Below are 52,176 nucleotides of genomic sequence, written 5' to 3'. Positions count from 1 at the left end.
CGTGGCCTGGCTGAAGGTGGTGCTGATCGTCTGCAAGAACGTGGCCTGGCTGAAGGCGGTGCTGATCGTCTGCAAGGCAACAACGTTTAATCCCGCGCTGCTGGCGGGAACCCCAAACCGGCCTGATCAGCCGGTTTTTTTGTGTTCGATCAATGCCTGGAAGCGATTGTTATCAAATTGGCCTGTGCATCCTCTCTGGCGATGTACAGAAAGCCCTTGCCCTCTTGCACCTTGGATAACACCTTCATCCCGACCCATCGTTCCAAGTCATTTCGGGCAGTGTTTTCCGAAATATCGTAGTCATGGGTAAGCTCTTTGGGCGTGAAAATCCGCCCCGGATGCTGGAGCACTTTCTTCAAGAAATGCCCCTGCCGGTAATTCAGCCCGCCCTTCAGTTGCAGTGTCTGCACCCAGGCCGTCAGCTCAACGGCCTCCTGCCGTTTGTTCTCGAAATGTTGCATGAACGCTTTGATTGCACGCTCAATCACCCGCAACTGATAGGTCACGAAATAGGTCAAGTCAAAGGCGTCGGTTTCCGTATGCACATAGGAACGCCCATATTGCATGGGTGCTTCCTTGAGCAGTGTGCTGATGGAAATGTATTCAAATGGCCAATAGCCGTGTTTGAGCATGAACCAATAAAACAGACAACGTGCAGTCCGCCCGTTTCCGTCCCGGAAGGGATGCTCATAGCCAATCATGAAATGCAGGATGATGGCCTTGACCACAGGATGGATGAAGGGCCTGCCGTCCTGGCCATCATGCAGATCATTGGCGAACAGGCAGAGGGCCTCAAGCCTGACGGGCAGCAGCGAGGCTGGAGGTGGCTGATGGATGATTTCATCCGTTGGGCCGCCCACAAAAATGTCGTCATCCTCACGGATATGGCCAGGATGGGCATCCTCCTCATCAACCCCGGCCGTCGCGATGCTCTGGAACTCGCAGATCAACGCAACAGACAGATTTTCGTCCTTGTTGTACTTGGCATGTTTCATCAGTTGATAGTTGTTGAGGATCATCCGCTCATCATCATTCTGAGGTGCGCGCTCCTTGGCCAACATGTCCTTGGCGATCTTGCGGGTCGTCGACGCCCCTTCCAATTGCGCGCTGGAAATGGCCTCTTCCATCATCAACGCGTCAACCAGGTACTTGGCGTTGTCTCGGTAGTGGGGAGAAGACGCCGCGGCGCCCCCCAGCCTGGAGGTCACCTGTTCGATAGCGTGAATCACCGCTTCGCAAAACTCGGTGGTGCACAGGAAAAACGGGCTGCCGCACGCACTGCGAAGCTCCAGAGACTTGCTGCCACAGGCCCGGGACAGCTTGATTGCCGCCCACGCTGCCTCCTTTTGTACCCCTGGCGAGGGATACCGACGAAACTCATCCCAATGCAGGTAGCGGCCTTTGTCATCGACCGCCTTGAAAGTGCGGGCGAGCTCAAATACCTGCATGCCGTACTGGTTCAACAGGACATTGAAATCGGTCGGCTTGTGGACTTTCGCCATGAATGAAACTCAATTTATGAAAATTGCGTTGATCGTTGCGCGAGCGCTTCGCAGTGTCAAGGCTCATGCCGTAAGGAACTCCGCCAACCCCGCCCCTACCGCCTCGAACACCACCGCCACCCGCGGCACCCGGCGCATGTCCTGGTGCATGGCCACCCACACATCCACGTCGAAACCCACCTGCTGCGGCAGCACTCGCATCAGGCCATACCGCTGGGCCAGTTGACTGGAACATACGCCAATGCCTAGGCCAGCACGCAAGGCCGCCAGTTGCGCCAGGTGGTCATCGGTACGAATCTGCGTGCGCTCACTGGTGCAGTCGAAACCCTGCTGCTGGAGCAATTCGATTTCTGCCAGGTTGCGGTCTGGCCCGATCAACGGGAAATCCTTCAATTGCACGATCGAGTCCGGCACTCCCTGCTCTGCCAGCAATTCGGGCGTGGCATAGAGCCCGACGTGCAAGTCACCGACTTTGCGGGTGACCACGCTGGACTCGGTGGGCCGCCGGATGCGCACCGCGACGTCGGCCTCTTGCAGGGCCAATGCCTGCAGGCGGTTGGACACGCTCAACTCCATGGCCAATTGCGGATGGCTGCGGCGCAGGGTGCGCAACAGTGGCGGTAGAACCTCAACGCCGAGTAACTGCCCGCTGGTGAGCCGCACTGTACCAGCGGCCACCGCGCTGTCCGCCGAGGCCGCGCGGTTGAAGGCATTGGCGGCAACGGCCATGGCTTCCACATGGCCGATCAGTTCGCGAGCCATGTCCGTGGGAAGCAAACCTTGGGGCGAGCGAATAAACAGGCTGACGCCCACACTCTGTTCCAGCGCCTCGATGCGCCGCCGCGCGGTAGCCTGGGCGATGCCGAGCAAGCGTGCCGCACCCGACAGGCTGCCGGTGCGCAACACAGCCAGGAAAGCGCGCTGGGTTTCCCATTGAAGTTGAGGGGCGTTCATACATTTCCTGTGAGCCGGTGGGCCATTTTGGCGAATGTTCTTTGGGTTGCCATTGGGGCAAGCTGGCGAGCATACCCGATGGGCCTTGCGCCCACGCTCACAGGAAAGGACTTGAAGTCGATGATATTCACTGGCCAATGCCGCTGCGCCGCTGTCACTTACCAAGTGGAACTGCCGGCGCTGCCCGCGATCTATGCCTGCCACTGCCGCCATTGCCAGACCTGGAGCGGCAGCGCATTCGCCCTGCACACGCTGCTACCGGCGGGAGCCTTGAGCGTCGAGGGGCCGCAGACCGAGTACGCTTACGACATGGACGGCCAGCACTCGACCCACCAGCTGTGCGCGCGGTGTCACACGCGTATCAGCAACACCACCAGCGCCGCGCCGGGCCTGCGGGTTTTGCGGGTCGGCACCTTGCACACCAGCCCTGAGCTGGCACCGGTCGCGCATATCTGGGTCAGCCGCAAACAGCCATGGCTGGTGTTGCCGGACGGCGTGCCATGCTGGCCCCAGAGCCCGACACCGGAAGCTTTCGCCCAGGAGCTGACGGCATGATCGCGACCTTAGCGCTGCGCGACTCGACGTAGATTGGCCACTGCGGGCCTTGCTGTTGATGTATCCACCTCTACCCCAAGCAGGCTCAGCAAGCGCGCGCGAATGTCCTGGAACCCATCCTGACCGGTGTCCCGTGCGCGGGGAAGATCAATCGTCAGTTGCTCGGCCACCTTGCCATCCGCCAGCACGATCACCCGATCGGCCAACAGAATCGCCTCGTCCACATCATGGGTCACCAACAACACCGCCGGGGTATGCTTGCGCCATAGCTCGATGATCAGGCGGTGCATCTTGATGCGGGTCAGGGCGTCGAGGGCGGCGAACGGTTCATCCAACAGCAGTAACTTCGGCTCGCGCACCAAACTTCGGGCCAGGGCCACGCGCTGGGCTTCGCCGCCGGACAGGGTGGCCGGGTAGGCCTCCAGGCGATGGGCCAGGCCGACCTCGGTCAAGGCTTGCACGGCACGGGCCTTGGCGTCGGGAATGCGCAAGCCGAGCACCACGTTTTTCCAGGCGCGCTTCCAGGGCATCAGGCGCGGCTCCTGAAACACCGCCGCTCGCGCCTTGGGCACACGCAGTTGGCCGCTGTCGATACTGTCGAGGCCGGCCAGGCTGCGCAGCAACGTGGTCTTGCCGGAACCGCTGGCGCCGAGCAAGGCCACGAATTCGCCGGGGGCGATGTCCAGGTCCAGGCCATCGATGACCCGCTGCTGGCCGAACTGGCGAACCACGTTGCGCAGTTGTACGGGAGCTTCTAGCGTCGACATGTCAGTTCCTCACAAAGGATGGCCGCCAGGCCAGGGCGAAGCGTTCGAGGGTGCGGATCAGGCCGTCGATCAACAGGCCGAGCACGCTGTAGATCAACAGGCAGATGACGATGACGTCGGTGCGCATGAAGTCGCGCGCGTCACTGGCGAGGAAGCCGATACCGGCAGTGGTGTTGATCTGTTCGACAAACACCAGGGCCAGCCAGGAAATGCCCAGGGCGTAGCGCAGGCCGACAAAGAAAGACGGCAGCGAGCCTGGAAGAATGACATGCCAGATCAGCTCACGCCGGTTGAGGCCCAGCGTGTTGGCGGCCTCGATCAATTTGGGATCGATATTACGGATACCGGCGAACAGGTTGAGGTAAACCGGGAAGGTCGTGCCCGTCACGATCAGCGCGATCTTGGTGAACTCGCCGATGCCGAACCACAGGATAAACAGCGGCACCAGAGCCAGGGACGGGATGGTGCGCAGCATCTGCATTGGCGAATCGAGGACCACCTCGCCGCGCTTGGACAGGCCGCAAATCAGCGCCGCGACCACACCTATGCTCACGCCGATACTCAAACCAAACAACGCTCGCTGCAACGACACCAGCAGGTGCTTGCCCAGCTCGCCGGAGGCGATCATCGCCCATAACGTCCCGCCAATCTGCGAGGGCGCCGCGATGACCCGTGCAGGAATCCAGCCCACTTGCGACGCCAGCTCCCACAGCAGCAACAACACAATAGGACTGATCAGCCGTAGCAAGGCATCGGGAGGGCGCCAAGTGCGCACCACTTTCGCTGCGCTCTCGCGTTTGTTGATGGTGATCGTCTCGCTCATCAGGCTTTCATTCCCTAAAAGTCACGGCCAGGCGCGCCGTTGCAGGGTCATGCTAATCGCATAAAAAACCGTCGTGAAAGTCTTTGTAGGAATAACCTAATGCGCACAAAATGCAAATTACTGATACAAAAGCCAAATCATGATTCTACATTTTAATAATTAGGTTAGAACCAATCGGCATTTTACAGGCCTTGCCCCTGCCCCTACTTTGGACGCGAATAACCGACCCCCTGCCCGGTGGAGGTGCCAATCACACCCAAGACAAGGACAGACCATGAGCATCGAATTCATCGGCTACATCGGCGGCCATCACGCTTCCGAGATCCACCCGCGCAGCGGCCCGACCCTGCAACCCGACTATGTCGAGACCGTGGCCCGCGCCCACGAAGAGGCCGGGTTCGACCGCGCACTGGTGGCCTTCCACTCCAACAGCCCGGACAGCACGCTGATCGCCTCCCACGCCGCCAGCGTGACCCAAAAACTCCAATTCCTCATCGCGCACCGCCCAGGTTTCGCCCAGCCCACCTTGGCGGCACGCCAGTTCGCCACCCTGGACGTGTTCAACGGTGGACGCACGGCGGTGCATATCATCACCGGCGGCGATGATCGCGAATTGCGCGCCGACGGCAGCCACATCGGTAAAGACGAACGCTACGCCCGTACCGACGAATACCTGAGCGTGGTGCGCCAGGAATGGACCCGCGAACAGCCCTTCGATTTTTCGGGCACCTACTATCAGGTCGAAGGCGCGCATTCCACGGTGAAGTCGCCGCAACAACCGCACATCCCGCTGTATTTTGGTGGTTCGTCCAAAGCCGCAATCGAAGTAGCGGGCAAGCACGCCGATGTGTACGCGCTGTGGGGCGAAACTTACGAACAAGTGCGTGAGATCGTGACCCAGGTGCGGGCCGAAGCGGCCAAGCATGGGCGTACGATTCGTTTCAGTTTGTCGTTGCGGCCGATCCTTGCCGAGACCGAAGAACTGGCGTGGGCACGGGCCGAGTGCATCTTGCAGCAGGCCACCGAGTTGGCCGAAAAAAATGGCTTTGTGCGGCGTGAACCGCCGAATGAAGGCTCGCGCCGGCTGCTCGCGGCAGCCGCGCAGGGATCTCGGCTGGATAAACGTTTGTGGACGGGGATTGCGGGGTTGCTCGGTGCACAGGGCAACTCCACCTCGCTGGTAGGCACCGCTGAGCAAGTCGCGGAGGCGTTGGTGGATTACTACGATCTGGGGATCACCACGTTCCTGATCCGTGGGTTTGATCCGTTGAATGATGCCATTGACTATGGCAAACGCCTGATTCCTCTCACCCGCCAGTTGATCGCTGAACGCGAGCAGGCCCAGCAAGTGGCTTGATCCCCAGGGGAGTTGGTGAGCCAACTCCCCCACTGAAGATTCAGTTCTTGTAGTCGGTATCACTGCGCTCCAACTGCCGGATCAACGCATTCCAATGCCGCGCCACACCCGGCCCATCACCACTGGCAAACACCTTGGCCTGCTGCTCAACCTTCTCCACCACCTCCCTCGGCGGGAAAATCAATTCCGCATTCCCCGCCGCCTGCGCCGCGACCTGGATATTGCACGCCCGCTCCAACTGCTGAAGCTGCTGGAACGCATGTTCAACACTGACGCCCGCCGTCAACAACCCATGGTTACGCAGGATCATCACGCTCTTGTCACCCAAATCCGCGACCAGCCGCTCACGCTCGTCAAGGTCGAGGGCAACGCCTTCATACCCGTGGTACGCCACGCGCCCGGAGAAACCGATGGAATGCTGGGAGATCGGCAGCAGGCCGTCTTTTTGCGCCGACACCGCAATACCGTCGCGGGTGTGGGTGTGCAGCACCGCTTGCAGGTCGTGGCGTGCGCCGTGAATGGCGCTGTGGATCACATAGCCGGCATAGTTGATGCCCAGGCCGGTAGGGTCGTCGACGATGGTGCCGTCAAGGTCGACCTTGACCAGGTTGGACGCGCTGATTTCATCGAACAACAAGCCAAAGGCGTTGATCAGGAAATGCTCGTCCGGGCCCGGTACGCGGGCGGAGAAGTGGGTGTAGATATGGTCGGTCCACTTGTACAAGGCCGCCAGGCGATAAGCGGCGGCCAGTTTGACGCGCACTTCCCATTCTTCCGGAGTGACGCGCTGGCGAACATTGGTGGAAACGCTGGAAATCGAGGTGACGCTGCTCATGGCAAAACTTCCTGGATGGCCTTAAGGACTTCCAGGCAAGCCTAGGGGATGCAAAAAAATAATAAAAAGCACATTTTAATCTAAGCTAATTATTATTTTTTTTCATATCAGGCTGCATCCTTGATCTTGTGCAACGAGGCCGCGACCCACTTGCCAAACGCATCCACCGGCCCCTGCAGGTTACCGAGGAAGTGCGGATAGATCAGCCACAGGTCCATCACCGGCTTGAAGTCCTTGAGCGGCATCACCGCCAGTTGCTCACGGTGTGCGCTGCGTTCCAGCAACGGACGTGGCACCAGGCCAAGGCCGAGGCCGTCCGCCACCAAGCCCAATTGCAGCTCAGTACCAAAAGTCTCCAAGTTCACCCGCAATGCCAGGCCCTGATCGGACAGGGTCCGCTGCAACCCCGCGCGGAAACCGCAGCCGTCCGGGTTGAGAATCCAGCCATTCTGGTACACATCCGCCAGTTTGCAGGGCTTCTTCGGTAGTTGGGCCTTGGCGCAGACCACCACCAGTTCCATCTTGCCGATGGACTCGCCGATGATATTGTCCGGGAAGATCTTGCCCGCCGGGAACAACGCCGCCGCCGCATCCAACTCGCCGCGCTCGATCTTGCCGACCAACTGGCTGCCCCAGCCCGTGGCGACCTGGGCACGCAGGTCCGGGTATTCGGTACGCAGGTGCTTGAGCGCATCCAGCAGCACCACATCACCGATGGTCTGCGGCACACCCAGGCGCAGCACGCCGGTGGGCGGTGCGTCGGTGGCCACCAGTTCACGCAGCGCATCCATCTCGCGCAGGATCAGCCGGCACTGCTCGTAGACGCGGGTGCCGATCAGCGTAGGCTTGAGGGGCTTGGTGTTGCGATCGAACAGCTCCACGCCCAGCGCCTGCTCGAAGTTCTGCACGCGGCGGGTGATGGCCGGCTGGGTCAGTTGCAACGACTCGGCGGCATGGCTGATGGACTGGCAACGAATCACTTCGACAAAGGCATCGATATCGTCAATTTTCATTTGGGCCGCACATAGAGAACAGTCATTAAGATGTGTGCGAAGCATAGTTGCAGGAACGCTGTCTGGATAGCCCGCGCTGTGATCGATAACGTCTAACGCTATTCAGACCGGTTCTAAATTACCTTCAGCTATAAGCTAATCATTAAAAAATAGCATATTAACTATAAACATTATGCTTAGATAATCCCATCACCACCGACCATGGAATTGTCATGACCCAGGCCAAGCACCCCGAAAGACTCAGAGCCTTCATCGGCGCCCTGGCGGAATTGATCGACGGCAATCCACGCGAAGGCGACCTGTTGCACCGTGGCGGCAAGCTACTGGCGCAACTGGTCAGCCATGACGACTGGCTGCCCGATGCGTTCGCCCAGCCCGATCCCGAGCGCTATCAGCAATTTCTGCTGCATGCCGACTCGCGTCAGCGCTTCAGCATCGTCAGTTTTGTGTGGGGGCCGGGGCAAAGCACACCGATCCATGACCACCGGGTGTGGGGCCTGATCGGCATGCTGCGCGGTGCGGAATTTTCCCAAGGCTTCGAGCGCGCGCCGGATGGCCGCCTGGTGGCTGAAGGCAAACCGATCCAGTTGGTGCCGGGCCAGGTTGAAGCCGTGTCGCCCAAGGTCGGCGACATCCACCAGGTGAGCAATGCCCACAGCGACCAGGTGTCCATCAGCATCCATGTGTACGGCGCCAACATCGGTGCGGTGCGCCGGGCGGTGTACCAACCCGACGGCAGCGAGAAACTGTTTATCTCCGGTTATTCCAACGCCTTCCTCCCGAATATCTGGGATTTGTCCAAAGAAAAGAGCCCTGCCCTATGACGACTGTATCCACCCGCAGCTTTGCCCAGCTTCGCCAGGCCCTGTTGGACCATCAAGAAGTGGCCCTGATCGACGTGCGCGAAGAGGCGCCGTTTGCCGAATCCCACCCGCTGTTCGCCGCGAACATACCGCTGTCCAAACTGGAGCTGGAGGTGTATTCGCGCATTCCACGGCGTGATACGCAGGTCACCGTCTACGACAACGGCGAAGGCCTGGCGGCCCGTGCTGCCGAGCGCCTGGTCGCCTTGGGCTACACCCAGGTCAGCCTGCTTGAAGGCGGGCTGGACGGTTGGCGCAAGGCCGGTGGCGAGCTGTTCATCGACGTGAACGTGCCGAGCAAGGCGTTTGGTGAATTGGTAGAAAGCGAGCGGCACACACCGTCGCTGGCCGCCGAAGAAGTACAGGCCCTGCTCGACAGCCAGGCCGATGTGGTGGTGCTCGATGCGCGGCGTTTCGACGAATACCAGACCATGAGCATCCCCACCGGCATCAGCGTGCCTGGTGCCGAGCTGGTGTTGCGCGCCCGCGAGCTGGCGCCGGACCCGGCCACGCGCATTATCGTCAACTGCGCCGGACGCACCCGCAGCATTATCGGCACCCAGTCGCTGATCAATGCCGGCGTGGCCAACCCGGTGTCAGCGCTGCGCAACGGCACCATCGGCTGGACCCTGGCCGGGCAAAAACTCGCCCATGGCCAGTCGCGGCGTTTTGCACCGACCTCGGAAGAACATCGCCAGGTCGCCGCCGCCGATGCGCGCCGCGTTGCCGACAAAGCCCGCGTGGGTCGTGCGACCCTGGCCGATCTGCAGGCCTGGCAGCAGGAAGCAACGCGTACTACTTACCTGTTCGACGTACGCACGCCGGAAGAATTTGAAGCCGGTCATCTGCCAGGCGCGCGCTCCACGCCCGGCGGCCAGTTGGTGCAGGAAACCGACCACGTCGCCAGTGTGCGTGGCGCACGCCTGGTACTCGCGGATGACGACGGTGTGCGCGCCAACATGTCCGCCTCCTGGCTGGCGCAACTGGGTTGGGAAGTGTACGTACTGGATAACCTGCAACCGGCGCACTTCAGCGACAAAGGCGCCTGGGTCGCGCCGGTTCCGGCACCCGCGCAAGCCGAACTGATCAGCCCGCACACCCTCAGCGACTGGCTCGGCCATGGCGACACCGTGGTGCTGGACTTCACCGCCAGCGCCAACTACGTCAAGCGCCACATCCCCGGTGCCTGGTGGGCCCTGCGCGCGCAACTGCCCCAGGCCCTGGCCAAGGTGCCCGCCGCGCAACGCTACGTACTGACCTGCGGCAGCAGCCAGTTGGCGCGCCTGGCGGTGGCCGAAGTCGAAGCCCTCACCGGCAAGCAGGTGTTCCTGTTGCAGGACGGCACCGCTAGCTGGATCAACGCGCAACTGCCGTTGGAAGAAGGTGAAACTCACTTGGCCTCACCGCGCATCGACCGCTACCGCCGCCCGTACGAAGGCACCGACAACCCCAAGGAAGCCATGCAGGCCTATCTGGATTGGGAATTCGGCCTGGTCGACCAACTGGCCCGCGACGGCACCCATGGTTTCTACGTGATCTGACTCACCCAACCTGCCTGCCCCCACACCGGGTGCAGGCCCGACATCCGACCCCTCTCCAGGCGGAGGCTGAACCCCTGTGGCGAGGGAGCTTGCTCCCGTTGGGTCGTGAAGCGACCCCAGGCAACCGCTCGCGCTCTTTCTGACGGAACGCAGTGACTTGCAAAGGTCTGCTTCGCAGCCCAACGGGAGCAAGCTCCCTCGCCACAATGACCGCCAGGAATCCCCCATGCCTCCATCGCGCTTTCACTATTGCGCAGCAGCGCTGAGCCTGCTCGCCATCAACTTCCCGGCCCAAGCCGAAGACCCCGACAAAACCCTCGGCACCGTCGTCGTCACCGGCAACCGTGGCAACCAGGCCCGCACCCTCGCCGACAGCCCCTCGCCCATCGACGTGATCAGCGCCGAGCAGCTGCAAGCCAGTGGCAAGGTCGGCCTCAAGGAACTGCTGGCGCGTCTGTTGCCGTCCTTCAACCTGCCGGCGATCAACGGCGGCGGCACCTCATGGTCGGTCCGCGGCGTGACCATGCGCGGCCTGTCCGGTGACCAGGTGCTGGTGCTGGTCAACGGCAAGCGCCGCCACAACACCGCGCTGATCAATAACCTGGCGCGCATCGGTACGGCGGCGGTGCCGGTCAACCTGGACCTGATCCCGGTGTCGGCCATCGACCATATCGAAGTACTGCGCGACGGCGCCTCCGCCCAGTACGGCTCGGATGCAATCGCCGGGGTGATCAATATCATCCTCAAGGAAAACGACAGCGGTGGCAGCGCTGAAACCTCGTTCGGCCGCTACGGTGCGGGCGATGGCGACACCGTGCACCAGACCGTCAACTACGGCCTGGCGCTGCCCAACGACGGCTTCGCCAACCTGGCGCTGGACGTCAAGGAACAGGAACCCTTCGACCGTACCGGCAGCGCCACCGGGCGCCTGTACGGCACCGCCGCCGCACCCGACAGCCGCGACCAGACCGTCAACCGCCACGGCTGGAACCCCAGCTATGGCCTGGGCCGCGAGAAGGTCACCAACGCCAGCTACAACCTGGAACTGCCGCTGCAGGACGACCTCAAGTTCTACTCGTTCTCCACCGCCAGCTACCTGGAAACCACCAAGGTCACCGGCAACTACCGCCCCAACGAGATCACCTCCCTCGCCGGCGACCCGAACACGCCCTACCCCGACGGCATCCACGCGCAACGGCGCAACCGCACCAAGGACTTCCAGGTGGCTGGCGGCTTCAAGGGCTTGGTCGGCGGTTGGGATTACGACATCAGCTCGACCTGGGGCGAAGACGACTCCACGCTCAATGCCAACAACACGCTGAACCCGTCCTGGGGCCCCACCAGCCCGACCTCGTTCAACCTGGCCTCGCAGATCTTCGACCAGTGGACCAACAACCTGGACCTCAGCCGCCGCTTTGATATCGGCCTTGCCCACCCGCTGCAAACCGCGTTCGGCTTTGAGTACCGCTGGGAGAAGTACCAGATCGAAGCCGGTGACTATGCGTCCTATACGCCCGGCAACTACGTTCTGCCGAGCGGCCCGTTCGCCGGGCAGACGCCACTGCCGGGGCTGGCCTCGTACAACGGCACCAGCACAGCGGATGCCGGGGAGATCAGCCGCAGCAACGTCGCCAGCTATGTCGACCTGGGCCTGGACGTGACCGACCGCTGGTACGTCGGCGCCGCTGCGCGTTACGAGCGCTACACCCAGGACATCGGCAGCACCTGGAGCGGCAAGTTGTCGACACGCTTCAAGCTCACCCCTGAGTTTGCCCTGCGCGGCACGATCAACAACGGCTTTCGTGCGCCCTCGCTGGCGCAGACGATTTACGCGTCATCCACCTTTACCTCCGGCGGCGTGGTCAACGGCCAGCAGGTCTCGGTGCCGGTCAAGGTGTTGCCGGTGGACACGCCTGAAGCCCAGGCGTTGGGCGCCGAGAAACTCAAGCCGGAGAAGTCGCTGAACTACAGCTTCGGCTTCACCTACGAGCCCACGCAGAACTACCGGTTGACCACCGACCTGTACCAGATCGGCATCCGCGACCGCATCGTGTCCACCAGCCTGCTGGGCGGGCCGGCGGTGTCCCAGGTGCTGGTCGCCAACGGCCTGTCGCCCGGGTTGTACGCGCAGTACTACACCAACGCGGTGGACACCCGCACCCGTGGCGTCGACATCATCAACGAATACCGCCAGCAACTGGACCAGTACGGCCAAGTGCGCTGGAGCCTGGCGTACAACTGGAACCAGACCAAGATCGAAAAACTCCAGGACACCCCGCCCGCGCTGGCCGGCCTGGGCGCCAACTACCAGATTTTCGACCGCCGCCTGCAAAAGGACCTGACCGTCGCCACACCGCAATCCAAATTGATCCTGGCAGCCAACTGGAAAGTCACCGCCTACACCCTCAACCTGGCCCTGACCCGCTTCGGCAGCTACACCGAAGGCGACAACAACCCGATCAACGACCGCACGTTCAGCGCCAAGTGGATCAGCGATATCGACGCCGCCTACGACATCAACAAGCACTTCACCATCGCCGTGGGCGCCAACAACCTGTTCAACGTCTACCCCGACAAAAAAGGCATCAAGGACTGGGCTGGTGGTTACGAATACGGGCAGTTCTCGCCCTTCGGCTTTGGCGGCGCGTATTACTACACGCGCCTGGCATACAACTTCTGAGGCCTGGGCGATGACTGAATTGAACTGTGACGTATTGATTGTCGGCGGTGGATTGGCCGGCACCTGGGCCGCCATCGCCGCTGCACGCGAAGGCGTGAGCGTGATCCTGGTAGACAAAGGTTACTGCGGCACCAGCGGCGTCACCGCCACCGCTGGGCCTGGCCATTGGTGGGTGCCGCCCGGCGCCCGCGAAGCCGCCATCGACAAACGCCTGGGCACCGCCTACGGCCTGGCGGATGCACGCTGGATGGCCCGCGCCATCGAGACCACCTGGACCAGCCTGCCAGGCTTGAGCGACTACTACGCCTTCCCGCAAAACGAACAGGGCCAGACCCAATACCGTGGCCTGCGTGGCCCGGAATACCTGCGCGGCCTACGCCGTCGGGTGCTGGACAGCGGCGTGAAGATTCTCGATCACCACCCCGCCCTGGAACTGCTGCGCGACGACCACGGCAGCGTCGTCGGCGCCCGTGGCTGGCGACGCCAGGCCGGCGGCGACTGGTTGATCCGCGCCGGCGCCGTGGTACTCGCCACCGGAGGGTGTGCGTTCCTCTCCCGCTTGCTGGGCAGCCACACCAACACCGGCGACGGTTACCTGATGGCGGCCGAAGCCGGCGCCGAACTGTCGGGCATGGAGTTCTCCAACTACTACTGCATCGCGGCGGCCGGCAGCAGCATGACCCGTTCGATGGTGTACAGCTTTGGTGAGTACTTCGATGCGGCGGATCGCCCCTTGGGCATCAATGGCGGTCCGAGTTTTACCGAGGACCTGGCCAAGGCACTGCTCAATGGCCCGGTGTATTGCCGCTTGAATAGAGTGCCTGCGGACATCCGTGCGCAACTGCCGAGTATCCAGCCGAACCTGATGCTGCCGTTTGACCGACGCGGGGTTGATCCTTACCGCGAGCGATTTGCCGTGACCCTCCACCCTGAGGGCACCATCCGTGGCGTCGGCGGGCTGAGGCTGATGGATGATGATTGCCAGACCAGCGTGCCCGGCGTTTTCGCCGCCGGTGATGCCGCCAGCCGTGAACCGATTGCCGGCGCCACCTCCGGCGGTGGTGCGCAGAACTCGGCGTGGGCCTTGTCGACCGGGCAATGGGCGGGCCGTGGAGCCGCGCGACTGGCACGGCAGAAGGCCGCGTATCACGGCGCGCTACGCGGGTTCGAAGGTGCCTCGGGGGGCAGCGCAAAGTTGGTCCAACGTATCCAGGCCGAAGTGCATCCATTGGACAAGAACCTGTTTCGCAACGGCCATCAACTGGAGCGTTCGTTGCGTGAACTCGACAACGTCTGGGACCAGTTGCAATCCACGCCCCTCACCGGCAACCCCCTGCGCGCCCGCGAAACCGCCGCCATGGCTGCCACTGCGCGCTGGTGCTACACCGCCGCCGCGCTGCGCAAGGAGAGTCGTGGCATGCATCAGCGTAGCGATACGCCTGGGCAGCGCTCGCAGTACGACGCGCATCTGCGGCTGTCGGGCGTGGACCAGATACAGGCGCGCTTTGACTCAATCCATCTAGGCCAACCCCAATGATCGAACTGATCTACTCCGACCTGTGCAACGGCTGCGGCCAATGCGTCGCGGTGTGCCCCACCAATGTGCTGGCCGCCGACACAGCCGGCAAACCGCTGATTGCCGACCAACACGCCTGCCAGACCTGCTTCATGTGCGAGCTGTATTGCAGCAGCGACGCGCTGTACGTCGACCCGGACGTCGAACACCTGCGTCATCCTGACCCCGTGGCAGTGCGTGAAGCCGGCTTGCTCGGCCAATACCGCCGCGACTCCGGGTGGGACGAATGGGCCGATGATCCTGCCCATCGCAACGAGCACTGGCGCATGGATGGCATCTTCGCGCTCGCCCGCACCCCATCAACAAATGCAATTAGTGAATAATCAATCAACTCATAATAAATTATTTTGATAATTAACATATAACCAAAAAGAACTTCACAGCGGGTTTTTATGGGAATAACGTTAACTCACTCACCGACCCCTTCTCCAGGCGGAGGTAAACGAACCCCTTCTTGATCTGCCTGGAGCCTGTATCCCATGGTCTTTACCACCCCCTTCAAGCGCCTGCTCCTGGGCACCGCCCTCGCCTTCAGCCTGATCGGCAGCAGCCATGCCGCCGACCTGCAACCGCTGCGCGTGGCCAATCAGAAATCCACGATCAAGGCGCTGCTGGAAGTCTCCGGCGAAGCCAAAAATGTGCCTTATCAGATTCAATGGTCGGAGTTCCCTTCTGCCTCTCCGCTGGGCGAAGCACTGAACGCTGGCGCCGTGGACATCGGCGCCCTCGGTGACGCGCCCTACGTGTTCGCCCTGGGGGCCGGTGCTTCGCTCAAGGTGGTCAGCATCATTCACGCCGAAGGCCGAAACACCACGGCGGTACTGGTGCCCAAGGACTCGCCGATCAAAACCGTCGCCGACCTCAAGGGCAAGAAAATCGTCACCGGGCGCGGTTCCATCGGCCATTACCTGGCGATCAAGGCCCTGGCCACCGCCGGGCTGACCACCCAGGATGTGCAATTCATTTTCCTGCTGCCGAGCGAGTCGCGCCTGGTGCTGGATAACGGCACCGCCGACGCCTGGGCCACCTGGGACCCGTACACCACCGTGGTCACCTCGCAAAGCCAGGCCCGCGTGCTGATCAGCGGCAACAAGCTGTTGAGCAATCACCTGTACCTCGCGGCCACCAGCCAGGCCATCGCCGACAAGCGCGCGCAACTGGATGACTTTGTCGCCCGTCTTGATCGCGCCTATGCCTGGGCCAACGTGCACCCCAATGAATACGCGGCCGCCCAGGCCAAGATCACCGGCCTACCGCTGGCCGTACATGTGGAAGTCGCCAAGGACACCCACCTGACCCCAGTCGCCATCGACGACGCGGTCATCAGTGGCCTGCAAGCGACCGCCGACACCTACCAAAAAGAAGGCCTGTTGCTCAAGCATATCGACGTGTCACAGGGCTTTGACAAGAGCTTCAACGCCAAGCGTGTCCCCCTTTCCCAAGCCTCGCGCTAATCAGGAGCAGAACATGAGCAAGCCACGCCATTTAAAATTGGGTGCAATGGTTCACGGTGTCGGTCACGGCTGGGGCGAATGGCGCCACCCGAACGCCCAACCCAACGCCAGCACCAGCTTTGATTTCTACAAACAGCAGACTGAACTGGCCGAAGCCGCCAAGTTCGACTTCGTGTTTATCGCCGACAGCCTGCATATCCACGCCAAATCCAGCCCGCATTACCTCAACCGTTTCGAGCCGCTGACCATCCTGTCGGCGCTCGCAGCGATCACCACCCACATCGGCCTGGTGGCGACCGTGACCGTCAGCTACACCGAACCCTACCAGGTGGCGCGCCAGTTCTCGTCCCTGGACCATATCAGTGGCGGCCGTGCCGGCTGGAACGTGGTCACCTCTTGGCTGAGCGGCACCGCTGACAACTTCGGCAAGGCCGAGCACCCACCCCATGCCGTGCGCTACCGCATCGCCAAGGAACACGTGAACGCGGTCAAGGGCCTGTGGGATTCCTGGGAAGACGATGCCTTTGCCTACAACAAGCAATCCGGCGAATTCTTTACCCCAAGCAAGCTGCATGCGCTGAATCACAAGGGCGAGTTCTTCTCGGTAAAAGGCCCGCTGAACATCGCGCGTTCACGTCAGGGCCAGCCGGTGATTTTCCAGGCCGGCACCTCCGAAGATGGACGCAACTTCGCCGCAGAAAACTCCGACGCGATCTTTGTGCATGTGGACAGCATCGAGGAAGGCCTGGCCTATGCCCAAGACCTGAAGCGCCGCGCCAAAGACTTTGGGCGTGACGCCAACAGCCTGTCGATCCTGCCGGGTATCCGCCCGATTGTCGGCCGCGACCAGGCCGAAGTGGAGAGCCGCTACCAGCAGGCCGTGGACCTGGTCACCGTGGAGGATGCGATCGTCGCCCTCGGCCGCCCATTCAACGACCACGACTTCAGCAAGTACCCATTGGACGCGCCGTTCCCGGAACTCGGTGACCTGGGTTCCAACAGCCAGAAAGGCGGTTCCGACCGCATCAAGCAACTGGCCAAGGACGAAGGCCTGACCCTGCGTGAAGTGGCCCTGCGCTTCTCGCGCCCCAAACGCGATTTTGTCGGCACCCCGGAGCAAGTCGCCGATGCGATACAGACCTGGTTCGAAACCGGCGCCAGTGATGGCTTCATCATCAATTCGGTCCTGCCGGATGGCTTGCAGTACTTCACCGAGCTGGTGGTGCCGGTGTTGCAGCAACGCGGCCTGTTCCGCACCGACTACAGTGGCCAGACCCTGCGCGACAACCTGGGCCTGGCGGTGCCGGTCAACCGCTACAGCGTCGCCGCCGAGGTTGAAGAGCAGCAGGAGGCGCTGGCATGAGTGAATCCCTCAACCGTCAGTTGGCCGACTTGCACGCCGAGCGCGTTGCGACCTGGGCGCCGGAGTCGCTGAAGATCAATATCGACCAGCGCCAGCGCCTGGTGGATGAAGCGCGACCCGACGACTACGTACAGGTGGGCGACGAACTGGACCCGTTCACCCTGCTCACCGTAGAAGGCGGCGAGTTGAACCGTGAGCTGCTGCTGGCCGACGGCCCGGCGGTGCTGGTGTTCTTCCGCTTTGCCGGCTGCCCGGCCTGCAACATCGCCCTGCCCTATTACGAGCGCCAACTCTACCCACGCTTGCGCGAACTCGGTGTGCCGCTGGTAGCGGTGAGCCCGCAGGTGCCGGAACGCCTGGTGGAGATCAAGACCCGTCATAACCTGCAGTTGCTGGTGGCCAGTGACCCCGACAACAACCTCGGCCGACGCCTGGGCATTCTCTACAGTTTTGATGAGGCGTCGCGCAACGCCGCATTGGCCAAGGGTAACCCCATCGGAGAAACCACAGGTACCGGCACCTGGGAATTGCCGCAACCAACGGTGGTGGTGATTGCCAGGGATGGCAGCGTGGCGTTTGTGGAAGTGAGCCCGGATTGGTTGGTGCGCACGGAAGCTGAGCCGGTGCTGCAAGCCGTTGAACGGCTGCTTGCCCAACAGCCTGTGCAACTCGCGATTTAAGGACACGCCCATGAGCCAATCCTCGCAACCTTCCTTACGCTCCGTGGAAGTCGCCCACTTCGACGCCCTGCTCGAACGCCTCACCACCGAGCTGGCCAGCACCGCGCACGTCTATGACGAAAGCGGCGCTTTCCCCCATGCCAACTTCCAGTTACTGCACCAGCATGGCCTGGTCGCCCTCACCGTGCCCAAGGCCCTGGGCGGCGGCGGTGCCAGCCTGCCACAGGCGCGCAAGGCCATCAGCGCGATTGCCAAGGGCGAACCGTCCACCGCGCTGATCCTGGTGATGCAGTACCTGCAACACACACGCCTGCAAGACAGCAAGACCTGGCCCGCCCACCTGCGCACCCAAGTGGCCGAAGACGCCGTGCGCAACGGCGCACTGATCAACGCCCTGCGCGTCGAACCCGACCTTGGCACCCCGGCCCGTGGTGGCCTGCCGGCGACCACTGCGGTGCGCACCGCCGAGGGTTGGCGCATCAGCGGCCGCAAGATCTACTCCACCGGCAGCCACGGCCTGAGCTGGTTCAGCGTGTGGGGCCGCAGTGACGATGCCGACCCCCTGGTAGGCGCCTGGCTGGTGCCCAAAAACAGTTCCGGCGTGACCATCATCGACACCTGGGACCACCTGGGCATGCGCGCCACTTGTAGCCATGAAGTGGTGCTCGACAACGTACTGGTGCCGCTGGACCACGCCGTCAGCGTCAGCCCCTGGAGCGCGCCGTCGCCGGAGCTGGATGGCGAAGGTTTCCTGTGGATGTCGGTGTTGTTGTCCTCCGTATACGACGCCGTCGCCCAGGCTGCGCGGGACTGGCTGGTGAACTGGTTGGAAGAACGCGCACCGTCCAACCTCGGTGCTGCGCTGTCGACCCTGCCGCGCTTCCAGGAAACCGTCGGCCATATCGACACCCTGCTGTTCGCCAACCGTAGCCTGCTCGACGCTGCCGCCGAAGGCCACACCCCCGCCGCCCATGCGGCCCAGTTGAAGTACTTGGTGACCAACAATGCGATTCGCGCCGTGGAGCTGGCCATCGAAGCCTCGGGCAACCCCGGCCTGTCGCGCCATAGCCCGTTGCAACGGCATTACCGCGACGTGCTGTGCAGCCGCGTGCATACCCCGCAGAACGACGCCGTATTGCAAGGCGTCGGCAAAGCCGTCTTCGCCCAACGCCAGAAGGAACGCACATGAGTCAGGTGATTATCGCCAGCCAGCTGGACGAAGATTTCAATGAAGTGATTCGCGAGCGCCTGGCAAAGATCCATCCCGAGGCCCAGGTGATCGGCGTGCCCGTTGGCGTACCGAGCGACCTGCCGCCCCAGGCCAATATCCTGCTGCTGCGCCCGATCAATGTGCGCGGCTACACCGCACCGGACACCCCACCACCGGGTTGGCCGTACGGCGCGCAATGGGTGCACCTGGTGTCGTCGGGCATCGATTTCTACCCGCAGTGGCTGTTCAACGGCCCGCCGGTGACCACCTCCCGTGGCAGTGCCGCTGACAACCTGGCCGAGTTCGCCTTGGCCGCGATCTTTGCCGCCGCCAAGCATTTGCCGGACATCTGGGTAAAGGATTCGCAGTGGAATTTCACCGCGTTGCGTCCACTGAAGGGCACCACCCTGGGCATCCTGGGGTTTGGTGCGATAGGCGAACGCCTCGCGCAAAAAGCCCTGGCCCTGGGGATCAAGGTCGTAGCGCTGCGCCAAAGCCAGGCGCCGTTCAGCGCGGGCGTCGACGCCGCCCAGGACATCCACGACCTGTTCGCCCGCGCCGATCACCTGGTGGTGGCGGCACCGCTGACCGAGTCCACGCGGCAGCTCATCAACCGTGACGTGCTGGGCAGCGCCAAGCCGGGGTTGCACCTGATCAATATCGCACGCGGTGGGTTACTGGATCAGGAGGCCCTGCTGGAAGCGCTGGACAATGGTCAGATAGGGCTGGCATCGCTGGATGTGACCGAGCCGGAGCCGCTGCCCGATGGGCATCCTTTGTACAGCCATCCGCGTGTGCGGTTGTCACCGCATACCTCGGCCATTTCGACCAACAGCAAGGAGGAGATTGCCGAGACGTTTTTGGCCAATCTGGAGCGGTATGTCGCCAATGTTGAGCTCTACAACCGCGCCAATTGATCGCCGTCTACTTGATGCGGTAGTGGAAGGTATTGCGCACTGCCGGCACAGGCACGGGCTTTCCATCGACGATCCTCGGCTGGTAGCGAAAGGTATTCGCCGCCGCCAGTGAAGGCCGCATGAACAGCGGATGGCAGCCGTCCAGCACCTTGGAATTTTCGACACGCCCTTGGGTGTTGACGGTGTACTCCACCGAACAATCGCCTTCGATGTTTTTGTCCAGGGCACGCTCCGGATAGTCCGGCGCCTCTTTGCTCAAGGGTTGGTACTGGCGGCTGTCGAAGGCCGGCGCGGCGGCCGGTGCTGCAGGGCGTGCGCGTTCCGCAGCGAGGCGCTCCTGGGCCAGGCGCTGCTGTTCCAGCTCGCGATTGCGCTGTTCAGTGGCCAGGCGCTCCTGTTGCTGGTCCAGCTGCTTTTCCTCGACCCGCTTGCGCGCCAAGGCGGCTTTTTCCAGTTTTTGTGCCTGGATCTGTGGATCGATCACCGGTTTCGCCGGCACGGGAATCACCACAGGCTCCGGCGCAGGCGCTGCGACGGCCACAGGCTCAGGCACGGGAGCTGGCGTCGGCGCTGGCGGCATCATCACCAACTGGGTATGCATCACCCTCGGCGTTTCCATCGGCGGTCTATCTGTCGACCCGCCCAGCATCAGCGCCGCCAGGACGCCCACATGCAGCGCCACCGCGAGGCTGGCCGCCACGCTGTTTCTCCAGAACCCGGAAGACTCCCCAGGCGCCACCGCCAGCATCGGACTGTGCATGATCATCGCCGTCATTGCGGGGCCTCGGTCACCAACCCCAGATTGCTGACACCGCCCTTCTGCAACACCGCCATGGCCGCCACGACCCGGCCGTAGCCCGCGTTGTCGTCGGCGCGGATATACACCTGGGTGTCGCTGCGCGCCGCCACCACCTGCATGACCTTGGCGCCCATTTCATCCAGGGTCACGGCGCTGTCGGTCTGGTGGGTGGTGTCGAGTTCGCCGCCCAGGTTCCAGTAGTAGCCGCCGTCGGCCTTCACTGACAGCGTGAGGATCTGTTGGCGGGTGTCGGTGGCCAGGGCCTCGGCGGCGACCTTGGGCAGCTCGATTTTTACGCCTTGGGTCAGCATCGGCGCGGTGACCATGAAGATCACCAGCAGCACCAGCATCACGTCGATGTAAGGCACCACGTTCATCTCGGCCTTGGGCCCGTGCTTGCGTTGCGGCCTGGTCAACATCGGTTTGCTCCTTGCTCAGGCGGCCACGGCCAGGTTGATCGGCGTACCGCGCAAGGTGCGGTGCAGGCGCACTTGCAGCTCGTTGCCGAAGGCGTAGTAGCGGGTCAGCAGAGTCTGGCCACGTGCGGCGAAACGGTTGTAGGCAATTACCGCCGGGATCGCGGCAAACAAGCCAATGGCGGTGGCGATCAGTGCTTCAGCAATGCCCGGCGCCACGGTGGACAGCGTGGCCTGCTGCACTTGGGACAAGCCGATAAAGGAATTCATGATGCCCCACACGGTGCCGAACAGGCCGATGTAGGGGCTGACCGAACCCACGGTCGCCAGAAATTGCAGGCCCTTTTCCAGCTCGATTTCCTGCTCGGTAATCGCCACCTGCAACGCGCGCTCGACCCCTTCCAATACGGCCGGATCGTGGCCCTGCAGGTGCTGGTATTCCTGCACCCCGGCGATAAAGATCGGCGCAATGCCGCCCTCGCCCGCCTGCACGGTTTCGCGGTACAGCGGCTGCAAGTCCGCAGCGCTACGAAAGCGCAGCACAAAACCCTTCAACTGGCGCTCCAGGCGGCGCAACACACTGGCGCGCTGGATGATCAGGTACCAGCTGAGCAAGGAGGCCAGCAGCAACGTCACCATCACCGCCTTGACCAACAGGCTGGCGTCACTGATCAAACCCCAGATCGTCATATGTTCCATCGTCGCGTGCATGGTTAAGCTCCTATTCGATTAAAAAGTGATGACCGGGTGATGACGCCTACGGCAATTTAAGTGCGCGGGTCACCTCAGCCCAAGGCACGAACTTGAAGTTCTGGGTCTGCTCGGGCATGCGCTTGCGGCCGTCCTGCACCACCAGCAGGCCTTTGCTCCAGGGTCCGCCGAGGTTGATGGCGGTGACTTCCAGGCCATCGGTTTCCGAAGCACCATCAATCCCCGCTGCCGCATTCAGGCCGACACGGAAGGCGCCGTGGGTGGCGAACGGTGGCTCGGCATCCAGCACCAGGTAGCTGTCATTGCCTTGGCTGGAGACCACCAGGTAGTCGCGTTCATGGCTCTGGTAGAGCGCCAGGCCCTCGACATCCGCATGCAACTGCGGGCCGACCTTGATCACGCTGGTGAGCGTGGCCGGTTGGTCAGCACGGGCATCCACCGCCCAGACGCCGACGTCTTCTTCACCAATGAACAGGCGCTGGCGCTGGTCATCGGCCACGCAGCCCTCGGGTTGGCTGTCGACTTTGAACTGGCGCACCAACTCGCCCTGCACCCGGCCGTCCGGCGCGCTCAAGCGGTATTGCAGGAAGGTCCCGTCCTTGCCATTGGCGATCGCGTAGATCTCACCGCTGGCAGGCTGGAACAGGCAGATGCCGTAGATTTCCTTGAGCGGCGTCGGCACTTCACCGGCGTCGCGCAGTTCGCCGCTCTGGCGGTCGATGCTGAACAGGCTCAGGCTGTTGTGATCGCGATTGCTCGCCACGGCCAGATCGACTGTGTGCGCGCCGAGCTTGAAGTTGGGGCGCACATCGACGTTATTCAGGCGGCCGACCGCCAGTTCCTGCAGCAGCTTGCCATCGAGGTCATAGGCCAGCAGGCCCTGCTTTTTGTTGGTGCCCAGCACGCGGCTTTTGGCAGGTTGTTCGGGGTGAATCCAGATCGCCGGGTCATCCGCCGCATCCCCCTGGCGACCGACCGGGTCGGTCTGGCGCAGGGCGGCGACTTCCGGCAACACCGGCTCGGCGGCCACAGGCTTGGGCTTCCAGTCGAACGTGCCCTGGTAGAGTTTTCCGGTGTCGTCATCCCGCACCAGCACATGCTGGCCGTTGACGCTCAGTTGCTCCGGCTCTTTCAAGCCTGGCAGCGTCAGGCTGCCCTGTTCGACCCAACGCTCGCCGGTTTGCTGGAACAGATGCAGTTGGGCGGTCTTAGGGTCCAGCGCCACCACCCCGCCCGGCACCAGCGCCATGGCGCCGGCCTCGCGTTTGGGGTTGTCGAACAATGCCACCGGCGTGCGTTTCACCTCCGCCTCCGGGTGCGCCGGGTAGGCCCACCAGCCGACGTTTTCTTCATTGACCAGCAACTGCTGGGTCGCGTCATCCACCTGGCAGAACTGTGCCGACGGCGGCAATGGCAAACCGCGCACGCGCTGAGGCTCGCCTAACAACGTCGAACCGTTGCCTACCAGCCATTGCTCGCCCTTGCCCTCTTCCCCCACCAGGAACACAAACAGGTTGGCAGCTGCGTCGCGGAACAGGCACAGGCCATTGACCGGGTAGTCGCGGGTGGGCAGGTACAGCGGTTTGCCAAAGGTTTTGCTCGCGGCATAAAGGCTCACCAACAGCGCTTGCTGGCGGTCGTTGTCGAGGCTGGCTACCAGCACCTGGGTGCCAGCAGCGCGGGTGTCAAGGCTGCTGAAATTGCCTTTGAAGCGGGCAATCTCGGCACCTTGGTGGTCGAGCAATTGCAGGCCGTCGCGGGTGCTGGCGGTCAGGCGTTCAGTGCGGCCCGGCAGAAAAGCCAGCGCTTGCGCATTCAGGCTCGGCGCCCAAGGCGTCAGCGCCAGGTCAGCGGCCATGATCGGCGAGCAAGCAGCCAACGCGATCAGCAGGTACAGCTTGGAAATTCTCATGAACAATCAAAATCCTTGGGTCAATCAGAAATGGGTGAAGGTCAGGCCCAGCTTGTAGGTCGGGCCATACTCTTCGTACTGGCCGTTGTAGCTGCGGTGGCCGGTGTAGACGAAGTAGGACTCATCGGTAAGGTTCTGGGCCTCGAAGCTGACTTGCAGGTTCTTGGTCAGCGAATAGCGCGCGCTGAAATCGACGAAGGTCTGGGCGTCGACATGCAGGTCGTGGGCCTTGTCGTTGATCGAGGCCAGCTCAAAGAGGTAGGCCGATTTGTAGTTGGCCGAGAGACGCAGGCTGAGCTTGTCGTTTTCCCAACCCAGCATCAGGTTGCCGACGGTGTCCGACTGATTGGGCAGGCTGATGCTGCGTTTGCGATTCGCGCCGCTGGCGCTGTCGAAGCCTTCGATGTCAGCACTGGAACGGCTGAACGTGGTGTTGGCACCGACCAGCAGGCCGTTCCACGGTGCCGGCAGCCAATCGAATTTCTGTGAGTAGGCCAGTTCCAGGCCGTAGAGCTTGGCGCTGTCGCCGTTGGCGTAGGTATGCGCCTCGGAAAAGTTGGTCCAGGCCCCGGTGCCGGCCAGGTCGGTGTTGTAGACGAAGTTCTTGATGTCCTTGTAGAACACGAATGCCGATACGGTGCCGGCGCGGCCCATGAAATGTTCGATGCCCAGGTCCAGGTTGCTCGATTCCAGGGGCTTGAGGTCCGGGTTGCCAAAAGTGGCTTCGTCATCGTCGATCACGAACCCCGGCGCCAACTGGCCGAAGGTCGGGCGCACCACCGATTTGGTCCAGGCCGCACGCACCTGGGTGTTCTTGTCGATCTGGTAGCGCGCATGCAGGCCCGGCAGCCAGTGGTGATAGCGGCGCTTGGTCTCGGTAGGCGTGAACACACCATCGGTGGCGCCAGTACCCTTGGCTTCGAACTCGGTGCCCTCGTAACGCAGGCCGGCGATGAAACGCCAGTCGTCGATATCAACGGTGTTCATCAGGTAGCCGGCGTTGATGTCTTCGCGGATGGTGAAGTCGTTGACCCGGGATTCGGTTTCGTCATAGAAGTCCGCAGCGTTGAGGCTGCCGATCAGCTGCTTGATGCTGCTGGGGCTGATGCCCGGCCCGTAGTTGCCCAGGCGATAGTCGACATTGCCTTTCTGGAACTGGCTGAGGTTGAGCTGATCGGCGGTAAAACCGAGGGTGTCGAAGTCTTTGTAGACCCAGGCCTCCAGGTCGTTGTCCTTGTTGCGACGACTGACCTTGCCGCCGAACTTCACCTGAGAGGCATAGCCGCTCAGGTCGTAGTCGCGGGCCAGGTCCAGGCGCAGGTTTTTCTCGGTGTCTTTAGTGTTCTGTTTTTCCCAGTCGACCTTGTCGAGGGTGAAGTTGCGCGGGTCGTAGAAGCCGCTGCCGATGATCGGGCGGGGTTTGTCCTTGTCATAGAAGCCGCTGTTGGCAAAGTCGCCGCCGTCGAAGGTGGCACCGGCGATGTGCGCCGGGCTGTCTTCGCTGGACTGGCTGTAGCCGGCCTGGCCGCTCAGGGTCCACAGGCCGAGCATGCGCTCGCCGCCGAATACGTAGGACTGGATCTCCTGGGTTTCTTCGCGGTTCTTCAGCTTGCGCTTGGCCTCGGCATCGCCCAGTTCGCCGGCGGCCAGCGGGTCGGCAAATTCGAGGCTGGTGGCGTTGCGGGTCTCGGTGTCTTTGTAGCGGCTGTAGAGGGTGCGCAGGTAGTAGCTGCTGAGGTCATCGGGCTTGTAGTCGAAGTTCAGGCCGCCACCGGCACGTTCGCGGCTGATGTCGTAGTCGCGTTGCTCGAATTCATTGAGCTTGGCACCATTGGTGAAATCCCAGGCGCCGCCGGTTTCGACGTTGTCCGAGCCGAAGTCACGCTTCTGCCAACTCAGCGCGGCGGCCACGCCGAAATTGTCGATACCGTCGCCGAGGCTGAAACGGTTACTGGCGGCGCCGGAAAATTTGGGGCTGGTCTGGCTTGTGTTCTTGTCGTAGCTGGCCTCGGTGCTGCCGGTGTAGAACAGGCCCTTGTGGTCGAACGCCGACAGGCTTTGCACATCAACGGTGCCGCCCAGGGAGTTGGCGTCCATGTCCGGGGTGAGGGTCTTGATCACCGACAGCGACTGCACCAGCTCCGAAGGCAGCACATCGAGGGCCACCGCGCGGCGTGCGCTTTCCGGGGCGGGCACCAGGGTGCCGTTGATGGTCACGCTGTTGAGGTCCGGACCGAGGCCGCGCACGCTGACAAAACGCCCTTCGCCCTGGTCGCGCTCCACGCTGATACCCGGCAGACGCTGCGCCGCTTCCGCGACGTTTTCATCCGGCAACTGGGCCACGCCGTCGGCATGCACCACGCTCTTGATGCTGTCGGCGCTGCGTTGCTCCTTGAGCGCCTGATCAATGGCTGCCGCCTGGCCGACCACTTCGACGTGCTCGGTGTTGGCCACTTCGGCCGCCCAAAGCCGCTCGCTGGCCATCGCCAGGGCCAAGGCAGTAAGCGTGAAGCCGACGAGCCCGGTGCGCTTGTACATGCAATCCTCCCCTAGAATCCATTGGCGCCAGGCAAGAGGCCCGGCAACTGGGAGGGCACGCTAGGGGTGGGGGATGACGGTTCTGTGACAGGGGTTGGCGCAAAGCCACGTAAATCGCGGTTTTTAGCTTGTTCCGGCGAGCAAATGAGCTGAAATGACCTCGATCAAAATGTGGGAGCGGGCTTGATGTGGTGAGCAGGCTTGTCCTGCGCTGGGCTGCGAAGCAGCCCCTTGGGCCGGCGGTGAATCCGTCGGGGGGCAAGCCCCACTCACCACATCAAGGCAGCTCCCAGATTGGATCTGTGTCAGGAGAAAAAATGTGTGTATGCCATGAGCTGATTCGACCCCTCCCCACCGTCACGCAACCGTCACATCCATCTGCTGTGCTGGCGCCCATCGCTTTTTTGCCCAAGGACTCGCGGCCATGTTTTCCGTGCTCAAACCCCACCGCTGGAAACTCTCCCTGCTGCTGATCGCCGCCAACCTCGGGCTGATCCTGCACCTGGCCTGTGGGGAGCTCAAGAGCTTCAGCGAATGGGTGTGGCTGGATATCTTCGGCGAAGGCGGCTCCGCGCTGTTGGCGTTGGTGTGGCTGGGCCTGGTGCTGAAAAGCCGCCCCGCCGGGCGCGTCACCAACTACCTGGCGCTGGGCCTGTCGTGCATATTTTTCTCCTGGTGGATCGACAGCCTCGATGAGTTCATCCGCCTGCCCGACAGCATCACCTGGGATCACTGGCTGGAGTCCGGGCCGATGCCGGTGGGCATGATCCTGCTGACCATCGGCATCTACCACTGGCACCGCGAACAACTGGCGATCAGCGCGCAGATGGAAAAGCGCGAGCGGTTGTTCCGCGAACACCGGCTGTTCGACAAACTCACGCCGCTGGCCGGTGCCGACTACCTCAAGCGCCAGTTGGCCGACAGCCTGCACGACAGCCACGCGCAGCAACAGCCGCTGTCGTTGCTGGCCCTGGATCTGGACAACTTCGCCGCCATCAACCAGGCCTACGGGCATGCCGAAGGCGATGCGGTGTTGCAGGCGCTCAGCCATTTGCTGTTGCTCAACCTGCGCCGCCAGGACCTGCTGTGCCGCCTGGCGGGTGACCGGTTTGTGGTGCTGTTGCCCAACACCGGCGAGCGCCAGGCCAAGGAGCTGGCGCTGGAGTTGCAGCAGGCCGTGCGCGGCCTGGCCCACAAGACCCGGCTGCACGGTGAGCGCCTGCAACTGGCGGCGACCATCGCCGTGGTCATGGCCCTGGACGAGCCGCCCCACGACTTGCTCAAGCGCCTCAACCTGGCCCTGGCCAGGGCCAAGCAACCCCTGGCGAAAAGTGCCTGAGATGGCCGTCAAGACCAGTTGGTATGAAGCGGACAGTCGCTTCATCCCCGGGCACTACCAACCCGCCACGCTGATCGACCTGGCCCTGTCCCGGGACATCGACAGCCACCGCCTGCTGCGCGGCACCGGCTTGTTCCACGAAGACATCCTGGCCGGCACGGCGCGGCTGAGTCCGCAGCAGTTCCTCGGTTTGATCGGCAACAGCCGCAAACTGCTCGACGCCGACGACAGCAGCTTCCTGTTTGGCCAACGCCTGTTGCCCGGCTATTACGGCGCCGCCAGTCACGCGTTGGGCCATGCGCAGAACCTGCACCAGGCACTCGACATCCTGATCCAGCAACAGGTGCTGCTCAGCCCGTTGGTGACGCTGCAACTGGAACTGGATGAGCACCACGCCTACCTGTACTGGCTGGACAGTTGCGGTGCCGGTGAACACTGGCGCTTCTTGCTGGAAGCCAGCATGACCTCACTGGTTGCCATGAGCCAATGGCTCAGTGGCGAGCGCCTGCCATGGACGGCCAGCTTCAGCCATGCCGAGCCGCGCTATGTCGAGCAATACTGGGTGAACTTGGGGGAAGACACGCGTTTCGAGCGACCGCTGGACATGCTGAGCATCCCCCGCCAATACCTCACCCGTGCCTGGCCGGGCGCCTCGGCCACCGCCGGCCAGGTGGCGCGCCAACAAGCGCGCGAGCAGATCGAACAGCTGGGTTTCACCGGCAGTTTTCTGGATTGTCTCTACGACTACCTGCGCGATCAGGTGCGTCAGCCGCCGAGCCTGGAACAGGCCGCGCACGCCTTCGCCATGAGCCCCGCGACCCTCAAGCGCAAGCTGCATAAGCACGACACCGGTTTTCAGCAGCAGGTCGACCGTGTGCGCAAGCAAGTGGCGCTGCACCTGTATCAGGTCAAGGGCTACAGCAATGACGAAGTGGCGGCGTACCTAAACTTCAACGACGCGGCGAACTTTCGCCGCTCATTCAAGCGCTGGACCGGCAGCACGCCCAACCTGATCCGCCAGCTGTTCAACAGCCGCTAGCCAGGCGTTCACGCAGGAACTCCACCAGCGCCTGCACCGGCCGCGAGCTTTGCCGGTGTTGCGGGTACACCGCCGACAATGTCAGCGCTTCGGGGGCGAACTCGTCGAGGACGGTGACCAGGCTGCCATCCTTCAAGGCATCGCCGACGATAAACGTCGGCAGGTAGGTCACACCCAAGCCGGCGATGGCGGTGTCGCGCAGCAAGTCGCCGTTGTTCACGCGCATACGCCCGCTCACATTCAGCGCCTGCAATTTGCCCTTGAAGCGCCATTGCACCTGGCGGCCATGGCCGTAGGGCAGGCAGTCGTGGTCAGAGAGGTCTTCCGGTTTTTGCGGCGTACCGCGCAGGGCCAGGTAGTCGGGGCTGGCACAGTACACCCGAGGGATGCTGGCGATACGCCGGGCAATCAAGGTGGAATCTTCCAGGGTGCCGATGCGCAGCACCAGGTCGTAGCCTTCGCCGATCAGGTCCACGGGACGGTCGCTCAAGTCGACCTCTACCGAGACTTGGGGGTGGCGCTGCAGGAACAACGGCAACAGGCAGCCCAGGTGGGCCATGGCAAACGACAACGGCGCGCTGAGGCGGAGGGTGCCACGGGGCTCGCTGTTCTGCCCGGCGATGCCCTGCTCCACTTGCTCGACTTCACCGAGCAGGCGCAAGGCGGACTCGTAGTAACTCTGGCCGAGTGGGGTGACATCAAGACGCCGCGTGGAGCGGTTGAGCAGACGCACGCCGAGGCGGTCTTCCAGCTGGATCAGGCGGCGGCTGACGAACTGCTTGGACAGGCCCAGTTGCTCGGCGGCGGCAGTGAAACTGCCGGATTCCATGACCTGGCAGAACAGGCGCATGTCTTCGAAGGGGTTCATTGTCGCTTCTCGGTGGACGATGGGCTGTTTTATAACCGGTTAGTCGCAACACCACAAAGCAAAATGTGGGAGCTGGCTTGCCTGCGATAGCGGTGTACCAGCCAACATTTCTGTCGACTGACACACCGCCATCGCGGGCAAGCCCGGCTCCCACAGGGTTTTGCGGTGTTTTTCGGGTGGGTTACTTGGTAAACGCCGAGTAGCTGTTCATCAGGTTGCGGTAGTTGGGAATGCGCGGCGACAGCAGGTTGGCCAGGCCTTCCATGTCGTTGCGCCAGTCGCGCTGCAATTCGCAGGCAACCGCGAACCAGTTCACCAGTTGTGCCCCGGCGGCGGTCATGCGTGCCCAGGCCGCCTGTTGCACGGTTTCGTTGAAGGTGCCCGACGCATCGGTGACCACGAACACTTCAAAGCCTTCCTCCAGCGCACACAGGGTCGGGAACGCCACGCACACATCGGTCACCACACCGGCGATGATGATCTGCTTGCGGCCGGTGGCCTTGACGGCCTTGACGAAATCTTCGTTGTCCCAGGCGTTGATCTGGCCAGGACGGGCGATGTATGGCGCGTCCGGGAACAGTTCTTTCAGCTCTGGTACCAGTGGGCCGTTGGGGCCGCTTTCGAAGCTGGTGGTGAGGATGGTCGGCAGGTTGAAGAACTTCGCCACATCGGCCAGGGCCAGGACGTTGTTCTTGAATTCGTTGGGCGAGAAATCCTGCACCAGGGAGATCAGGCCAGTCTGGTGGTCGACCAACAGTACAACGGCGTCATCTTTGTTCAAACGAGGGCTAGCCATGGTTAAACTCCTTACGGGGATGGGAAATCAGAAAGCAAAGCACGAACAGCCAAACGCACCCCAGAACCCCTGGAAGTCGCTGACCGGCACGCTGGAAAGCCGCGCCTTTTCATGGCTGTGGGAGTGCACGCCGCACGGGCCGCTGCATTGGTGAACCTGAGCCTGCAACGGCGAGCTTGGGCGCCAGTGACCCGGCACCTTGACCACCGGCGACCAGTCCGGCAGCACCGGCACGCGGGGCGGTGCGAAATCTTCGAAGTCACCGGCGCCGTAGACCACCTTGCCGCCAACCACGGTGAGCACCGATTCAATCCACTTGATCGCTTCTTCATCGACACTGAAGAAGTCCGCTGACAACGCGGCCACGTCCGCCAGTTGGCCAACCTTGATCTGGCCCTTCTTGCCCTGCTCGGACGAGAACCAGGCGCTGCCATGGGTGAACAGTTCCAACGCAGTGAGGCGCGGCAGGCCTTCGGCGTGCAGCTCCAGGCCGCCAACGGTGCGACCGCTGACCATCCAGTACAGCGAAGTCCACGGGTTGTAGCTCGACACCCGCGTCGCATCGGTGCCCGCGCCGACCGGCACGCCTTCGGCAAGCATGCGCTTGATCGGGGGCGTGGCTTCGGCCGCCTTGGCGCCGTAACGCTCGACGAAGTACTCGCCCTGGAACGCCATGCGGTCCTGGATCGCAATACCGCCGCCGAGGGCGCGCACCCGCTCGATATTTTTCGGCGTGATGGTTTCAGCGTGGTCGAAGAACCACGGCAAGCCATTGAACGGAATGTCGCGGTTGACCTTCTCGAACACGTCGAGCATGCGCGAGATGGACTCGTCATAGGTCGCGTGCAAACGGAACGGCCAGCGCTGCTCCACCAGATGGCGTACCACCGGTTCGAGTTCCTGCTCCATGGTCAACGGCAGGTCCGGACGCGGCTCCAAAAAGTCCTCGAAGTCGGCCGCCGAGAACACCAGCATCTCGCCCGCGCCGTTGTGGCGCAGGTAGTCATCGCCCTGGTGTAGGGTGACGCTGCCGGTCCAGTTCTTGAAATCGCTGAGTTCTTCCTTGGGCTTCTGGGTGAACAGGTTGTAGGCGATGCGCACCGTCAACTGTTCGTCCTTGGCCAGTTGCTCGATCACCGCGTAGTCATCGGGGTAGTTCTGGAAACCACCGCCGGCATCGATGGCACTGGTCAGGCCCAGGCGATTGAGTTCACGCATGAATTGGCGAGTCGAGTTGACCTGGTACTCCAGCGGCAGTTTCGGGCCCTTGGCCAGGGTCGAATACAGGATCATCGCGTTGGGACGCGCCACCAGCATGCCGGTGGGATTGCCGTTGCTATCGCGCACAATCTCGCCGCCCGGCGGGTTCGGCGTGTCCTTGGTGTAGCCGGCCACGCGCAGCGCGGCGCGGTTGAGCAAGGCGCGGTCGTACAGGTGCAGCACGAACACCGGGGTGTCCGGCGCCGCCTGGTTGAGTTCGTCCAGGGTCGGCATGCGCTTTTCGGCGAACTGGAACTCGTTCCAGCCACCGACCACGCGGACCCATTGCGGCGTCGGCGTGCGGTCCGCCTGGTCCTTGAGCATGCGCAAGGCATCGGCCAGGGACGGCACGCCTTCCCAGCGCAGTTCGAGGTTGTAGTTCAGCCCGCCACGGATCAGGTGCAAGTGCGAGTCGTTGAGGCCGGGGATCACTGTGCGGCCCTTGAGGTCGATGACCTGGGTGCCACTGCCGCGCAGGGCCATGGCTTCACCGTCGGTGCCCACGGCGACGAATCGCCCCTGGTGAATGGCAACGGCCGTGGCACGCGGATTTTCACGGTCCACGGTGTGGAACTGGCCATTGAACAGAATCAGATCGGCGTTCATAGGGTTTCCTTTACAGAGGCTTCAAGCCAGGGAGCGAACAGGCGGGTGGCCGCCGGCATCAACAGGTAGACCACCAGCAGCACGATGGTCAGGGTGATCAGGAAGGTGGCGACCACGTAATTGGAAAGGAACGGGTGCAGACGCAACACCGGGCCCCAGATGATTGGCACCAGCAGGGTCAGCGGCAGGATCACGAACAGGGTGACCACCGCCTGTTTCCAGCGTGGCGGCTTGGCAGCGTTTTCGGTTTCGGGGTTGAACCAGAATTCGTTGACCGCACCGATTTCGGTGTTGTCGCCGTCGGCGAGCATGGGGGAGGCTTCGGCGACCAGGGTTTTGCGTTCGGGGGAGTCGAGCCAGGTTTCGAGGTCTTCTGTGGAGCGGTAGCGTAATACGCAGGTGAACAGCGCCAGGTTGCCTTGCTTGCCGCGTACCACATCGACGCCCAGGTGGCCTGGGCGTGCGCCGGCGATGCGTACGATGCGGCGCAACCAGGCTTCGTAGTCGGCTTCTCGGCCTGGTTTGATCAGGTGTTTGACCACCAGGGTGACGACTTCGTCGGAGCCTGGTTGTGTAGCTGGGTCCATGGGGTGTCCCTCTGCCTTGATGTTTCAGCGATGAGGGAGTTTGCAGGGATTGGGAGTGCGGAAAATTGGATGTACGTGCTGTTTAGGCTGTGTTGGATGCCAGTCAAGCTAAACGCGCACGCCGAGCATGCCGGCGGTGATAACCAGTGTCACCAGCGCACCGATCCCGATCACCGTCCACGTCAAGGTCGCGCAACGTGTTTCGCTCACCCCATGGTTGCGCAGTACCCCGCGCAAACCGCAGGCCAGGTGTGCGATCAGCAGGAACACCGCCAGGGAGTAATGCGGCACCAGGCGGATACTCCAGGCATCGGCCAGCAAGCCCACCGGTTCGGCCACGGCCCAGGCGTAATCGGTGTCGGTGCCAAAGTAGCGTGCCAGGGTGAATACTGAGTTGATATGGGAGGCGATAAACAGCGCCAGGTACGCGCCGGATGCCGTCTGCAAGGCGTCCAGCAGATCGGCGCGCTGCTGGGTCCTGGGGCGGATCAGCACCAGGCCGCTGAGTATCTGGAAGAAGAACGTGACAATGATGATCGGCTCCAGCCAGCCGTTGCGGTAGACCCCGCGCAACACCTCCATCACCGCCCGATGCGCATCGCTGCCCAGCACGCCGAACAAATGGTTGAACAGATGTGGCGCCAGGAACACCAACAGGATCGCCACCGACGCAATGCCATGGGCAACCCGCAGCTTGACGTAGGTGCGCGCGTGCCGACTGAAGTCAATGCTCGGCAATGTGCTCGACACCATCGAGAAGTAGGCGATCAACGCCAGCCACAGGCCGCTCCACACCCAGAGGTCATGGCCATTGATCTTCATCAGGTACAACAACACGCCCATCAGCGTGTAGGCCGGCGGCGCGGCTACGGCCAGGCAGGCCAGGCGCCGGGCAAGTACCAGGCGTGCCGTCATCACCGGCTGCATGCCTGTGACGAAGACGCAGTAGAGCGCCAGCACCGGCACCGCATAGGCACTCAACATCAACGCCAGCGTCACCGGCGCGCCAGCCTCGGCAACATGGGCCTGGTTGCTCCATTGCAGCGCCCAGGGGTAATAGAGCACGGCAGCGAATGGCAGCAGCCAGAGCCATTCGAGCCGGGTGTGGCTGAGCTTGTGTACGTGTGACATGGCAACGTCCTTACTCATAGATTTTCCCTCGCGACCCTACGGGCTGGCCCGCGGAAAACCCAGGTCCAATCCCACGCTTTTTGCCTACTCCACTGCGCTAGAGCAACGGGATGCTGTAGCTGACAATCAACCGTGTCTCGTCCTTGTCGGCCGTGTCGTTACCGCGTAGTACTGCGCTGCGCCAGGTAAATCCCAGGCCTTTCAACGTGCCGGTGGGGATCACGTAATCCAGGCGCAAGTCGCGCTCCCATTCACGGTTGTCGCGACTCGCGGTGCGGAGATGGCTGCCGTGCAGGTAAGTCACGCTGGAGCGCAGCCCCGGCACGCCAAGGCTGGCAAAGTCATAGGCGTAGCTGCCGACGGTGGCCTGCTCGCCTGCATTCACGAACTTCAGCGACTGGGAATTGGTGATCAGGTACAGGGAGCGGCCCTGGCCCTGGTTGATGTGCGGGAAGTCACTTTGCCCGCTGGTTTTCTGGTAGCCGAGGCTCAGCGAGTGCCCGCTCAAGGCATAGGTGAACATCGCGCTCCACAGGCGGTTGTCGACCTTGCCCGCATTGACGCCCGGCCCGTAGTAACCCGAGCTGACATAACCTTCGCCGCGCCCGGCAGCGCTGCCATTCTTGCCGTCGGCGGTGCTGTAGAAATACCGCAGGTCGCTCTTGAGTTGGCCCACCGGCAGTTGCCAGTTGTGCACCAATCCGAGGAAATGCTGCTGGTAGAAATTCTCGAGGCTCGCGTAGTAGTACTGCACCTGCAACTGCTTGCTGACGGCGTAGTCCACGCCGCCGTAATAGAACTGGTTGCTCGCCTTACCTTTGATGGGGTCGTTGGCACCGGCAATCGACAGCCCTTGGCCATTACTGGAGTTACGGTCCATCACCTGCTCGATTTTGCCAGCGATCAGGTTGACGTCCTTGAAGTCCTTGGACTCCACTTGATACCCCCGGAAGGTCTGGGGCAACAGGCGACCGTCTTCGGTGGTCAGGATGGGCAGCTTGGGCATCAGGCTGCCGGCCTTGAGTTGGGTCTGGGCGATCCGCATCTTGCCGGTGACGCCGGTCTTGCTGAAGTCATGGGCGGCCTTGCCATCGTCCAGCGGGAAGACGCTGCCGGGGGTGTTGTCTGCGCCGGCCTTGCCCGCCCGGCCCGAAGCGTCCAGGCGCAGGCCGTACCACTCTTGCAGATCCACGCCCAGGCCGACCGTGCCCTCGGTGAAACCCGACTGGTAATTGAACATGAAGGCCTGGCCCCACTCCTTGTCCGAGGCGGCCTTGGCGTTGCGGGTGTCCTGGTTGTAATAGAAATTGCGCAGGTCGAGGCTGGCTTTGCTGTCGTCGATAAAACCTGACGCAGCCGCCTGCTGCGCGGCGCCGAGGGAGACGGCGAGCGCCAGGCAAGTCTTGTGGTTCATGAAGGCTCCGAGAAGTGATTGAGGCGATCCCGCCGGCGCCCTGTTTTTTTGTCGGCCAGGTGCTGCGGCATTCAGCGGGAGCGCGCACGGTATAGGGTTGGGGCACAGGGAAAAAGCCGGCAATACTGCCAATCACTTTTTCAGTTTGGGTAACAATCCGGCGAACGGCGAGCGTGTATCCAGCAGCGAGGTGCGGATGAAATGCAGATAGCTTTCCACCCGGCGCAACGCCGAGGTTTCGAAGTGCGCCTCGAAGGGTTCTTCGCTGTGCTGCACACACTCGATCGCCTGTTCCACCGCGGCCAATGCACGCTGCCATGGCTTATGCTCCGGTTTCAGGAACAGGCGAACCAACGCCCGCCCCATGGCGCGTACCGCTTGGCGCCAGGCAGTAGACTCGGCGTAGCAGGCCAGCGTCGGCAGCTGCGCCTGTTCGCGGCGCAGCTCGATAATCGCGTGGCCCACGTCCAGCACCACAAAGGTCCAGCGCAGCAGGCGGTGTTGCACCTGGGGCTGGCCGGCCGACAAGCCATGGGCCTGGTTCAAGAGATCACGCGTGCCGCTTTCGAAGCCTGAGCCCAGCGCCGGCAAAGGCGCGTTGATAGCGAACACAACGCGACGGCGCAGGTCCTGTTCCAGACGACGCCACAACCACGGGCTGTTGGGCGGCAGGATGATCGCCCCGGCTGCCGCGCACACCAGCATGCCAAACACCATGGCGAGGTAGTCGTTGATCAGGCCATAAGGGTTGTAGAGCGTGGGGTTGCCGGGTATCGAACTGGTGCCGAAAAACACCAGCATGCCCAGGCCGTAGCCCGCCCATTGCGGCTTGGCCAGCAGAAACGAACCGAGCATGATCACCGGCGCAATCACCAGGCACAGCAAGGGGAACCCATCGATCTGCGGGTAGACGAAGAACACTTCGAAAATGCCGATCACCGCCGCTGCCAGCGTCCCGCAGGCAATCTGGAATGACATCCGCCGGGGGTTGGTGGAGAACGCCGACAGCCCCACCGTCAGTGCAGACACCAGGCTCATCGCCGCGCCGCTGGGCCAGGCGGTGGCGATCCACAGGGCACACAACACCAGCAATACCAGCGCTGCACGCAGGCCTGCCGCAAGCGCCGCCAGCCAATTGGTCTGGGGTTGGAAGGGCTCGGCCAAGCGCTCACGCACGGGCTGATGGTCGGCCAGGGATGCATGGGTCTGGGCGTAGCGGTGCAACTCGTCGGCGAAGCGATAGAGCAGCTCGCACGCCGTGTGAAAGTCCAGCCAATCGTCGGCGTGGGGATGGGCGCGCAACAGCTCGGCGCGCAGGTGGCGGATCTGCATCGGCAACCCCTGCGTGTAGCGTTGCAGCCGTGCCGACAGGTGCGCCGCATCCAGGTCCGTCAGCACCTGGCCAGCGAACGGCTCCAGCACCTTGACCAACGCAACCAGGCCTGGGTCGACGGCGTTCAGCACTGCCGTGGCACCGCGCACCTGCAAGCGGTCCAGCAACTGATGCAGCGCGTTGAAGCGTGTGGTGATGGCCATGAACTCGACATTGAGGCGATCAAGCCGGCCCTTGCGTCTGCGCAGTGCAGGGTCTTCGAACACGCTGACGCTGCGTAACCCTTCCAGGCCCACTGCTTCGGCAATGAAGCGCAGGTTGGTGGCCTCGAATGCCGCCTGGTCGTGGCTGCCGCGCAGCCCGCTCAGCACAAATGCGGCGAAGCGGCCGAAGCGTTGATAGAGGGTATTGCGCAGGGCGGCGCCTGCCGTATTGGGCAACAGCGTTGCGCTGACCAGGGTGGCGCACAGCACGCCGAGGGTAATTTCCAGCACACGCCAGACCGCTGCCATGAACACCTGTTCCGGGTGCCCCACCACCGGCAAGCCGACCATGACCGCCGTGTACCCCGCCAGCACAAACCCGTAGGCACGAAAGTGACGATTGCGCGCCGCGCCACACGAACACACGCCCACCCACAATGCCAGGCCAGTCAGGAACAGCTCGGTGCTTTGGGCAAACAGGGCCATCAACAGCACCATGAACGCCGACCCCACCAAGGTGCCGATTACGCGATAAACGCTCTTGGCCAGGACATGCCCGCTGAACGGCTGCATCACGATAAACACCGTGGTAATCGCGGTGCTGGGCTGTGGCAATTCCAGGCGCATCGCCAGCCACAACGCGAGGTACGACGCGATCAGCACCTTGAACAGGTAGACCCACATCACCCCATCGGTGCGCGCCCATTCCAGGAAACCCCGACGCCAGGGCAGCGCTGTGAGCCAGCGCGGAAACTCAGTGAGTGATGGCACGAAAAGACGACTCCCGACAAGCTGGCTGGCACACAAGGCCGGCGACTTTAGGCAGTTGTGCCAGGGTCGGTAAGTCATCCAGAACGTGAATGACTGTTACGCAAAACTCCACAATAAATAGCGTTTACAGCGCCCAGCGTCTTCATGTCACACTGGAAAAACTCGTCATCCCTGGTAAGCCCCGATGGACATTCTGCAGAACATGCGCATCTTCCGTTGCGTCGCCGAAGCCGGCAGTTTCACCAGCGCGGCCTTGCGCCTGAAGACCAACACCACCCACGTTTCGCGCTCCATCTCCAACCTGGAGGCCCACCTGCGCACGCGCCTGTTCAATCGCACCACGCGCCGCATTGCCCTCACCGAATCAGGGCAACGCTACCTGCTGCGGTGCGAGCAGATCCTGCATTCGATCGAAGAAGCCGAAGTGGAAGCCGGCGATGCCCACACCCGTCCTATCGGCCAGCTCAAGGTGCATTCGATGACGGGCATCGGCCAGCATTACGTCGTGGACGCCATTGCCCGTTACCGCCAACACTACCCGGACGTGACCTTCAACCTGAGCATGAGCAACCGTACGCCCGACCTGGTGCACGAGGGTTTCGACGTGTCCATCGTGCTGGCCATCGACTTGCCGGACTCCAGCCATGTTTCGCAAAAACTCGGGACGACCTACAGCATCGTCTGCGCATCGCCTTCCTACGTGAAAAACCACGGTATCGCGCAAGTTCCCAAGGACCTGCTCGACCACGCCTGCCTGCGCCTGGTCAGCCCCGTGATCCCCCTGGAGGACTGGACGTTCGACGGTCCCAACGGCAAGGAAAACGTCATCATCACCCACTCGCCGTTCCTGGTGGACTCGGTCGACGCGATGAAAACCGCGATCAGCAATGACATGGGTATCGGCATTCTGCCGGTGCACGCCGCGATCAAGGGACTGCGCAGCGGCAGCCTGGTCCGCGTACTGCCCGACTACCGCCTGGAAGAACTCAGCCTGTACGCCATCTACCCTTCCCGGCATTACCTGGATGCCAAGATCAAGACCTGGGTGGAATACCTGCGCAGTTCCCTGCCGGAAGTGCTCGCTGACCATAAGGCCGTGCTGAAAACCCGCGCACCGCTCAGCGTCGTCGAGTCATAACGACTACAGCTCGTCATTGCGACTACAAAACGTTGTGGTCAAAATGACCTGGAACTCACTATCCAATTGATTTATTTACAGTTATTAGCTGGCATGATTCCTGATGGGTGTGAAGTGAATCTTCGACACCCACAGAGAGATCACCATGAGCAATGAATTCAACCAACGCCTTGCCGTCGTCACCGGCGCCAGTTCCGGTATCGGCCTGGCCGTGACCCAGCGCCTGCTCGAACGCGGTGCGAAGGTGGTGGCGATGTCGCGTCAATGGGGTGGGCTCGGCGAGCTGGCCGAGACGTTTAGCGAGCAGTTGTCGTGGCTCAGCGGCGATGTCACCGAGGCTGCCGACCTGGCACGCCTGGCGCAATTGGCAGCATCGATCGGCCCGGTGGATTGCCTGGTGCCAAACGCGGGGATTGCACAGCTGGCCGACGGGCTCGACCTGGCGGCGTTTGACCGACAATGGGCGGTCAACGGGGCCGGCGCGCTGAACACCCTGGGCAGCCTGCGCGGGCAGTTGGCAGCGCAGGCGTCGGTCGTGTTCATCGGGACGTTCCTGGAGCGGGTGACCTTCCCCGGATTGGCCGCCTACATTGCCTCAAAAGCCGCGCTGCGGGCCCAGGTTCGCACCCTTGCGGTGGAGCTGGCGCCCCACGGCATTCGGCTGAACATGGTCTCGCCCGGCCCGACCGCCACCCCGATCTGGAGCACGCTGGGGCTCAATGACGAGTCACTCGGCTCCGTGGCGAAGACCGTCAACGCACGGCTGCTCGACGGGCAGTTCCTGGAACCCGGCGCGGTGGCCGATGTGATCCTGTTCCAGCTGAGCCAAGGCGCACGCAGCGTATTCGGCCAGGACTGGGTAGTGGACGGCGGGTATACCTTGCGCTGATCACGCCCGTGCAGGCAGGCCCTTGGCATCGCCGAATGCCAGGGCCTTCCAGGCAATCACCAGCAGCGACAACCCGGCAAAGACCAACCCGCAGCCAATCACCCCGGTGGTGCCGAAGGCATTGATGAACAGCCCGCCCATGGACGCGCCGATCACCACGCCGGCATTTGCCGACGACACGTAAAGGCTGGTCGCGAACTCATGCGCCTGGGGTGCCGAAGACGTGAGCCAGACTTGCGTGACGACCAGGCCGCAGGTATGCGCCGCGCCCCAGAGCAACACGATCACACTCATCGACCCCCACGACAGGCTGCCAAACCCATACAACACCAGGTACGCCACCGCCAACACCACCGGATACCCCACGGCCGTCACCACCAGGTGTCGACTGAGCAAACGCCCCACCAGCAGATTACCGACCACACCGCCGATGCCAAAGATCACCAGCATCAGGCTGATGGTCTGGCCGTCCATGCCAACCTGGGTCTTGAGGTATTCGGCGGCGTAGCTGTACACCGAAAACATCGTGCTGAATACCAGCACGGTGGCAATGATTGCCAGCCACACCGAGAGGCTGCGCAGCACGGCCAGTTGCTTGCCGAAACTCAACGGCGCCGCGCGCGCATGATCGGGCAGTTTGATCAACACACCCAACGCCGCCACTGCCGTCGCCAGTGCACAAAAATAGAACGAGGCTTCATAGGAAATACGCGCACCCACCCAGGTAGTCAACGGCACGCCCAGCACCAGCCCGAGGGTGGTACCCACTACCGCCAGGGCCGTGGCATGGGCAGCGCGTTCCTTGGGGTACAGCGAGACCGCCGTGGAAAATGCCGCAGCAAAAAACACCGGGTGCAGCATGGCCGGGATCACGCGCAGCGCCATCAGCGTTTCGAAGTTCGGCGCAAACGCCGACAACACACTGCACACCGAGAAGCCCAGCAACGCCCCCACCAGGATCTTCTTGCGCGCCAGCCGCGAGGCCAGCAACACCAGGAACGGCCCCAGCACCGCGACGATCAACGCAAACAAGCCCATCAACCACCCCGCCTGGGACACGCTGATACCGAAACGCTCGACGATCATCGGCAAAATGCCCAACACGCCAAATTCCAACGTGTACAGGCCGAACAACCCAAGAATGAGGTAGATCACGGGCTGACCTCGATCACCACTTTGCCGAAAGCGCCACGCTGCAAATGAGCGAAGGCTTGAGGCACCTCGGTAAACCGGTAGGTGTGGTCGATCACCGGGGCAAGGGTGTGTCGATCCACCATGCGGATCAGGTCTTCAAGGGCGCGGCGCGGGCCCACGGCCACGCCGACGATGGATGCGCGCTTGGCCAGCAGGCTCATCAGCGGCGCGCTCAACTGGTCACTCTCCAGCAAGCCGATCACCGAGATACGCCCGCCGTTGGCCACCGCTTGCAGTGAGCGCGCCAGGTTGTCGCCGCCGGCCATTTCCAGCACATGCTCGGCGCCGCGTCCGCCGGTGAGCTCCAGCACCGCGGTGTGCCAGTCCGGCACGCGCCCACGGTGGATGCCATGGGTCGCGCCCAACTCAACGGCACGCGCAATTTTTTTATCGCTGCTGCTGGTGATGATCACGCGGGCGCCGTGGGCCGCCGCCAACTGCACGGCAAACAGCGACACGCCACCGGTGCCTTGCACCACGACGGTCTGGCCGGCGTGCAGGTGGCCGAGTTCAACCAGGGCCATCCAGGCCGTCAACCCCGCCACCGGCAAGGTACTGGCTTGGGCAGCGCTCAGCGAGCGTGGCGCCAGGACGCACCACTCGGCGGGTGTGGCCACGTATTCGGCGAGCATGCCGGGGATCGGACCGCCTTGCGGTGGTGCCTCGGCCCAGGACAATGGCTGGCCATCGACCCAGCCGGCAAAGAAGCTCGACAGCACCTGGTCGCCCACTTTGAAGCGTTGCACGCCCTCGCCCACCGCCACTACCGTGCCCGTCATGTCCGAGGCCGGGGTGAAGGGAAATTGCAGGCTGGCGCCCATGCCGTTTTCCGCCACTTCGGCATCACGGTAGTTGAGCGATACCGCCGCAATGCGCACCAGCACTTCCCCGGCCTTGGCGACCGGTCGCGGCACGCGGGCCAGGTGCAAGGTGTGAAGACCAAAGCTCGGGATTTCCCAGCGCTGCATCATGTCGGTCATGTTCAAGTCTCTCGTGAAGGATTTGGCGCAAGGATAAGAACCGCGCTTCACGGGATTAAGTAGGGGGCAGTTCCTGTGTCTACGGAGCTTTCATTCCGCAATGCCGGCAATTGCGCTAGGGTAGCGGCACTTCCCGTCGCCAATCGGTGCATCGATGGACAGCCTCACCACCCTGAATGCCTTTGTGCAGGTCGCCCACACCCACAGTTTTGTCGGCGCAGGCCGTGTGTTGGGTATTACCGCATCGGCGGTCGGCAAAAGCGTGGCGCGGCTGGAGGAGCGCCTGGGCGTCCGACTGTTCCACCGCAGTACGCGCAGCGTGACCCTGACCGCCGAGGGCGAACTGTTCCTGGAGCGAAGCCGGCGCATCCTGCTGGAGATCGAGGAAGCCGAGGCGGAGTTGTCCCAGGTCAGCCAGGCGCCCCGTGGCCGTCTCAAGGTCAGCCTGCCGCTGGTGGGTCATCCGTTTCTGCCGGTACTGGCCGACTTCAAGAAGGACTATCCCGACGTCGAGTTGGACCTGAGCTTCACCGACCGCCGCGTGGACGTGGTGGAAGAAGGCTACGACGCGGTGCTGCGCAGCGGCGAAGCGCCGGACTCGCGCTTGAGTTCACGACTGGTCGGGGACTACCGGATGATCGTCGTGGCAGCCCCTGCCTACCTCGCCAGCCGAGGCACGCCTGGGCACCCCAGTGACCTGGCCGCGCACAGCTGCATCCTGTTCCGCTTCCCCAATACCGGCAAGTTGCAACGCTGGCCGCTGCGCCAGGACGGCGTCGAGCTGGACATGCAGTTGCCCGCCGCGATGATCTGCAACAACCTTGAAGCCAGGGTGTGCTTTGCGCGCCAGGGCATTGGCCTCGCTTACTTGCCTGACTTTGCCATACGTGAATGGCTCGAAAGCGGCGAATTGGTGCAGGTGCTGCACGACTGCACCGAGCGCGGCAGCTTTCGCATGATGTGGCCATCGAGTCGGCACCCGTCGCCCAAGCTGCGCGTGTTTATCGACTTTCTCAAAGCGCGGCTGTTTGCCTGATCAGGCGTGGTCAAACCGCTCACGCGCACGGCGGAATTCATCGCCCTTCTCCACCACCCAGGTCCACAGCGGGATCATATGCACCAGCAGTTCCGTGCCCAGGCTCGACAGCTCGTATTCGACCCTCGGCGGTACTTCGCGAAAATCATGGCGCAGCACTAAACCGTCACGTTCCAGCTGGCGCAAGGTGCGGGTCAGCATGCGTTGGGTCACGCCCTGCATGCGCCGGCCGATCTCGGCGTGACGCAGGCGCCCGCTCACCCCCAACACATGCACGATGCCCAAGGACCAACGGTTTCCCGCGTGGGTCAGCACCTCGCGCTTGAGGCCGTCGTCGTCGGCGCTGAGGGCGTCGCAGGCGGCTTGCGAGCGGAGGATGATCTCGTCGTTATCCATGGAAGAGCCTCGGTATCACGGGTGTGCCTTCTTATGCGCAGCGATTAATTCTGCAAGCATGCCACGACTTTCCACACAGACGGAGCCTCCTATGATCCCCTCTTCTCTCCTGGTACTCGGTGCCGGCGAACTGGGCATGGCCGTGTTGCACGCACTGGCCGAGCTGGCCGAGCCCCGCACCACACGCATCGCTGTATTGCTGCGCCCCGCCAGCCTGCACTCGGCGGCGGCCAACACCCTGCGTGAGCGCGGTGTAGAGCTGGTCGTCGGTGATCTACAGAACGATAGCCAAGGTGCGCTCGCCGAACGGTTTGCGCCTTTCCACACTGTGATCTGCTGCACCGGTTTCGCCGCCGGCCCCGGCACCCAACGCAAGCTGGCACGCGCGGCCATTGAAGGCGGCGTGCAGCGCTATGTGCCGTGGCAATTCGGCGTGGATTACGACGTGATCGGTCGCGGCAGCCCGCAAGACACGTTCGACGAACAACTGGATGTGCGCGACCTGCTGCGCGGGCAACAGGCCACGCAATGGCTGATCATCTCCACCGGCATGTTCACCAGTTTTCTGTTCGAGCCGTCATTTGGCGTAGTCGACCTGGCGCAAAACCGCGTGCATGCCCTGGGCGACTGGGGCACCGCCGTCACAGTCACCACACCGGAAGATATCGGCCGGTTGACCGCACGCATCGTGCTGGCCGAACCCTCGCTGAGCAATCAGGTGGTGTTCACCGCCGGCGACACCCTGACTTATGGGCAATTGGCGGACACCGTGGACGCCACCCTCGGCCTGCAACTCCAGCGCGAAGCCTGGTCGGTGCCAAGGTTGCTGGCAGAATTGGCCCAGGACCCCGACGACAACCTGAAGAAGTACCGCGCCGTATTCGCCCAGGGCAACGGCGTGGCCTGGGACCCCGCCGTGACCTTCAATGCCGGGCAGCGCATTGCGGTGACAGGCGTCGAGCAATGGATCCGACAGCACCTCAAGGCACCGACAACCACCCACTGAAACCACCGCGCGCCGTTAACGGGCACCAGGCGAAATCCCAAGGAGACGGCGGTAACGCCTGCGGTTCGGCCCCGAAAAAGCGGGGGTCTTTCCAATCGACAACCCGTGACGCCTGCCAGGCCAGGGCCACTCCCTGGGCCTGGCTTGCGTCCGTATTGACCCAGCGCGCGGCAGCCGCCGCCATGAACGCCTCGATCGGTTCGTCGTCGATCTGCGCCCGATACGGCGAGCCCAGCAGCCAACGGCAGACATTCAGGTGATAGGTCCAATCCAGTGGCGGCCGGTGGCGATAAGCCCAGGTCATAAAGCTGCGGAACAGGTTCAATCCTTCAGGCGGATCCAGCTTGAGCAGCGCCGGGCAGATATCGAACAGGGTGTGCCAATACGGCAACAACCGCGCATCCAGGTGCACGAAGTTGCGGGAATTACTCGGGTATTCAGGCGGCGCCGGTTCCGCGTGCAGGCGGCGGGACGCCTTGCTGACCAGGCGGCTGGCGCCTGCGGGCAACAGGTGGTTCATAAAACGCACTCACAGTCATGACGAGGGAATGCCACCCGATCACGGGAGGCCCAAGGCATACGTCAGAATGCGGGGGAAGCGCGGGGGTTGGCCGACGGCCAGGAGTAACGCGGCGGCGCCTTGTTGCGCCGCTCATGAGCCGGGCGCGGGGTTTGTCCCAGGCCGAGCAACCAGGCCAGGCCGACCAAAAACACCAGGGTGACCGTCAAGGCGTTGCAGACCGGGCAAGCAAAGTAGTTCGAGATGTTGCTGGAAGACGGGCTGCCTAACCCTTTGTCGGAAAGTGGCGCTGGCTTGCCGTCCACCGAACAGAACGCCCCGCCGATGCCATTCAACTCCTGGCCCATCATCTGCCCATGCCCCAAACCGCAGACGAACAGGTTCATCAGCACGCAGAAGTACAGGGCCCAGGCAATCAGGGAACGGTCGGGGTGGCTCAATTTCATGGCGGCGACTCTACCACCAGAGCCGCCCAAGGATGAAGTGTCGCAGGCCCCTGTGGCAGAACGTCGCAGATTACGTGCACTTCCCAGGGTTGGTAGACTGGGCGCCCTCAAAGCCTGACGTATTGATCCAGAGCAATGCAGGCGTTTCACAGGATGCACAGTTGATGAGTACCTTATTCACCCGCCGCAAAGTGCTGACCGGAATGGGCCTGCTGGGCCTGGGCAGCCTGCTGGGCGGCTGTGACTACAGCCCCAAGCTGAACTTCAAGTACGGCAAGGACCTGAGCGACAAGATCATGGGCCGTACCTTCAAGCTCAAGAACACTGACGGCGAAACCGTCACCTTGAGCTCGTTCCGTGGCCTGATGCCGGTGGTGTTCTTCGGTTTCACCCAATGCCCGGCCGTGTGCCCGACCACCCTGGCGCGCGCTGCGCAGGCCAAGAAGCTGATGGGCCGCGACGGCGAAATCATGCAGGTGGTGTTCATCACCCTGGACCCGGAACGCGACACCCCCGAGATTCTCGACAAGTACGTCAAGGCTTTCGATCCGAGCTTCGAAGCGCTGTACGGCACCCCGGAAGAAATCGCCGTGGCCGCCAAGGAATTCGGGATCTTTTATGAAAAGATCCCCGCCGGCGACACCTACACCCTGTCCCACACCGCCACCAGTTTCGTGTTCGACACCCGTGGCAACCTGCGCCTGGGCCTGCAGGCATCCCTTACCGCTAAAGAGTGCGCAGAAGACCTGCTCACCGTCATGGAGGTCTGCTAATGACTGCCGTTCAACACCTCAAACGCACCCTCATCGGCATGACCCTGCTGGGCCTCGCCGCCCACGCCAGTGCCCAGGTGCAAGTCACCGACGCCTGGGTACGCGCCACCGTGCCGGGCCAGCCGTCGAGCGGCGCGTTCATGACCGTCACCGCCGACACTGACAGCAAACTGCTGAGCGTGGCCTCGCCGGTGGCCAAGGACGTGCAGATCCATGAAATGAGCATGAAGGACGACGTCATGCGCATGGGCCCGGTGGACTCGGTAGCCCTGCCCGCCGGCAAGGCCGTGACCCTCGACCCCAACGGCTACCACGTAATGCTGATGGGCCTGACCGGCCAGATCAAGGAAGGCGACCAAGTGCCGCTGACCCTGACCGTACAAAATGCCAAGGGCGAAAAGCAGGCGATTGAAGTGAAGGCCCCGGCCCGTGGCGTAGATGGGATGGACCACAGCAAGATGCATTGAGGCACGGGCTTCTGTGGTGAGCGGGCAAACCTGCCCACCACAAAGCCCTGCTCGAATCAGTCACACAACAATAGGCAACCGGCGCACGCGCTTGCCCGTCGCCGCAAACACCGCGTTCACCACCGCCGGAGCAATCGTCACCGTCGACACCTCGCCAATCCCGCCCGGTGTTTCCTCGCTGTCCAGCAGGTACGTGTCGATCAGCGGCGCTTCATTCATCCGCAGCAGGCGGTAGCTGTCGAAATTGGCCTGTTCCACTCGCCCATCCTTGAAGGTGATGTTGCCGAACAACGCCGCCGTCAGGCCGAAGATTGCCCCACCCTGCATCTGCGCGACCACGCTGTCGGGCACGATGGCACGGCCGCAGTCCACCACGCAGGTGACCTTGTGCACCCGCACCTGGCCCGCCTCCACACTGACTTCTGCCACCTGCGCCGCGTAGGTGCCAAAACAAAAGGTCAATGCCACCCCCCGACCACGTCCTGGCGCCAGCGACGTGCCCCATTGGGCGTGTTGCGCCACGGCCTCCAGCACCTTGCGCGCACGCGGATGTTTGTCCAGCAGGGCCAGGCGATAGACGATCGGATCCTGCCCGGCCAGATGGGCCAGTTCGTCGATGAAACCTTCCACCATAAACACATTCTGGGTATGCCCCACTCCCCGCCAGAAACCCGTGGTAATGCCGGCGGGCGGTTCGTGGCGCACGTAGTTCACGCCGATATGGGCGAAGTCATAGGGGCCGCTGGGGTCGCGGATTGCATCACCGTCGATGCCATGGGTGAAGCGCTCCGGCAACCAGCGCGCGAGGATCGATGAGCCGGTGACTTTATGGGTCCACACGGTGGGTTTGCCGCTGGCATCGAGCCCGGCGCTGAGGTGGTTGAAATGGTAAGGGCGCAAGGTGCTGTGGCGGGTGTCTTCCTCACGCGACCAGATGACTTTGAGGGGAAATGTCACTTGCTTGGCAAAGGCCACGGCGTGGGCCACGAAGTCCACGTCCAGGCGCCGACCGAAGCCGCCGCCGAGCAAATGGTTGTGTACCTGCACCTGGTTTTCCGCCAGGCCCGTCTGCTGCATCGCCACCGCCTGGGCCCGCGCCGGTACCTGGCTGCCGAGCCACAGGTCGCAGCCATCGGGCCGTACATGCACGGTGCAGTTCACCGGTTCCATGCACGCATGCGCCAGAAACGGCACTTCGTACACGGCCTCCAGGATCTTGCTGGCGCCGGCCAACGCCTGTTCGGCGTTGCCCACGGTCTTCACCACCGCACCCGCCGCCTGGGAGGCCTGTTCGATGTCCGCGAGCATCTGCGCCGTGGAGAACTGGCCATTGATGCCTTCGTTCCACTGCACACTCAGCAGCGCCAGGGCCTTGCGCGCAGCGCCCATGTGCTCGGCCACCACGGCCACGGCAGTGTCGGTACGCAACACCTGCAGCACGCCCTTCACCGACAGCGCGGCGTGGTCATCGACACCGGCCAGGGTGCCGCCGATTACCGGGCAGGTCAGGATCGCGGCCACCTTGAAGCCCTCAGGCCGCGCATCGATGCCATAGCGGGCAGTGCCGTTGACCTTGCTGGCCGAGTCGGTGCGCTGGCGGGTCAGGCCGATCAGTTGGAAGTGTTCGGCGCTCTTGAGTTCGACCTTGTCCGGCAGCGGCAAGGTCGCGGCCTTTTGCACCAATTCGCCATAGGCCAGTTGCCGTTGGCTGTCGGCGTGATAGACCACGCCTTCGCGCGCGCTGCAACGGCTTGGCGCCACGTTCCAGTACAAGGCGGCGGCCTCCAGCAGCAAGGTGCGCGCAGTGGCCCCGGCCTGACGCAAAGGGGTCCAGGCACTGCGTACCGAGGTGGAACCGCCCGTGACCTGGAAACCCAGCAACGGGTTGGCATAGCGTTTGTTATCCGCGGGGGCGTGCTCGAGGGTGACCTGATCCAGGCGCACTGCCAGCTCTTCGGCAATCAACACGGGGATCGAGGTGTAGGTGCCCTGCCCCATTTCCACCTGGGCGATGGTGAAGGTCACCCGGCCGTCGCGATCGATCCGGATAAACGCATTCGGCGCAAACACCCCGGCTTCATCCGCAACAACCTGCCCCATGGGCAAACTCAGGCTCAGCAGCAAACCACCGCCGCTGGCGGCACTGACCTTGAGAAAACCACGTCGTGTGATCATGCGCTGGCCGCCTGCTTGATCGCCGCTCGGATGCGCACGTAGGTGCCGCAGCGGCAGATGTTGCCGGCCATGGCGTTGTCGATATCACTGTCACTGGGGTTCGGGTTGCTGGCCAACAACGCCGAGGCGGACATGATCTGCCCGGACTGGCAGTAGCCGCATTGCACCACTTCCAAGTCGCGCCAGGCGGCCTGGATCTTCTGGCCGGCGGGGGTTTCGCCGATGGCTTCGATGGTGGTGATGCTGGCCCCCGCCAACGCACTCACCGGCATCACGCACGCGCGGATCGGCGTGCCATTCATCTGCACCGTGCAGGCGCCGCACAGGGCCATGCCGCAACCGAATTTGGTGCCGGTCATGCCCAGCACATCACGCAACACCCAGAGCAGCGGCGTGTCGTCATCGACATCCACGGTGTGCGGGGTGCCATTGATATTCAGCGTCTGGGCCATGGGACAACTCCTGAGGATGGACGGACCATCTTAGGAGCACGCCGTGCGGCACAGAACGTCGCCAGCCCGCATAGGCTATGAAGGCAAACTTACTAAAGTACTTGCAGTGGTGGCGACGGCGCGAGGCTGGACGGCTCGCGCAGAAAGTCGATCAGTGCGCGCAGCTTGCGGCTCACGCGACGGCGATCGGAGTAATACAGGGTGAAGCCGGGCAAGGCCGGGCACCAGTCCTCGAACAGGCTGACCAGTTCACCACGGGCGATAAAGGGGTCGATGTGACCGCTGATCATGTAGCCGATGCCCAGGCCATCCAGCACGCTTTGCACCAGGGCCGACGAGTCGTTGACGATCATCCGCCCGCGCACCGGCAGTTGCAGGGTTTCCAGGCCCCTGGCGAAGTCCCAGCGCTCGACCACGCCGCTGGACGCACGAAACGTGATGCAGTTGTGCTGGAGCAATTCGCTGGGGTGCTGCGGTGTGTCGTGCCGGGCCAGGTAGGCCGGTGATGCGATCACACGCATGCGCAGAGCGGGGCCGACCTTGACCGCGACCATATCCTGCTCGACGAAATCGCCAAAACGGATACCGGCGTCATAGCCCAGGCGCACGATGTCCACCAGGGCATTTTCCATCGTCAGTTCGAGGTCAATCTGCGGGTGCGCCTGCAGAAATGCCGCGAGCACCGGTTGCAGCACGGTCATGTACGCGGCGCGCGGCACGTTGAGACGCAGCAAGCCTGAGGGTGAGCCGCTGCTGTCACCGACTTCCAGGGCCGCAGCCGCCAAGGCGCTGACCGCCGGTTGCACCTTGGCCAGGAAGCCCAGACCTGCTTCCGTGAGGCTGACACTGCGGGTGGTGCGATTGAACAACGCAACGCCCAGGCGCCGCTCCAGGTTGCGAATGACCTGGCTGACCGCCGACGGCGACACACCCAGGCGCACGGCGGCGGCCGAAAAGCTGGCATGTTCAGCGACGCAAACGAATGTCACCAGCCCGTCGAGTTGATCCTGGCGCATAAAGGGTTCCGCAGAAAATGAACGGTATAGCACAAGCATTGTGAAGACATGCTTCAAAGCCTGAACAGCATTAGAGGGCTAGTGCATTCAATCCAATGCTGTATCCATACCTAAAAGCTCTGCCATCAACACTTACTATATATTTTCAATCTGAAAACAGACTCGATAGCCTGACGGCTCACAATTCCAACAATAAATCGGGTATTCCTGTGAACTCATCCCCCCGCGCCCTAAAAAGCCTGCTGCACCTGGCGGTGGCTTTCGCCCTGTTCAACAGTGTTGGCGCCTACGCGGCCAACACCGGCGAGCTGCCCTGCACCACCACCGAACAATGCGCCGCTCAGGCCGCAAAAGTCGGCGCCACGCCGGACAGTGCGCAAACCGAGCGCAAAGCCAAAGGCGATCCCACCCAGACTCAATTCGCCTGGCTCAACCGCATCAACAAAGCCTCGATCGTGATGCTCACCGAAGAAGGCATTGTGAAACCCGAGATGGGCCAGAAGATCGCTGGCGGCGTGCGTTATGCGATTGCCCAGGCCGACCAGCCCGGCGGCACGCGCCCGAGCGATGTGCTGCAACTGGAAAAAATCATGACCGACAAGATCGGTCCCGAGGCCTCGCTGATCCATTCCGGCCGCAGTCGCCAGGACATGCTCGCCACTTACCGCCTGGCCGCCCTGCGCAGCCAGGTGCTGGCCTACAGCGAAGCCCTCAACGCCACGCGCCTGCGCCTGTTGAACATTGCCGACAAGAACGTCGACACCCTGGTGCCGGCCTACACCAACGGCGTGCAGGCCATGCCGATCAGCTATGCTCACTACCTGCTGGCCTTTGAGGCCGCGTTCGACCGAGACGGCCAACGTATCCGCGAGCTGTACACACGCCTGAACAAAAGCCCGATGGGCACCGCCGTGCTGGCCAACTCGGCCTACCCGCTGAACCGCGAGCGCTTGGCCGAGCTGCTGGGCTTTGATGGGGTGCGTGAGAATTCATTGGATTCCAGCCAGGTGTCGACCTATGACATTCCGCTCGAGGCAGCCAACCTGGCGTCCTCATCGGCGATTCGCGTGGGCGCCATGATTGGCGACATCCACACCCAGTATCACCAGATCCGCCCATGGTTGCTGTTGGATGAAGAAGCCACTTACACCAGCAGCGCCATGCCGCAAAAACGCAACCCAGGCCTGCTGATGCGTGCCCGCGAGACCGCCTCGGATGTGGTCGGCCTGGCCCAGGCGGTGACCTTGCGCGCGCACAACGTCACCACCGGCATGACCGACTACAAATTCGCGTTCGATTCCCTGGGCGTGTTCCGTTCCACCCAGGAAATGTTCGACAGCATGGATGCCGTGCTCGACGCGCTGCAGATCAACCCGCAGCGCGCATTGGAAGAACTGGAATCGGAATGGACCACCTCAATGGAGCTGGCCGACACCCTGGAGCGCCAGTTCAAGGTGCCGTTCCGGATTGGCCACAGCTTTGCCTCGCTGATCGTCACCGAAGCGCGCAGCAACGGCACCACGCCGAAAACCTTCCCCTACGCCGACGCGCAGAAGCTGTATCGCCAGGCGGCGGACAAATACAAGTGGACGCCCAATACCTTGCCGCTGGACGAGGCCGGCTTCCGTGCGGCGCTGTCGCCAACCACCATGGTGCAGACGCGCAAAGGCACGGGCGGGCCGCAGCCGCAGGAGGTCAAGCGCATGCTGGTGGAGGCGCGCAAGACGCTGGAAGGCGATCAGCAGTGGTTGAAAGAGCGGCGTGAGAAGCTCAAGGGCGCTGAAGAAAATCTCGATAAGGCGTTCGATAAGCTCAAGGGCTAACACCCGGTCCACAATGTTGCGGTTTGCTTTTGCTACTGTGGTGAGCGGGCTT

The 52,176-nt window shown here is 62.8% G+C and carries 47 protein-coding genes; 21 read left to right on the top strand and 26 right to left on the bottom strand.

All coding sequences use genetic code 11. The features are described from left to right. Nucleotides 1-149 precede the first annotated feature (149 nt). On the bottom strand, nucleotides 150-1,502 hold the full coding sequence (locus HX812_RS14255) for a Fic family protein (protein ID WP_050572426.1): 1,353 nt from the start codon (nucleotides 1,500-1,502) through the stop codon (nucleotides 150-152). Between the two features lie 63 nt (nucleotides 1,503-1,565). After that, nucleotides 1,566-2,456: a LysR family transcriptional regulator gene (locus tag HX812_RS14250; RefSeq protein ID WP_038846154.1), complete on the bottom strand. Its 891-nt coding sequence runs from the start codon at nucleotides 2,454-2,456 to the stop codon at nucleotides 1,566-1,568. Nucleotides 2,457-2,576: 120 nt separating this feature from the next. Here HX812_RS14250 and HX812_RS14245 point away from each other — a divergent pair, with 120 nt between their 5' ends. Continuing rightward, nucleotides 2,577-3,011 carry a GFA family protein gene (locus HX812_RS14245; RefSeq protein ID WP_038846153.1) on the top strand — a complete coding sequence of 145 codons (435 nt, stop codon included), beginning with the start codon at nucleotides 2,577-2,579 and terminating at the stop codon, nucleotides 3,009-3,011. Between the two features lie 8 nt (nucleotides 3,012-3,019). Here HX812_RS14245 and HX812_RS14240 read toward each other — a convergent pair whose 3' ends face one another. Further along, entirely contained in the window at nucleotides 3,020-3,778 is a 759-nt protein-coding gene (locus HX812_RS14240; RefSeq protein ID WP_038846151.1) for an ABC transporter ATP-binding protein, read from the bottom strand. Nucleotide 3,779: 1 nt separating this feature from the next. Further along, on the bottom strand, nucleotides 3,780-4,601 hold the full coding sequence (locus HX812_RS14235) for an ABC transporter permease (protein ID WP_038846147.1): 822 nt from the start codon (nucleotides 4,599-4,601) through the stop codon (nucleotides 3,780-3,782). A 274-nt stretch (nucleotides 4,602-4,875) separates the two neighbouring features. Between HX812_RS14235 and HX812_RS14230 the strand changes: the two genes are divergently transcribed. Next, entirely contained in the window at nucleotides 4,876-5,958 is a 1,083-nt protein-coding gene (locus tag HX812_RS14230; RefSeq protein WP_038846145.1) for an LLM class flavin-dependent oxidoreductase, read from the top strand. Nucleotides 5,959-5,998: 40 nt separating this feature from the next. Here HX812_RS14230 and HX812_RS14225 read toward each other — a convergent pair whose 3' ends face one another. Together HX812_RS14225 and HX812_RS14220 are read right to left on the bottom strand one after the other, a co-directional pair. Further along, nucleotides 5,999-6,793: a class II aldolase/adducin family protein gene (locus tag HX812_RS14225; RefSeq protein ID WP_038846144.1), complete on the bottom strand. Its 795-nt coding sequence runs from the start codon at nucleotides 6,791-6,793 to the stop codon at nucleotides 5,999-6,001. A gap of 107 nt (nucleotides 6,794-6,900) precedes the next feature. Further along, the gene (locus HX812_RS14220; protein ID WP_016980074.1) at nucleotides 6,901-7,806 is read right to left on the bottom strand and encodes a LysR family transcriptional regulator; all 906 of its coding nucleotides are present in this window, start codon (nucleotides 7,804-7,806) and stop codon (nucleotides 6,901-6,903) included. A gap of 212 nt (nucleotides 7,807-8,018) precedes the next feature. On the opposite strand from HX812_RS14220, the gene HX812_RS14215 reads away from it, so the two are divergent. The 10 genes from HX812_RS14215 (at nucleotide 8,019) to HX812_RS14170 (ending at nucleotide 20,090) form a co-directional block, all read left to right on the top strand. Next, the gene (locus tag HX812_RS14215; RefSeq protein ID WP_033897171.1) at nucleotides 8,019-8,630 is read left to right on the top strand and encodes a cysteine dioxygenase; all 612 of its coding nucleotides are present in this window, start codon (nucleotides 8,019-8,021) and stop codon (nucleotides 8,628-8,630) included. Further along, entirely contained in the window at nucleotides 8,627-10,210 is a 1,584-nt protein-coding gene (locus tag HX812_RS14210; RefSeq protein ID WP_038846141.1) for a rhodanese-related sulfurtransferase, read from the top strand. Before HX812_RS14215 ends, HX812_RS14210 begins: the two co-directional genes overlap by 4 nt. A 226-nt stretch (nucleotides 10,211-10,436) precedes the next feature. Then, nucleotides 10,437-12,890, top strand: coding sequence for a TonB-dependent siderophore receptor (locus HX812_RS14205; RefSeq protein WP_038846139.1), 2,454 nt, complete (start codon nucleotides 10,437-10,439; stop codon nucleotides 12,888-12,890). A 10-nt stretch (nucleotides 12,891-12,900) separates the two neighbouring features. Continuing rightward, nucleotides 12,901-14,427 carry an FAD-dependent oxidoreductase gene (locus HX812_RS14200; protein ID WP_038846136.1) on the top strand — a complete coding sequence of 509 codons (1,527 nt, stop codon included), beginning with the start codon at nucleotides 12,901-12,903 and terminating at the stop codon, nucleotides 14,425-14,427. Next, nucleotides 14,424-14,789, top strand: a complete 366-nt coding sequence (locus HX812_RS14195) for a ferredoxin family protein (protein WP_033897166.1) — start codon at nucleotides 14,424-14,426, stop codon at nucleotides 14,787-14,789. The genes HX812_RS14200 and HX812_RS14195 overlap by 4 nt, the downstream gene beginning before the upstream one ends. A 156-nt stretch (nucleotides 14,790-14,945) precedes the next feature. Further along, a complete protein-coding gene (locus tag HX812_RS14190) occupies nucleotides 14,946-15,920 on the top strand; it encodes an ABC transporter substrate-binding protein (RefSeq protein ID WP_038846135.1) in 975 nt (324 codons plus the stop codon). A 13-nt stretch (nucleotides 15,921-15,933) separates the two neighbouring features. Continuing rightward, entirely contained in the window at nucleotides 15,934-17,283 is a 1,350-nt protein-coding gene (locus tag HX812_RS14185) for an LLM class flavin-dependent oxidoreductase (protein ID WP_038846134.1), read from the top strand. Beyond that, entirely contained in the window at nucleotides 17,280-17,963 is a 684-nt protein-coding gene (locus HX812_RS14180; protein ID WP_038846133.1) for a peroxiredoxin-like family protein, read from the top strand. The genes HX812_RS14185 and HX812_RS14180 overlap by 4 nt, the downstream gene beginning before the upstream one ends. Nucleotides 17,964-17,973: 10 nt before the next feature. Further along, entirely contained in the window at nucleotides 17,974-19,152 is a 1,179-nt protein-coding gene (locus HX812_RS14175) for an acyl-CoA dehydrogenase family protein (protein ID WP_038846131.1), read from the top strand. After that, nucleotides 19,149-20,090 carry a D-isomer specific 2-hydroxyacid dehydrogenase family protein gene (locus HX812_RS14170; protein ID WP_038846130.1) on the top strand — a complete coding sequence of 314 codons (942 nt, stop codon included), beginning with the start codon at nucleotides 19,149-19,151 and terminating at the stop codon, nucleotides 20,088-20,090. The genes HX812_RS14175 and HX812_RS14170 overlap by 4 nt, the downstream gene beginning before the upstream one ends. A gap of 7 nt (nucleotides 20,091-20,097) precedes the next feature. On the opposite strand, the gene HX812_RS14165 is transcribed toward HX812_RS14170, so the two are convergent. From HX812_RS14165 to HX812_RS14145, 5 genes are read right to left on the bottom strand one after another with little or no spacing between them, the layout of a single operon-like run. Continuing rightward, nucleotides 20,098-20,865, bottom strand: a complete 768-nt coding sequence (locus tag HX812_RS14165) for an energy transducer TonB (protein ID WP_038846129.1) — start codon at nucleotides 20,863-20,865, stop codon at nucleotides 20,098-20,100. After that, entirely contained in the window at nucleotides 20,862-21,308 is a 447-nt protein-coding gene (gene tolR, locus HX812_RS14160) for a protein TolR (protein WP_016980081.1), read from the bottom strand. Before tolR ends, HX812_RS14165 begins: the two co-directional genes overlap by 4 nt. Before the next feature lie 15 nt (nucleotides 21,309-21,323). Continuing rightward, on the bottom strand, nucleotides 21,324-22,016 hold the full coding sequence (gene tolQ, locus HX812_RS14155; RefSeq protein WP_038846126.1) for a protein TolQ: 693 nt from the start codon (nucleotides 22,014-22,016) through the stop codon (nucleotides 21,324-21,326). A 46-nt stretch (nucleotides 22,017-22,062) separates the two neighbouring features. Continuing rightward, a complete protein-coding gene (locus HX812_RS14150) occupies nucleotides 22,063-23,928 on the bottom strand; it encodes a phytase (RefSeq protein WP_038846124.1) in 1,866 nt (621 codons plus the stop codon). 24 nt (nucleotides 23,929-23,952) lie between these two features. After that, complete coding sequence (locus HX812_RS14145; RefSeq protein ID WP_038846122.1) at nucleotides 23,953-26,466, bottom strand: TonB-dependent receptor; 2,514 nt, start codon at nucleotides 26,464-26,466, stop codon at nucleotides 23,953-23,955. A 424-nt stretch (nucleotides 26,467-26,890) separates the two neighbouring features. Between HX812_RS14145 and HX812_RS14140 the strand changes: the two genes are divergently transcribed. Continuing rightward, nucleotides 26,891-27,805, top strand: a complete 915-nt coding sequence (locus tag HX812_RS14140) for a GGDEF domain-containing protein (RefSeq protein ID WP_038846120.1) — start codon at nucleotides 26,891-26,893, stop codon at nucleotides 27,803-27,805. A 1-nt stretch (nucleotide 27,806) separates the two neighbouring features. After that, nucleotides 27,807-28,844, top strand: a complete 1,038-nt coding sequence (locus HX812_RS14135) for an AraC family transcriptional regulator (RefSeq protein ID WP_038846118.1) — start codon at nucleotides 27,807-27,809, stop codon at nucleotides 28,842-28,844. Here the strand turns inward: HX812_RS14135 and HX812_RS14130 are convergent. From HX812_RS14130 to HX812_RS14100, 7 genes are all read right to left on the bottom strand, one after another. Further along, on the bottom strand, nucleotides 28,831-29,712 hold the full coding sequence (locus HX812_RS14130; RefSeq protein ID WP_038846116.1) for a LysR family transcriptional regulator: 882 nt from the start codon (nucleotides 29,710-29,712) through the stop codon (nucleotides 28,831-28,833). The two genes, HX812_RS14135 and HX812_RS14130, sit on opposite strands and share 14 nt — an antisense overlap. A 181-nt stretch (nucleotides 29,713-29,893) precedes the next feature. Continuing rightward, the gene (gene ycaC / locus HX812_RS14125) at nucleotides 29,894-30,508 is read right to left on the bottom strand and encodes an isochorismate family cysteine hydrolase YcaC (protein ID WP_016980087.1); all 615 of its coding nucleotides are present in this window, start codon (nucleotides 30,506-30,508) and stop codon (nucleotides 29,894-29,896) included. A gap of 27 nt (nucleotides 30,509-30,535) precedes the next feature. Continuing rightward, the gene (locus HX812_RS14120) at nucleotides 30,536-32,374 is read right to left on the bottom strand and encodes an amidohydrolase (RefSeq protein ID WP_038844240.1); all 1,839 of its coding nucleotides are present in this window, start codon (nucleotides 32,372-32,374) and stop codon (nucleotides 30,536-30,538) included. After that, a complete protein-coding gene (locus tag HX812_RS14115) occupies nucleotides 32,371-32,961 on the bottom strand; it encodes an antibiotic biosynthesis monooxygenase (RefSeq protein WP_038844242.1) in 591 nt (196 codons plus the stop codon). Before HX812_RS14115 ends, HX812_RS14120 begins: the two co-directional genes overlap by 4 nt. Nucleotides 32,962-33,069: 108 nt before the next feature. After that, a complete protein-coding gene (locus tag HX812_RS14110; RefSeq protein WP_050572398.1) occupies nucleotides 33,070-34,092 on the bottom strand; it encodes a hypothetical protein in 1,023 nt (340 codons plus the stop codon). A gap of 97 nt (nucleotides 34,093-34,189) precedes the next feature. Then, complete coding sequence (locus tag HX812_RS14105; RefSeq protein ID WP_038844244.1) at nucleotides 34,190-35,506, bottom strand: OprD family porin; 1,317 nt, start codon at nucleotides 35,504-35,506, stop codon at nucleotides 34,190-34,192. Nucleotides 35,507-35,638: 132 nt separating this feature from the next. Beyond that, nucleotides 35,639-37,726: an FUSC family protein gene (locus tag HX812_RS14100; RefSeq protein ID WP_235165408.1), complete on the bottom strand. Its 2,088-nt coding sequence runs from the start codon at nucleotides 37,724-37,726 to the stop codon at nucleotides 35,639-35,641. Nucleotides 37,727-37,997: 271 nt separating this feature from the next. Between HX812_RS14100 and HX812_RS14095 the strand changes: the two genes are divergently transcribed. Both HX812_RS14095 and HX812_RS14090 read left to right on the top strand, forming a co-directional pair. Then, the gene (locus HX812_RS14095; RefSeq protein WP_038844248.1) at nucleotides 37,998-38,951 is read left to right on the top strand and encodes a LysR family transcriptional regulator; all 954 of its coding nucleotides are present in this window, start codon (nucleotides 37,998-38,000) and stop codon (nucleotides 38,949-38,951) included. A gap of 145 nt (nucleotides 38,952-39,096) precedes the next feature. Continuing rightward, entirely contained in the window at nucleotides 39,097-39,840 is a 744-nt protein-coding gene (locus tag HX812_RS14090) for an SDR family NAD(P)-dependent oxidoreductase (protein ID WP_038844250.1), read from the top strand. Here the strand turns inward: HX812_RS14090 and HX812_RS14085 are convergent, their stop codons facing one another. Continuing rightward, complete coding sequence (locus tag HX812_RS14085; RefSeq protein WP_038844252.1) at nucleotides 39,841-40,995, bottom strand: MFS transporter; 1,155 nt, start codon at nucleotides 40,993-40,995, stop codon at nucleotides 39,841-39,843. Beyond that, on the bottom strand, nucleotides 40,992-42,014 hold the full coding sequence (locus HX812_RS14080) for an NAD(P)-dependent alcohol dehydrogenase (RefSeq protein ID WP_038844254.1): 1,023 nt from the start codon (nucleotides 42,012-42,014) through the stop codon (nucleotides 40,992-40,994). The genes HX812_RS14085 and HX812_RS14080 overlap by 4 nt, the downstream gene beginning before the upstream one ends. Nucleotides 42,015-42,168: 154 nt before the next feature. Here HX812_RS14080 and HX812_RS14075 point away from each other — a divergent pair, with 154 nt between their 5' ends. Beyond that, nucleotides 42,169-43,050, top strand: a complete 882-nt coding sequence (locus HX812_RS14075) for a LysR family transcriptional regulator (protein WP_038844256.1) — start codon at nucleotides 42,169-42,171, stop codon at nucleotides 43,048-43,050. Here the strand turns inward: HX812_RS14075 and HX812_RS14070 are convergent, their stop codons facing one another. After that, nucleotides 43,051-43,446: a helix-turn-helix domain-containing protein gene (locus tag HX812_RS14070; RefSeq protein WP_038844258.1), complete on the bottom strand. Its 396-nt coding sequence runs from the start codon at nucleotides 43,444-43,446 to the stop codon at nucleotides 43,051-43,053. Between the two features lie 91 nt (nucleotides 43,447-43,537). On the opposite strand from HX812_RS14070, the gene HX812_RS14065 reads away from it, so the two are divergent. Then, nucleotides 43,538-44,452 carry an aromatic alcohol reductase gene (locus tag HX812_RS14065; protein WP_038844260.1) on the top strand — a complete coding sequence of 305 codons (915 nt, stop codon included), beginning with the start codon at nucleotides 43,538-43,540 and terminating at the stop codon, nucleotides 44,450-44,452. On the opposite strand, the gene HX812_RS14060 is transcribed toward HX812_RS14065, so the two are convergent. Together HX812_RS14060 and HX812_RS14055 are read right to left on the bottom strand one after the other, a co-directional pair. After that, the gene (locus HX812_RS14060; protein ID WP_038844262.1) at nucleotides 44,427-44,972 is read right to left on the bottom strand and encodes a putative natural product biosynthesis protein; all 546 of its coding nucleotides are present in this window, start codon (nucleotides 44,970-44,972) and stop codon (nucleotides 44,427-44,429) included. The genes HX812_RS14065 and HX812_RS14060 overlap by 26 nt on opposite strands. Before the next feature lie 62 nt (nucleotides 44,973-45,034). Further along, the gene (locus HX812_RS14055; RefSeq protein WP_038844264.1) at nucleotides 45,035-45,418 is read right to left on the bottom strand and encodes a DUF2946 domain-containing protein; all 384 of its coding nucleotides are present in this window, start codon (nucleotides 45,416-45,418) and stop codon (nucleotides 45,035-45,037) included. A 164-nt stretch (nucleotides 45,419-45,582) separates the two neighbouring features. On the opposite strand from HX812_RS14055, the gene HX812_RS14050 reads away from it, so the two are divergent. Next, nucleotides 45,583-46,191 carry an SCO family protein gene (locus HX812_RS14050; RefSeq protein ID WP_016976099.1) on the top strand — a complete coding sequence of 203 codons (609 nt, stop codon included), beginning with the start codon at nucleotides 45,583-45,585 and terminating at the stop codon, nucleotides 46,189-46,191. Beyond that, entirely contained in the window at nucleotides 46,191-46,658 is a 468-nt protein-coding gene (locus HX812_RS14045; RefSeq protein WP_033896646.1) for a copper chaperone PCu(A)C, read from the top strand. Before HX812_RS14050 ends, HX812_RS14045 begins: the two co-directional genes overlap by 1 nt. Nucleotides 46,659-46,718: 60 nt before the next feature. Here HX812_RS14045 and HX812_RS14040 read toward each other — a convergent pair whose 3' ends face one another. From HX812_RS14040 to HX812_RS14030, 3 genes are all read right to left on the bottom strand, one after another. Further along, nucleotides 46,719-48,833 (bottom strand): molybdopterin cofactor-binding domain-containing protein, encoded by a 2,115-nt coding sequence (locus HX812_RS14040; RefSeq protein WP_050572399.1) that lies wholly within the window; start codon nucleotides 48,831-48,833, stop codon nucleotides 46,719-46,721. Further along, a complete protein-coding gene (locus HX812_RS14035) occupies nucleotides 48,830-49,285 on the bottom strand; it encodes a (2Fe-2S)-binding protein (RefSeq protein ID WP_038844268.1) in 456 nt (151 codons plus the stop codon). The genes HX812_RS14040 and HX812_RS14035 overlap by 4 nt, the downstream gene beginning before the upstream one ends. Before the next feature lie 92 nt (nucleotides 49,286-49,377). Then, a complete protein-coding gene (locus HX812_RS14030; protein WP_038844270.1) occupies nucleotides 49,378-50,301 on the bottom strand; it encodes a LysR family transcriptional regulator in 924 nt (307 codons plus the stop codon). Nucleotides 50,302-50,510: 209 nt separating this feature from the next. On the opposite strand from HX812_RS14030, the gene HX812_RS14025 reads away from it, so the two are divergent. After that, nucleotides 50,511-52,124, top strand: a complete 1,614-nt coding sequence (locus HX812_RS14025; RefSeq protein WP_038844272.1) for an argininosuccinate lyase — start codon at nucleotides 50,511-50,513, stop codon at nucleotides 52,122-52,124. The last annotated feature ends 52 nt before the right edge of the window (nucleotides 52,125-52,176 follow it).

Source organism: Pseudomonas sp. IPO3749 (assembly GCF_013386605.1).
In the GTDB taxonomy this organism is placed as follows: domain Bacteria; phylum Pseudomonadota; class Gammaproteobacteria; order Pseudomonadales; family Pseudomonadaceae; genus Aquipseudomonas; species Aquipseudomonas azotoformans_A.
This window is presented reverse-complemented; position numbering and strand designations above follow the sequence as displayed.

Excerpts from the sequence above, each read along its gene's own strand:
- HX812_RS14165 (WP_038846129.1), bottom strand. The coding sequence starts at position 20,865 with ATGACGGCGATGATCATGCACAGTCCGATGCTGGCGGTGGCGCCTGGG.
- HX812_RS14090 (WP_038844250.1), top strand. The coding sequence starts at position 39,097 with ATGAGCAATGAATTCAACCAACGCCTTGCCGTCGTCACCGGCGCCAGT.
- HX812_RS14220 (WP_016980074.1), bottom strand. The coding sequence starts at position 7,806 with ATGAAAATTGACGATATCGATGCCTTTGTCGAAGTGATTCGTTGCCAG.
- HX812_RS14145 (WP_038846122.1), bottom strand. The coding sequence starts at position 26,466 with ATGTACAAGCGCACCGGGCTCGTCGGCTTCACGCTTACTGCCTTGGCC.
- HX812_RS14110 (WP_050572398.1), bottom strand. The coding sequence starts at position 34,092 with ATGTCACACGTACACAAGCTCAGCCACACCCGGCTCGAATGGCTCTGG.
- HX812_RS14190 (WP_038846135.1), top strand. The coding sequence starts at position 14,946 with ATGGTCTTTACCACCCCCTTCAAGCGCCTGCTCCTGGGCACCGCCCTC.
- HX812_RS14050 (WP_016976099.1), top strand. The coding sequence starts at position 45,583 with ATGAGTACCTTATTCACCCGCCGCAAAGTGCTGACCGGAATGGGCCTG.
- HX812_RS14195 (WP_033897166.1), top strand. The coding sequence starts at position 14,424 with ATGATCGAACTGATCTACTCCGACCTGTGCAACGGCTGCGGCCAATGC.
- HX812_RS14135 (WP_038846118.1), top strand. The coding sequence starts at position 27,807 with ATGGCCGTCAAGACCAGTTGGTATGAAGCGGACAGTCGCTTCATCCCC.
- HX812_RS14230 (WP_038846145.1), top strand. The coding sequence starts at position 4,876 with ATGAGCATCGAATTCATCGGCTACATCGGCGGCCATCACGCTTCCGAG.
- HX812_RS14065 (WP_038844260.1), top strand. The coding sequence starts at position 43,538 with ATGATCCCCTCTTCTCTCCTGGTACTCGGTGCCGGCGAACTGGGCATG.
- HX812_RS14235 (WP_038846147.1), bottom strand. The coding sequence starts at position 4,601 with ATGAGCGAGACGATCACCATCAACAAACGCGAGAGCGCAGCGAAAGTG.
- HX812_RS14045 (WP_033896646.1), top strand. The coding sequence starts at position 46,191 with ATGACTGCCGTTCAACACCTCAAACGCACCCTCATCGGCATGACCCTG.
- HX812_RS14140 (WP_038846120.1), top strand. The coding sequence starts at position 26,891 with ATGTTTTCCGTGCTCAAACCCCACCGCTGGAAACTCTCCCTGCTGCTG.
- HX812_RS14240 (WP_038846151.1), bottom strand. The coding sequence starts at position 3,778 with ATGTCGACGCTAGAAGCTCCCGTACAACTGCGCAACGTGGTTCGCCAG.
- HX812_RS14200 (WP_038846136.1), top strand. The coding sequence starts at position 12,901 with ATGACTGAATTGAACTGTGACGTATTGATTGTCGGCGGTGGATTGGCC.
- HX812_RS14245 (WP_038846153.1), top strand. The coding sequence starts at position 2,577 with ATGATATTCACTGGCCAATGCCGCTGCGCCGCTGTCACTTACCAAGTG.
- HX812_RS14215 (WP_033897171.1), top strand. The coding sequence starts at position 8,019 with ATGACCCAGGCCAAGCACCCCGAAAGACTCAGAGCCTTCATCGGCGCC.
- HX812_RS14250 (WP_038846154.1), bottom strand. The coding sequence starts at position 2,456 with ATGAACGCCCCTCAACTTCAATGGGAAACCCAGCGCGCTTTCCTGGCT.
- HX812_RS14080 (WP_038844254.1), bottom strand. The coding sequence starts at position 42,014 with ATGACCGACATGATGCAGCGCTGGGAAATCCCGAGCTTTGGTCTTCAC.
- HX812_RS14035 (WP_038844268.1), bottom strand. The coding sequence starts at position 49,285 with ATGGCCCAGACGCTGAATATCAATGGCACCCCGCACACCGTGGATGTC.
- HX812_RS14170 (WP_038846130.1), top strand. The coding sequence starts at position 19,149 with ATGAGTCAGGTGATTATCGCCAGCCAGCTGGACGAAGATTTCAATGAA.
- tolR (WP_016980081.1), bottom strand. The coding sequence starts at position 21,308 with ATGTTGACCAGGCCGCAACGCAAGCACGGGCCCAAGGCCGAGATGAAC.
- HX812_RS14210 (WP_038846141.1), top strand. The coding sequence starts at position 8,627 with ATGACGACTGTATCCACCCGCAGCTTTGCCCAGCTTCGCCAGGCCCTG.
- HX812_RS14180 (WP_038846133.1), top strand. The coding sequence starts at position 17,280 with ATGAGTGAATCCCTCAACCGTCAGTTGGCCGACTTGCACGCCGAGCGC.
- ycaC (WP_016980087.1), bottom strand. The coding sequence starts at position 30,508 with ATGGCTAGCCCTCGTTTGAACAAAGATGACGCCGTTGTACTGTTGGTC.
- HX812_RS14075 (WP_038844256.1), top strand. The coding sequence starts at position 42,169 with ATGGACAGCCTCACCACCCTGAATGCCTTTGTGCAGGTCGCCCACACC.
- HX812_RS14130 (WP_038846116.1), bottom strand. The coding sequence starts at position 29,712 with ATGAACCCCTTCGAAGACATGCGCCTGTTCTGCCAGGTCATGGAATCC.
- HX812_RS14150 (WP_038846124.1), bottom strand. The coding sequence starts at position 23,928 with ATGAGAATTTCCAAGCTGTACCTGCTGATCGCGTTGGCTGCTTGCTCG.
- HX812_RS14100 (WP_235165408.1), bottom strand. The coding sequence starts at position 37,726 with ATGTGGGTCTACCTGTTCAAGGTGCTGATCGCGTCGTACCTCGCGTTG.
- HX812_RS14185 (WP_038846134.1), top strand. The coding sequence starts at position 15,934 with ATGAGCAAGCCACGCCATTTAAAATTGGGTGCAATGGTTCACGGTGTC.
- HX812_RS14040 (WP_050572399.1), bottom strand. The coding sequence starts at position 48,833 with ATGATCACACGACGTGGTTTTCTCAAGGTCAGTGCCGCCAGCGGCGGT.
- HX812_RS14060 (WP_038844262.1), bottom strand. The coding sequence starts at position 44,972 with ATGAACCACCTGTTGCCCGCAGGCGCCAGCCGCCTGGTCAGCAAGGCG.
- tolQ (WP_038846126.1), bottom strand. The coding sequence starts at position 22,016 with ATGCACGCGACGATGGAACATATGACGATCTGGGGTTTGATCAGTGAC.
- HX812_RS14120 (WP_038844240.1), bottom strand. The coding sequence starts at position 32,374 with ATGAACGCCGATCTGATTCTGTTCAATGGCCAGTTCCACACCGTGGAC.
- HX812_RS14255 (WP_050572426.1), bottom strand. The coding sequence starts at position 1,502 with ATGGCGAAAGTCCACAAGCCGACCGATTTCAATGTCCTGTTGAACCAG.
- HX812_RS14115 (WP_038844242.1), bottom strand. The coding sequence starts at position 32,961 with ATGGACCCAGCTACACAACCAGGCTCCGACGAAGTCGTCACCCTGGTG.
- HX812_RS14175 (WP_038846131.1), top strand. The coding sequence starts at position 17,974 with ATGAGCCAATCCTCGCAACCTTCCTTACGCTCCGTGGAAGTCGCCCAC.
- HX812_RS14030 (WP_038844270.1), bottom strand. The coding sequence starts at position 50,301 with ATGCGCCAGGATCAACTCGACGGGCTGGTGACATTCGTTTGCGTCGCT.
- HX812_RS14095 (WP_038844248.1), top strand. The coding sequence starts at position 37,998 with ATGGACATTCTGCAGAACATGCGCATCTTCCGTTGCGTCGCCGAAGCC.
- HX812_RS14070 (WP_038844258.1), bottom strand. The coding sequence starts at position 43,446 with ATGGATAACGACGAGATCATCCTCCGCTCGCAAGCCGCCTGCGACGCC.
- HX812_RS14055 (WP_038844264.1), bottom strand. The coding sequence starts at position 45,418 with ATGAAATTGAGCCACCCCGACCGTTCCCTGATTGCCTGGGCCCTGTAC.
- HX812_RS14105 (WP_038844244.1), bottom strand. The coding sequence starts at position 35,506 with ATGAACCACAAGACTTGCCTGGCGCTCGCCGTCTCCCTCGGCGCCGCG.
- HX812_RS14205 (WP_038846139.1), top strand. The coding sequence starts at position 10,437 with ATGCCTCCATCGCGCTTTCACTATTGCGCAGCAGCGCTGAGCCTGCTC.
- HX812_RS14225 (WP_038846144.1), bottom strand. The coding sequence starts at position 6,793 with ATGAGCAGCGTCACCTCGATTTCCAGCGTTTCCACCAATGTTCGCCAG.